Origin of the sequence: Sessilibacter corallicola (assembly GCF_021290925.1) — a bacterium.
In the GTDB taxonomy this organism is placed as follows: domain Bacteria; phylum Pseudomonadota; class Gammaproteobacteria; order Pseudomonadales; family Cellvibrionaceae; genus Sessilibacter; species Sessilibacter corallicola.
In genome coordinates, this window is the sequence record NZ_JAJSLX010000001.1 from 922,747 (window position 1) to 980,417 (window position 57,671).

55 protein-coding genes (2 of these 55 only partly in view) are annotated in these 57,671 nt (G+C 44.1%); 11 read left to right on the forward strand and 44 right to left on the reverse strand.

Going from position 1 to position 57,671, the window contains the following annotated elements; genetic code table 11:
- The 4 genes from LU361_RS03830 to efp all read right to left on the reverse strand — a co-directional run.
- A protein-coding gene (locus tag LU361_RS03830) for a hypothetical protein (RefSeq protein WP_233086992.1) crosses the window boundary here: on the reverse strand, nt 1-72 show its 5' portion. The gene continues 147 nt to the left of window position 1, outside the view; only the first 72 of its 219 coding nucleotides appear in the window; the start codon lies at nt 70-72; its stop codon lies beyond the left edge, outside the window.
- 781 nt (nt 73-853) lie between these two features.
- Nucleotides 854-1,732, reverse strand: coding sequence for a DUF4382 domain-containing protein (locus LU361_RS03835; protein ID WP_233086993.1), 879 nt, complete (start codon nt 1,730-1,732; stop codon nt 854-856).
- Between the two features lie 150 nt (nt 1,733-1,882).
- Nucleotides 1,883-2,824, reverse strand: coding sequence for an EF-P lysine aminoacylase EpmA (epmA, locus tag LU361_RS03840; protein WP_233086994.1), 942 nt, complete (start codon nt 2,822-2,824; stop codon nt 1,883-1,885).
- A 71-nt stretch (nt 2,825-2,895) separates the two neighbouring features.
- Nucleotides 2,896-3,471, reverse strand: coding sequence for an elongation factor P (gene efp / locus LU361_RS03845; RefSeq protein WP_233086995.1), 576 nt, complete (start codon nt 3,469-3,471; stop codon nt 2,896-2,898).
- Nucleotides 3,472-3,663: 192 nt separating this feature from the next.
- On the opposite strand from efp, the gene epmB reads away from it, so the two are divergent.
- The 3 genes from epmB to LU361_RS03860 all read left to right on the forward strand — a co-directional run bounded on the left by epmB (nt 3,664) and on the right by LU361_RS03860 (nt 9,376).
- Nucleotides 3,664-4,677 carry an EF-P beta-lysylation protein EpmB gene (gene epmB / locus LU361_RS03850; RefSeq protein WP_233086996.1) on the forward strand — a complete coding sequence of 338 codons (1,014 nt, stop codon included), beginning with the start codon at nt 3,664-3,666 and terminating at the stop codon, nt 4,675-4,677.
- A 409-nt stretch (nt 4,678-5,086) separates the two neighbouring features.
- Complete coding sequence (locus LU361_RS03855) at nt 5,087-6,727, forward strand: cyclic-di-GMP receptor FimW-related protein (RefSeq protein WP_233086997.1); 1,641 nt, start codon at nt 5,087-5,089, stop codon at nt 6,725-6,727.
- 501 nt (nt 6,728-7,228) lie between these two features.
- A complete protein-coding gene (locus LU361_RS03860) occupies nt 7,229-9,376 on the forward strand; it encodes an EAL domain-containing protein (RefSeq protein WP_233086998.1) in 2,148 nt (715 codons plus the stop codon).
- An 85-nt stretch (nt 9,377-9,461) separates the two neighbouring features.
- Here the strand turns inward: LU361_RS03860 and serB are convergent, their stop codons facing one another.
- Nucleotides 9,462-10,673, reverse strand: a complete 1,212-nt coding sequence (gene serB, locus LU361_RS03865) for a phosphoserine phosphatase SerB (protein WP_233086999.1) — start codon at nt 10,671-10,673, stop codon at nt 9,462-9,464.
- Nucleotides 10,674-10,853: 180 nt separating this feature from the next.
- Between serB and LU361_RS03870 the strand changes: the two genes are divergently transcribed.
- The 3 genes from LU361_RS03870 to LU361_RS03880 all read left to right on the forward strand — a co-directional run bounded on the left by LU361_RS03870 (nt 10,854) and on the right by LU361_RS03880 (nt 15,249).
- Entirely contained in the window at nt 10,854-12,041 is a 1,188-nt protein-coding gene (locus LU361_RS03870) for a hypothetical protein (RefSeq protein WP_233087000.1), read from the forward strand.
- 141 nt (nt 12,042-12,182) lie between these two features.
- Nucleotides 12,183-13,871, forward strand: a complete 1,689-nt coding sequence (gene olsF, locus LU361_RS03875; protein ID WP_233087001.1) for a bifunctional ornithine lipid synthase OlsF — start codon at nt 12,183-12,185, stop codon at nt 13,869-13,871.
- An 847-nt stretch (nt 13,872-14,718) separates the two neighbouring features.
- The gene (locus tag LU361_RS03880; RefSeq protein WP_233087002.1) at nt 14,719-15,249 is read left to right on the forward strand and encodes a lipocalin family protein; all 531 of its coding nucleotides are present in this window, start codon (nt 14,719-14,721) and stop codon (nt 15,247-15,249) included.
- Nucleotides 15,250-15,337: 88 nt separating this feature from the next.
- On the opposite strand, the gene LU361_RS03885 is transcribed toward LU361_RS03880, so the two are convergent.
- From LU361_RS03885 to LU361_RS03895, 3 genes are all read right to left on the reverse strand, one after another.
- The gene (locus LU361_RS03885) at nt 15,338-16,531 is read right to left on the reverse strand and encodes a cytochrome b/b6 domain-containing protein (protein ID WP_233087003.1); all 1,194 of its coding nucleotides are present in this window, start codon (nt 16,529-16,531) and stop codon (nt 15,338-15,340) included.
- 181 nt (nt 16,532-16,712) lie between these two features.
- The gene (locus LU361_RS03890) at nt 16,713-17,276 is read right to left on the reverse strand and encodes a YceI family protein (protein ID WP_233087004.1); all 564 of its coding nucleotides are present in this window, start codon (nt 17,274-17,276) and stop codon (nt 16,713-16,715) included.
- A gap of 549 nt (nt 17,277-17,825) precedes the next feature.
- The gene (locus tag LU361_RS03895) at nt 17,826-18,599 is read right to left on the reverse strand and encodes a ferredoxin--NADP reductase (protein ID WP_233087005.1); all 774 of its coding nucleotides are present in this window, start codon (nt 18,597-18,599) and stop codon (nt 17,826-17,828) included.
- Between the two features lie 106 nt (nt 18,600-18,705).
- Here LU361_RS03895 and LU361_RS03900 point away from each other — a divergent pair, with 106 nt between their 5' ends.
- The gene (locus LU361_RS03900) at nt 18,706-19,620 is read left to right on the forward strand and encodes a LysR substrate-binding domain-containing protein (protein ID WP_233087007.1); all 915 of its coding nucleotides are present in this window, start codon (nt 18,706-18,708) and stop codon (nt 19,618-19,620) included.
- A 136-nt stretch (nt 19,621-19,756) separates the two neighbouring features.
- On the opposite strand, the gene LU361_RS03905 is transcribed toward LU361_RS03900, so the two are convergent.
- The 31 genes from LU361_RS03905 to rlmE all read right to left on the reverse strand — a co-directional run bounded on the left by LU361_RS03905 (nt 19,757) and on the right by rlmE (nt 50,018).
- A complete protein-coding gene (locus tag LU361_RS03905; RefSeq protein ID WP_233087009.1) occupies nt 19,757-20,422 on the reverse strand; it encodes an alpha/beta hydrolase in 666 nt (221 codons plus the stop codon).
- A 167-nt stretch (nt 20,423-20,589) separates the two neighbouring features.
- Entirely contained in the window at nt 20,590-21,960 is a 1,371-nt protein-coding gene (ppnN, locus tag LU361_RS03910; protein ID WP_250647551.1) for a nucleotide 5'-monophosphate nucleosidase PpnN, read from the reverse strand.
- A gap of 410 nt (nt 21,961-22,370) precedes the next feature.
- Nucleotides 22,371-22,928, reverse strand: coding sequence for an NUDIX domain-containing protein (locus LU361_RS03915; RefSeq protein WP_233087010.1), 558 nt, complete (start codon nt 22,926-22,928; stop codon nt 22,371-22,373).
- A 231-nt stretch (nt 22,929-23,159) separates the two neighbouring features.
- Complete coding sequence (locus LU361_RS03920) at nt 23,160-23,756, reverse strand: uracil-DNA glycosylase family protein (protein WP_233087011.1); 597 nt, start codon at nt 23,754-23,756, stop codon at nt 23,160-23,162.
- A gap of 333 nt (nt 23,757-24,089) precedes the next feature.
- Nucleotides 24,090-24,272, reverse strand: coding sequence for a hypothetical protein (locus LU361_RS03925; RefSeq protein WP_233087012.1), 183 nt, complete (start codon nt 24,270-24,272; stop codon nt 24,090-24,092).
- A 300-nt stretch (nt 24,273-24,572) separates the two neighbouring features.
- On the reverse strand, nt 24,573-24,848 hold the full coding sequence (locus LU361_RS03930) for a Tse2 family ADP-ribosyltransferase toxin (protein WP_233087013.1): 276 nt from the start codon (nt 24,846-24,848) through the stop codon (nt 24,573-24,575).
- Between the two features lie 255 nt (nt 24,849-25,103).
- The gene (locus LU361_RS03935) at nt 25,104-25,697 is read right to left on the reverse strand and encodes a Swt1 family HEPN domain-containing protein (protein WP_233087014.1); all 594 of its coding nucleotides are present in this window, start codon (nt 25,695-25,697) and stop codon (nt 25,104-25,106) included.
- Between the two features lie 2 nt (nt 25,698-25,699).
- On the reverse strand, nt 25,700-26,347 hold the full coding sequence (locus LU361_RS03940) for a DUF5343 domain-containing protein (protein ID WP_233087015.1): 648 nt from the start codon (nt 26,345-26,347) through the stop codon (nt 25,700-25,702).
- Nucleotides 26,348-26,494: 147 nt separating this feature from the next.
- A complete protein-coding gene (locus LU361_RS03945; protein WP_233087021.1) occupies nt 26,495-26,782 on the reverse strand; it encodes a hypothetical protein in 288 nt (95 codons plus the stop codon).
- Between the two features lie 86 nt (nt 26,783-26,868).
- Complete coding sequence (locus tag LU361_RS03950; RefSeq protein WP_233087022.1) at nt 26,869-27,387, reverse strand: hypothetical protein; 519 nt, start codon at nt 27,385-27,387, stop codon at nt 26,869-26,871.
- Between the two features lie 1,460 nt (nt 27,388-28,847).
- On the reverse strand, nt 28,848-29,486 hold the full coding sequence (gene smrA, locus LU361_RS03955; protein ID WP_233087023.1) for a DNA endonuclease SmrA: 639 nt from the start codon (nt 29,484-29,486) through the stop codon (nt 28,848-28,850).
- Nucleotides 29,487-29,717: 231 nt separating this feature from the next.
- Nucleotides 29,718-31,655: an acetate--CoA ligase gene (acs, locus tag LU361_RS03960; protein WP_233087024.1), complete on the reverse strand. Its 1,938-nt coding sequence runs from the start codon at nt 31,653-31,655 to the stop codon at nt 29,718-29,720.
- A 313-nt stretch (nt 31,656-31,968) separates the two neighbouring features.
- Nucleotides 31,969-32,349 carry an aspartate 1-decarboxylase gene (panD, locus tag LU361_RS03965; protein WP_233087026.1) on the reverse strand — a complete coding sequence of 127 codons (381 nt, stop codon included), beginning with the start codon at nt 32,347-32,349 and terminating at the stop codon, nt 31,969-31,971.
- A 58-nt stretch (nt 32,350-32,407) separates the two neighbouring features.
- Nucleotides 32,408-33,271 (reverse strand): pantoate--beta-alanine ligase, encoded by an 864-nt coding sequence (gene panC, locus LU361_RS03970; protein WP_233087031.1) that lies wholly within the window; start codon nt 33,269-33,271, stop codon nt 32,408-32,410.
- 281 nt (nt 33,272-33,552) lie between these two features.
- Nucleotides 33,553-34,146 (reverse strand): glutathione S-transferase N-terminal domain-containing protein, encoded by a 594-nt coding sequence (locus LU361_RS03975; RefSeq protein WP_233087032.1) that lies wholly within the window; start codon nt 34,144-34,146, stop codon nt 33,553-33,555.
- Between the two features lie 149 nt (nt 34,147-34,295).
- Nucleotides 34,296-35,648, reverse strand: a complete 1,353-nt coding sequence (gene dnaB, locus LU361_RS03980; RefSeq protein ID WP_233088196.1) for a replicative DNA helicase — start codon at nt 35,646-35,648, stop codon at nt 34,296-34,298.
- Nucleotides 35,649-36,038: 390 nt separating this feature from the next.
- Nucleotides 36,039-36,488, reverse strand: a complete 450-nt coding sequence (rplI, locus tag LU361_RS03985; protein ID WP_233087033.1) for a 50S ribosomal protein L9 — start codon at nt 36,486-36,488, stop codon at nt 36,039-36,041.
- A 39-nt stretch (nt 36,489-36,527) separates the two neighbouring features.
- Nucleotides 36,528-37,394 (reverse strand): YybS family protein, encoded by an 867-nt coding sequence (locus LU361_RS03990; RefSeq protein ID WP_233087034.1) that lies wholly within the window; start codon nt 37,392-37,394, stop codon nt 36,528-36,530.
- 11 nt (nt 37,395-37,405) lie between these two features.
- On the reverse strand, nt 37,406-37,633 hold the full coding sequence (rpsR, locus tag LU361_RS03995; RefSeq protein WP_233087035.1) for a 30S ribosomal protein S18: 228 nt from the start codon (nt 37,631-37,633) through the stop codon (nt 37,406-37,408).
- Nucleotides 37,634-37,644: 11 nt separating this feature from the next.
- A complete protein-coding gene (gene rpsF / locus LU361_RS04000; protein WP_233087037.1) occupies nt 37,645-38,085 on the reverse strand; it encodes a 30S ribosomal protein S6 in 441 nt (146 codons plus the stop codon).
- Nucleotides 38,086-38,293: 208 nt separating this feature from the next.
- Complete coding sequence (locus tag LU361_RS04005) at nt 38,294-38,749, reverse strand: GNAT family N-acetyltransferase (protein WP_233087038.1); 456 nt, start codon at nt 38,747-38,749, stop codon at nt 38,294-38,296.
- Between the two features lie 101 nt (nt 38,750-38,850).
- Nucleotides 38,851-39,363: a RidA family protein gene (locus LU361_RS04010; RefSeq protein ID WP_233087039.1), complete on the reverse strand. Its 513-nt coding sequence runs from the start codon at nt 39,361-39,363 to the stop codon at nt 38,851-38,853.
- Nucleotides 39,364-39,523: 160 nt separating this feature from the next.
- The gene (locus tag LU361_RS04015; RefSeq protein ID WP_233087043.1) at nt 39,524-40,036 is read right to left on the reverse strand and encodes an O-acetyl-ADP-ribose deacetylase; all 513 of its coding nucleotides are present in this window, start codon (nt 40,034-40,036) and stop codon (nt 39,524-39,526) included.
- Between the two features lie 5 nt (nt 40,037-40,041).
- A complete protein-coding gene (locus LU361_RS04020; protein ID WP_233087045.1) occupies nt 40,042-41,226 on the reverse strand; it encodes a glycosyltransferase family 2 protein in 1,185 nt (394 codons plus the stop codon).
- Nucleotides 41,227-41,228: 2 nt separating this feature from the next.
- Nucleotides 41,229-42,431, reverse strand: a complete 1,203-nt coding sequence (locus LU361_RS04025; RefSeq protein WP_233087046.1) for a glycosyltransferase family 4 protein — start codon at nt 42,429-42,431, stop codon at nt 41,229-41,231.
- A gap of 571 nt (nt 42,432-43,002) precedes the next feature.
- Nucleotides 43,003-43,443: a preprotein translocase subunit SecG gene (gene secG / locus LU361_RS04030; protein ID WP_233087051.1), complete on the reverse strand. Its 441-nt coding sequence runs from the start codon at nt 43,441-43,443 to the stop codon at nt 43,003-43,005.
- Nucleotides 43,444-43,520: 77 nt separating this feature from the next.
- Nucleotides 43,521-44,255 carry a triose-phosphate isomerase gene (gene tpiA, locus LU361_RS04035; protein WP_233087052.1) on the reverse strand — a complete coding sequence of 245 codons (735 nt, stop codon included), beginning with the start codon at nt 44,253-44,255 and terminating at the stop codon, nt 43,521-43,523.
- A gap of 213 nt (nt 44,256-44,468) precedes the next feature.
- A complete protein-coding gene (gene glmM / locus LU361_RS04040; protein ID WP_233087054.1) occupies nt 44,469-45,815 on the reverse strand; it encodes a phosphoglucosamine mutase in 1,347 nt (448 codons plus the stop codon).
- Between the two features lie 295 nt (nt 45,816-46,110).
- Nucleotides 46,111-46,965: a dihydropteroate synthase gene (gene folP / locus LU361_RS04045; protein WP_233087056.1), complete on the reverse strand. Its 855-nt coding sequence runs from the start codon at nt 46,963-46,965 to the stop codon at nt 46,111-46,113.
- 134 nt (nt 46,966-47,099) lie between these two features.
- Complete coding sequence (gene ftsH / locus LU361_RS04050; RefSeq protein ID WP_233087058.1) at nt 47,100-49,007, reverse strand: ATP-dependent zinc metalloprotease FtsH; 1,908 nt, start codon at nt 49,005-49,007, stop codon at nt 47,100-47,102.
- A gap of 384 nt (nt 49,008-49,391) precedes the next feature.
- Entirely contained in the window at nt 49,392-50,018 is a 627-nt protein-coding gene (rlmE, locus tag LU361_RS04055; RefSeq protein WP_233087059.1) for a 23S rRNA (uridine(2552)-2'-O)-methyltransferase RlmE, read from the reverse strand.
- Nucleotides 50,019-50,182: 164 nt separating this feature from the next.
- Here rlmE and LU361_RS04060 point away from each other — a divergent pair, with 164 nt between their 5' ends.
- Both LU361_RS04060 and LU361_RS04065 read left to right on the forward strand, forming a co-directional pair.
- Nucleotides 50,183-51,655: an ATP-binding protein gene (locus LU361_RS04060; protein WP_233087060.1), complete on the forward strand. Its 1,473-nt coding sequence runs from the start codon at nt 50,183-50,185 to the stop codon at nt 51,653-51,655.
- Complete coding sequence (locus LU361_RS04065; protein ID WP_233087061.1) at nt 51,648-52,340, forward strand: response regulator; 693 nt, start codon at nt 51,648-51,650, stop codon at nt 52,338-52,340. Before LU361_RS04060 ends, LU361_RS04065 begins: the two co-directional genes overlap by 8 nt.
- Nucleotides 52,341-52,385: 45 nt before the next feature.
- Here the strand turns inward: LU361_RS04065 and LU361_RS04070 are convergent, their stop codons facing one another.
- The 3 genes from LU361_RS04070 to LU361_RS04080 are packed head-to-tail and all read right to left on the reverse strand — an operon-like array spanning nt 52,386 to nt 55,122.
- Nucleotides 52,386-52,886 carry a RidA family protein gene (locus LU361_RS04070; RefSeq protein ID WP_233087063.1) on the reverse strand — a complete coding sequence of 167 codons (501 nt, stop codon included), beginning with the start codon at nt 52,884-52,886 and terminating at the stop codon, nt 52,386-52,388.
- A gap of 12 nt (nt 52,887-52,898) precedes the next feature.
- Entirely contained in the window at nt 52,899-53,519 is a 621-nt protein-coding gene (locus LU361_RS04075; protein ID WP_233087065.1) for a c-type cytochrome, read from the reverse strand.
- Nucleotides 53,520-53,529: 10 nt separating this feature from the next.
- Nucleotides 53,530-55,122, reverse strand: a complete 1,593-nt coding sequence (locus tag LU361_RS04080; RefSeq protein WP_233087067.1) for a flavin monoamine oxidase family protein — start codon at nt 55,120-55,122, stop codon at nt 53,530-53,532.
- 720 nt (nt 55,123-55,842) lie between these two features.
- On the opposite strand from LU361_RS04080, the gene LU361_RS04085 reads away from it, so the two are divergent.
- Together LU361_RS04085 and LU361_RS04090 are read left to right on the forward strand one after the other, a co-directional pair.
- On the forward strand, nt 55,843-56,241 hold the full coding sequence (locus tag LU361_RS04085; RefSeq protein WP_233087070.1) for a hypothetical protein: 399 nt from the start codon (nt 55,843-55,845) through the stop codon (nt 56,239-56,241).
- A 287-nt stretch (nt 56,242-56,528) separates the two neighbouring features.
- Nucleotides 56,529-56,837 carry a YhbY family RNA-binding protein gene (locus LU361_RS04090; RefSeq protein ID WP_233087071.1) on the forward strand — a complete coding sequence of 103 codons (309 nt, stop codon included), beginning with the start codon at nt 56,529-56,531 and terminating at the stop codon, nt 56,835-56,837.
- 78 nt (nt 56,838-56,915) lie between these two features.
- Here the strand turns inward: LU361_RS04090 and greA are convergent, their stop codons facing one another.
- Both greA and carB read right to left on the reverse strand, forming a co-directional pair.
- Nucleotides 56,916-57,392 carry a transcription elongation factor GreA gene (greA, locus tag LU361_RS04095; protein ID WP_233087073.1) on the reverse strand — a complete coding sequence of 159 codons (477 nt, stop codon included), beginning with the start codon at nt 57,390-57,392 and terminating at the stop codon, nt 56,916-56,918.
- A gap of 81 nt (nt 57,393-57,473) precedes the next feature.
- Nucleotides 57,474-57,671: the 3' end of a carbamoyl-phosphate synthase large subunit gene (gene carB / locus LU361_RS04100; RefSeq protein WP_233087080.1), read on the reverse strand. Its footprint extends 3,018 nt past the window's final position; 198 of the gene's 3,216 nt are visible here — the last part of the coding sequence; its start codon lies beyond the right edge, outside the window — the gene reads right to left on this strand; the stop codon is at nt 57,474-57,476.

The following is a 57,671-nucleotide window of genomic DNA, read 5'->3' on the forward strand; positions in this document are numbered from 1 at the left end:
ACTTTGGCTACAGTTATCGGGATTTTCCATGGGTTCAACGGTTTTAAAATGAATACCAGTCTCGTGATTCACTATAGGAGCCTCTGACTAACCTCAAAATTACTCAGCGTGATTTCAAGCGCGCAGTTGCAAGGCGCCGTTTGAAATTAATGGCCGTAGTCCTTAATAAAAACGGCAACGCTGCAAATGTGTGCTTGATATCGCGCCCTACGGGGCCAACCAGTTTTTTCCTGCTCTGCGTTGTGCTTTTTCGATTTAACCCGTTAGACCTTCAAAAGCATGCCTTGATCAGAAAAAAACTGGTTGGCCTGAGTGATCTTGAGGTTAATCAGAAGCTCCTATAATACAATCGACGGTTCTATCGTAAAACGCCACAGCATGGCTAAGACCGCTGACGAGCAACAAGGTAAAAAATACAGATATTTTCATGCAAAATATTTCCTAGGAACAATGAATAAAGAAAAGTTAATCAAGAAAAATTAAAGCTGCGCTGTGGCAACCAATAATGTCATGAAAATTAATGCACTTGATTAAGCAGTGTCAACGGTTGTTAGGAATAATCGAAAGGAATTACATCTTTAATATCAACCGTAACATACTTTATTACTAGCTAATCAGTCATCCACAGACCAAAGACTTTGAAGGTTACTAGTAATAAGTACGTTATTTTAAGAAAAGTATAATCATGAAAGTCTTCTAACTGAGGGAAATCAGACAAGATGGGAAATCCAGTAGCTAAACACTTAATACTAATAAAGAATCTAGGGCCAATCATCGGCAATGTCCGATATTGGCTCTGAATTTATAAAAATTAAAAATAAGTCTTATTTTTCCATAATCAGTAAATAAATGTTTAGTTAGAAGGTACAACAACGTTAAATACTAGAGGAAAGTTAACGGCGGCTAGATCATCAACACTTGGATCATCTAATTGTGCGTCACAGGTAAAAGCAACGGTGTATTCACCATTGGGAACAAAACCGATAGTGTATTGAAATTCACTGGTTTCAACATTAAAGATTACGTTAGCACTGGCGATAGGATCAAATTCATTATTTTGAAGATCCTGGGGCATAATATCACTGCCTTCAAATAAATAGACAGCGTTGCCAATATCGTTGTTGTCACCGTTATTACAAGCAGGGTCTAAAATGAAGTTTTCATCAATAACGCCGCTTACATTCTCAACGGCTAAGCTATCGACTAAGCGTAAGGTGGGACGTAGCCTAAATTCACCATTTCCTTGTCGAACAACTGATCGACGCACGTCGAAATCAATCGTGAAATCAGAGGTAGTCGCAACACCTAATGTGAAACCTCGGTTCAGTTGGAGACCACTTTGTTCACCACTAGGAATCGTTAAATCAAAAACCTCACCGTTAACTTCAATAGAAGAAAGCGCTTCCACTACACCTAATCGAATGAACTGATATTCTCCTGGCTCTAATTCCTGTTCATCTAGAAGGATGATTCTTTCGCCATTTTGAAAATCCAAAAGATCGATAATCATGGGCTCATCAAACTCAATTACCGTGCGTTCGGGGCCTTGTAAGGTAATTGAATCGAACGCAACAGTCACAGACTGAGCTTCGTCAAACGGCGCATCGGTCAAGCCGAGTGTTAAGTTGGCGGTTGAATCACTGGAGCCACCACCGCCACCTCCACACGCAGAAAGAATGTAGGTATTTGCAATTAGTAAAGCCGCTAACGAGGTTCGATTGATTGTTTTCATGTAATAACCATTATCAGATTTGTATAAGCTAACCAGAGCGCATTGTCATACAAGAATTAATAGACATACGTGATCAAATCATCAAAAGCGACCGATTCTCTTATGACAAGATAGTTGAATTTATTGAGATTCATTCAATATTTTACATATTCATTCAAATACAAAAGAGATTACGTCATTGATAATTAATTTTTTTGTTTTAATCATTAACAAACGATCCACCCCCATGGCTATTCCCGCGCATTCAGGCATGCCGCTGTCCAGTGCTGCTAGAATATTTTCATCGTAATGAATGTCACGATAACCGTGAAGCTTTCGTTGACGCACGTCATTTTCAAATCGTTGTCGTTGTTCCTTGGCATCGGTTAATTCCCAATAACCGTTGCCCAATTCCAATCCATCACAATAAATTTCAAATCGTTTTGCGATAACGTCGCCATCTTCATTGATGGCTTTTTTTGCCAGCGCACCTTGGCTTTCTGGAAAATCGTAAACAACAAACCAACCTTGCATGGCCGGCTCAATGACATGGGTAAACAGTAAATTCAACCACACATCAACGTCATCTGAATCAAATTGAACATCGCAATATTGTTGCGCAATCATTTTAATTTTATTCACACTCACCGTGTGAGGATTGACATTAAAGTGTTTTTCAAACAACGATTTATAACTGAGTTTGGTAACCGGTGCTTCGGGCAATAACGAAAAAATTAATTCCAGAGTATTTTCAATTAATTGATGGTCGTTGTAACCCACGCGGTACCATTCCAACATGGTAAATTCAGGGTTGTGTTTTGCGCCGAATTCTTCATCACGAAAGGATTTTCCCAAATAATAAATATCGCCACTGCCTGCAGCCAGTAATCGTTTCATAAAAAATTCTGGCGAAGTTTGTAAATACGCCGTCTTCCCATTACAAGTGGCGGCAATTGATTCAATATTGGGATCAGTCACAGTGAAGCTTGCCAAAACCGGCGTGTCGACTTCTAGTACATTTTGGTCATGAAAAAATTGTCGAATTTTTGCCAAGAATTCGGCGCGCGTCTTTAATGTAGAAATATCGGCACTGGGTTGCCACTGTGTTTTCATGATCTGAATTCTTAAATTTTAGGGATAAAAAAACCAGGCAGTTGCCTGGTTTTTAAAATGCATCGGTAAGCTTATTTACCGCCGGTAGCTCGACCGAGGTATTCGCCGGTACGAGTGTCTACTCGAACGATTTCACCGATTGACATGAACAACGGCACTTTAATAACCGCGCCTGTGGATAAGGTCGCAGGCTTGGTGCCGCCGGTAGCGGTATCGCCTTTAATGCCGGGATCAGTCTCAGTAATTTCTAACTCAACGTGATTTGGCGGAGTAATCACCAACGGAGAACCGTTGTATAGGGTAACCACACACACGTCTTGTTCTTTTAACCATTTAATGGATTCACCCACAGCTTTTTCATCTGCCGCGTGCTGCTCATAAGAGGCTGGGTCCATAAAGTGCCAGAATTCACCGTCGTTGTACAAGTACTCCATATCTTGATCAACAACGTCAGCCGCTTCCAATGAATCGCCAGACTTGAAGGTTTTTTCTAACACACGACCCGTGGCAAGGTTGCGCAATTTAACACGGTTAAACGCTTGACCCTTTCCAGGTTTAACGTATTCATTTTCTAAAATTGAGCAAGGGTCGCCATCGAGCATCACCTTCATTCCGCCGCGAAACTCATTGGTAGAAAAGCTAGCCATATTTTCCTCGAATTAAACTGATCAAATAACAAACAAAAACGCAAATATTTTACCAAACTTGCTAAATTTATGACTTGCAAGCCTTAGGAAAAGAAAAAAGAGCGTATTTAGTGCTCACAATTTCTACCAAAATGAGTAAAATCACCGCCCATTTTTCGACGTAAACTGCGTTCACAAGATTAAAAGGTCGACATGATACCTTACGTAAGCCTTTCTGGGCAGACCAATGATTGGCAATCACAGCTGAGCAATTTAATCACCGATCCGAAAGAGCTGCTGGCAATTGCCGAGATACCGACGGACAGCCGTGAATATCATGCCATTGAACAGGCCTGCGCGGATTTTCAGCTCCGTGTTCCCCGAGCGTTCGCAGACAAAATCGAAAAAGGCAACGCCAAAGACCCACTCTTACTCCAAGTGCTGCCGAGCGCGCAGGAATTACTGGCAAGCCCTGGATACTCCACCGATCCATTAGGGGAAGAAGCGGCAAATCCGATTCCGGGTTTGATCCACAAATACGAAAGCCGAGTTTTGATGACTTTATCGGGACAGTGCGCGATTAACTGCCGCTACTGCTTTCGCAGACATTTTCCCTACGCGGAAAATCGCCTAACACGTGACCACCTTCAAGAGATTACAGCTTACGTTGCCAACAACACCGCACTCAATGAAGTGATTCTCAGCGGCGGAGATCCGCTCAGTGTCAGTAACACTCAAATTCGACGATTCCTGTCAGAGTTGGCCTCAATTCAACACATCACACGCATTCGATTCCACACTCGTCTCCCGGTAGTGATTCCCGAGCGCATTGATCAAACCCTATTGGATACATTCAGTAACAGTAAACAGAAAATTATTGTTGTTGTGCACACCAATCACCCGAACGAATTGGACGAACGCTTTGATCGAGCGATGGCACAGCTCACAAATAATAGAGTGACATTATTAAATCAAACGGTGTTATTGAAAAACATAAACGACAACCCCGAAACCCTCACAAAACTCAGTGAACGGCTGTTTTCCGCTGGCGTCATGCCATACTACTTGCATCTACTCGACAAGGTAGTCGGTGCAACGCATTTTGAAATCCCCGAACACGACGCAATTGGCCTACATCGAGCATTGCAAACTCAACTACCCGGCTTCTTAGTTCCCAAATTAGTCAGAGAAATTGCAGGAAAGTCATCAAAGACCTGGGTTTATTGATGAGATTTACACACTAATGTGTGTAAAAAGCATAACAATTTTAGAGTTTTTGAATATACATTTTGGTATAACAGCGAATTTCTATACGTCTGTCCTTGAAATTACAACCGACGCTATACTTAATTCAGGCACGTTCTGAACATTGTTAAAGTATTGTCGCAAATAGCATGGACCCACGGTATTTTGCAGAAGCTGGCAACGAAATTCAGCGAATGGACGTAAAAAAGCTTTAAAATCATAACTTTAAGACAGTCATCCGGTATAATCCGGTTCAAGGAAGGGCAGTAAGAAACGCTAAATAGGAATTGCGTCGTTTGTACAAGGCGATTTTGTACAAATTTAAACCACGACTTTAAAAATAACTCGGCATTTGCCGATTGATATACAGACGTAACTACTTGAGATTTCTATGTTCTTTGGCCGCACACCCAAACAACAAAGCTGTAACTTCGTAAAGGCTCTGCAATTACCAGAACCTGATTTAACCACATTCAGCTTTTGTGACAGTGCGAAGCCTGCCAAAATTAAAGTTTGGATTGATAAGCTGCCCGTCACTGATGCTGCACTCACCAGCGTGCAGTTGTATCGCATATTGCCCGAGCTTGCGCGCATACGCCTCCCGCATTCCACACGCGCCGAAATCCTTGAGTACCTTCGCCCCATCGTGCAAAACTGCGTTGAATCGATCACTCGCCCACTGTCCCACCATCCGTTATCACTCAATAACACCGAGAAAAAAGCGGTGGTTATCGCCCAGGCCATTCAGAAATACCTGAGCACGGCTTATTGCCGAGCGGCAGTGGATTTGTACGGCGAGAAAAAGCCCCAGTTAATTACCTTGGCGAATTACATTCACCGAGCCATGTCGTGCTTATCGGGCCTAATGAAGAGTAATTACCAGTTTTACACTCCGGTTCCGTCGGACGTTTGGGCCACCACGAATGCGCTGTATCGAATCTGTTTAAACGCTGAGGTTTCTGAGATCAATGTGATTGATCCCATCAACAGTAACGCCTCCGGCACCAGTACCCACGGTTACATCCGAATCCTTGCCTTGGCCTGCGCCAAGCCGTTTCAGTTGCGCCCCAATGAAGTGGATATTATCCACAACACACTGCAAATGTGGTCAAAACGGATAGATCTTAGAGAATACAAAGAAGACGAAACCGCGCTTTATGCCGTGGCCAGTTGTTCCGACACCGAGCCCGATTACGCGACTAACTTTGAGCGGCAAAAACTGCTCAACGACGGCCTCGCCATTGATTTCAGTAACTTAATACACTCGCTGGATAAAGCCGAAGCCGACCAAAGCCAGCAAACCGGGGCCTCGCAACAACAGATTAGTGCTCAAGGCTTGGGGCCTGGGTTAAAGCAACATTTGCTCACCTCGTGGGGACGACGCGTTGAGCGGCAAATTTCCCGGGACGATTGCGATAAAACGTTGGAAATCTGTCTGGGTATTACCAACATTCACCACCTCTTAATTAACGGCACTAAATTCGAAGATTTTGTTTACGGTACCAGTGACAAAAGCAGCACTGAAATCTTTGCCAACAATTGGTTCGACAGCAAAGAATCTGAGCAAGAACAAGAAGCACAGAGTCGAATTTACAGCGTCGAGATGACCAACCACAGCGACACCGGCTATCAACTCAAATGTTTGCAGACCATTCCAGAAAACCTGCAGGCGGGAGAACTCATGGCCTTTCGTGAGCCCAATAAGCGCAACTGGCAAATTGCAGCAGTGCGCTGGGTAAGGCGAAGTGATCGCAGCGGCGTTCAGTTTGGTGTTCAAATTATCGCACGCAGAATCGAAGCCTTTGGTGCTTGCACCACAACAGCGCTCGGAAATGAATCGGATTACATGCGAGTGCTGATTATTAAAGACAGCCTCAATGGTCCAAACGAGAGTTTGGTGATTCCACATTTGCCTTTTAGTCAGCGATTCCCAATCACGCTGTCAAAGCGAGGCGAACAACGCAAAGTGCAGCTCGGTCAAATAGCCATGGCCACAGGTGCGTTTAGTCAATTTTTCTTTAAAGAACTTTAGTCGTAGTTCGAAGAGAATCGCTATTCATTTGCGATGGGGTCATTAAGAGTTTTAATGCCATTTGTTTCTGTCATATCAAGAAAATAGATTAATCGTGATTAAATTGGCATAAAAACTTTTGAATGACGCTTTTAATCCGTAATAGGGATTCGATAGAATTCATACAGCATTTGTAATCGTAAGAAGTTGTAAAACCTCTCTGTAACAGCCGCATTCGTGAGTCTTTATCACCCTAGCGATTGTATACTTCGCAGCCCAAAAAACTTCTGGTACATGAACAAAAAGATATCAACTAACAACAAACTATAAGCGTTATTGATTTATTCGCCTGGGTGCGACTATTTTTATAGTTACTTGTTGTTTGAACGGATTCATACAACAAACCGCAGTTTCTTTTGATCGGTTATTTTCACAGCACTGTGGGAAAACTGGTTACCCATAGAAATTGCTGTAGCGTTCCAGTGCGACACTAATATCGATTATTGCGCTAGACCAATTTTTATGAGCCGAAGCGATACTCTAAAGTTACTGATTTTAAATGATTCAAGGTCTGAAGTAGAACGCCTTGTAAGTATGTTGAGAAACGCTGGAATTACCGCCAGAGCTCAACATGCCGAAAGTCTTGATGCCTTATCTAAGCTGCTCCAAGAACAATCTTGGGATCTACTGCTTGGTCACGACCAAACCAGCAACCTTCCCCTTGAACAAGCCATCCGTGAAATAAAAAAACTCAACAAAGACATTCCGGTTATTGCCATCACTGAAGAGGAAGGTTCTCATCCGGTGGTTGAGTGGTTGCGCGCGGGCGCAACTGAAGTGGTGACTCTCGATGACGACCAGCACTTGCTGCTGGTGATTGACCGTGAGGTTGAAAATTTAGACCATCGCCACTCGCGCAGAATTGCCGATCGTAAACGCCGAGAAGCCGAGCAAAAGGCCATGCACCTGCTCGACAGTTCTCGCGACGCCATCGCCTACGTTCAAGACGGCATGTTTTTGTTCGTTAACCAAACCTTTGCCGAACAACTCGGTTACGAAGACAAAGACGATTTAGAAGTCATGCCTTTGATCGACATCATTGGTGATGACGATCAAGGCCGCTGTAAAGAAGCGCTGAAGAATTTCAACGTCAAAAGCCAAACCGTTGAGCCGGTAGATTTTAAATTTAACGCGGTATCTGACTCGGGCGATTCTGTGCCTTTAGAAATCACGTTTAGCCAAGCGACGTTCGATAACGAACCCTGCATCAGCTTGCACGGCGATTACCGTCGTTTGCGTGCGCTAGAAGTTCCGCAACAAGCGCAACCAGCTGCCGCCGCTGCAGTTGCAGAACAACCGGCGGAAAAACCCAAAGAATCGTCCGCTTCTAAATTACGCGATACCGCAACAGGATTGTACAACCGATCCGCTCTGTACCAGCAAATTGAAAACGCGCTCGATGGTTCAACCACAGAACACTCTACTCACGCGCTTTTGCTCGTTAATATCGCCGACTTCAACACTCGAATCATCAACACGCTGGGGTATCGTTTATCCGATTTGGGCATGCGTGAAATCTCGTCAAAAATTCGCGACTGGCTCACAGGCAACGAATTCTTCGCGCGCTTTAACGATTCAACCTTCGCGATCTTGCTACCGAATTGCCCGGCCACACCGGCTCAAGATCGCTGTCAAAATCTTCTCGAATTTATCAACGATACGGTTTTTGAAGTTAAGAGCAAAACCATCATCGTGCGAGCGCAAATTGGCATCAGTCTGATTACCGAAACCACCAAAGACAGTGATCAATGTGTGGAGCACGCTCGCAAAGCCATGGAGCAAGTGCGCGCGCAAGACGCCGATAACGACGGTGGCTTCCATTTATTCGAAGAGAAGAAAGAAAATAAATCGTCTGGAAATCATCTGGCCGACCAGCTGATCAAAGCCATTCAATCAGACAACATCTACTTATTGTTCCAGCCCATCATCGGTTTGCGCGGCTCTGAAGAAGAACAGTACGAAGTGTTGGCAAGAATTCGGGACGAAGAAGGCCAAGATTTACCCAACCAAGATTTATTTAAAGAAGTATCCGATTTAAATACCTTGTTAAAACTGGATCGTTGGATTGTGCTTGAAGCGGCAAAACAATTGGCCCAACACCGCTCCAAAGGCAATAACACACGCCTGATTGTCAATCTGAGCCAAGCCGTGTTTGAAGACCCGAATTTGCCGTCGTGGTTAAAAGTGGCGATCAAAGCCGCCGATTTACCCGCCGATGGCATCATTTTCCAACTGCGCGAAGCGGATGTCACCGAGCACATTTCGAAGGCAAAACGCTTTACCGATGCGGTTATTGGCAACGGAACACCGGTTTCAATCACCAATTTCGGTTGCGCACTGAATCCGCTCAACACGCTAAAACACGTCAACGCCGATTTTATTAAGCTCGATGGTTCTTACACCCAAGAGTTGCAGGAAAACCCAGAATCCACAGGACTGTCTAATTTAGTTCGGGATTTAAATGGCTTTAAGAAGACGACGATTGTGCCGTTTGTTGAAAATGCTTCGGCTTTATCAAAACTTTGGCAGGCAGGCGTGCATTACATTCAAGGCCATTATTTACAAGAGCCTCATGCACAAATGAATTACGATTTTAATTCCGACAATTAATCGTTGCTCGATTAATCACAGACCTAACTTTGTAATTTTCACGACCTAAATTAAAGCCGCGTTACCTTCAACGCGGCTTTTTCTTTTAGTCTTGATTTAACGAATCTTTAAAACCAATCAAATACAAGATTGCATCCAAACCAAGGGTTGAAATTGAATGCTTGGCGCCAGCGCGCACCACCGGTTTGGCTTGAAACGCCACCCCAAGACCGGCTTTGGTCAACATAGGGATATCGTTAGCACCGTCGCCCACGGCAATAACCTGGCTCGGCGATAAACCTTCTTTTTCAGCCAACATTCCCAATAACTCGGCTTTCTTAGCGCCATTAACGACATCACCCACAACTCTGCCTGTGACTTTGCCGTCTTCGATTTCCAGCTGGTTGGCGTAGATGTAATCAAAGCCCAGTTTTTGCTGGAGGTACTCAGCAAAGTAATTGAAACCGCCGGATAGGATCGCCGTTTTGTAGCCCAACTTTTTCAACGTTGCCATCAAACGGGGAGCACCTTCGGTAATCGGTAAATTTGCCGCGATTCCCGCTAATACCGATTCATCCAAGCCTTTCAAGGTACCTAAACGATTCGCAAAGCTTTCGTTGAAATCCAACTCGCCACGCATGGCCGCTTCGGTGATTGCCGCAACTTGTTCGCCACAGCCCGCAGCTTTTGCCAACTCGTCGATCACTTCCACTTCGATCAGAGTGGAATCCATATCAAAGCAGACCAAACGTCGCGAGGTTCGGTATAAATCATCGGCTTGAACCGCAATGTCCATCGACAGCTCTGTGGATAAAGCCAGGAAATCAGAGCGCAAATGCTCGATGTCTTTGGGTGAACCCTGAGTGGTCAATTCAATGCATTCAAACGGAGCGGCGTCTTTATCAACCAGCGACACTGGCGTGGTAAGACGTTGAACGTGACCAAACGACAGCTCGTGCTTGGCCGCCACTTTGCCAACAGCCGCCAACTGACTGGCACTGAGGCTGCGCGCCAGCACGGTGATAATAAAACGACCGCCTTTTTGCTCAGCCAACCACTGTTCGTAGTTATTGGAGTCTAACGCGTGAAATCCGGCACTGAGCTGATGGTTGTGTGCCATAAACAACAGTTCTTTCTTAAGCGCAGAATCGTCCTCACCGAGGCTTTCCATCAAGATACTGAAGTTCAAGTGGTTGTGCGTGACATCCAAATTCATGTCTAACACATTCACGTTTTGATCAGCCAATAAATCCAAGGTGTTTTGAACACCTTCTGGATGATTTGGCCCAGATAAAGTCATCAGTATTGCGTCAGTCACGTCAGCCTCGCTGTATTTCGTTCAAGAATGCAACAACTCCCAGTAGATCAATAGCAAACTATCCACTAGGGTTACGGGTACACTGGTAATTTTTCATTACAAAATTCGGCGGGCATTATAGCTTCCCTTGAAGAATACTCTACAATGCCCTCTCAATTTATCGCGGTACAGATGTGATTCATGCTTGTTGCTTTTACCAACGCGCTTAAAACGCTTATTCAACGACCCGAGGCACGCGGCTTAAGAATTGCCGTTATCACCGGACTACTCGGAATACTCGCTGGAGCTTCGCTGTCCTATTTTTGGATTTCTGGCGCCGCTCATCAAGCGCTCAATAGCCAACGCTCGGTTTCTGCCCAATCGATTGCCCAGATTACTGCGCAAAATGCCGCAAGCTCGATGTTTAATAACGACCTAGTCAGCTTGCGAGTCATTCTGACAAGAACGAACGAGCTGCCAGAAATTATCGGCGTCACCATTCACGACGTGGAAAACCGCCTTATTGCCCAAGCCGGTAACGTCAGCGGCGGACGCCAAATCACAACCCACAGCCACAGCATTGTTCAGCACGAGCATGTCGCGGGTTATCTGACTGTCTTCACCGACAAAACCGTTGCTGGCAACGCATTAAAAACCTGGTCTGCGCTGTTTGCGTTACTGGCCTTAGCCGCTATGGCGGTGATTTTGATTAAGCAGTCGTTAGAACATTTACCGAGCCGCGACCAAGAAAAGACAACACAAGACGATCCATCCGATATTTTTGTCGACGAAGACGAGCCCTGGTTGAGTGACGATGCCACCACCAGCCAAGCGCATATCGACAACGACAAAGCCATTGTTTTGTCTTTGAAATCGCCGGAGTTGGCCACACTTAAAAACCAACTCAATGCGCAAACCTACGACAAAGTCATTACTGATGTCAGTCAGCACATTTTGTCGGTCTCTAAGCTCTACAGCGCCAAGGTAACTTATTTTGGCGGCCCGCTGCCTGCACTGGTGTTTTATTCCAATCACATCGACGAAAACTGTTTTTCCGCGCTGTGCAGCGCACAACTGATTCTGTCGTTAGCGTTTAAACTGAATCGCCCCATCAGTTTACGAGCGCAAATCGATTTCGCGTTTGAAAGCCCAGAACTCGAAGAAACCATCTCCAGAACCACACACTGGGACCAGCAAGGTTACCTCAACGTGAATCATCACTTGGTTGAACATTTGAGTGAAAAAGTGGAATTCCGCGACGGTGATAACTATTGGCGCGAAGCCGAAGATTTCGACTCCAGCTTACAGCACTTGTTAGATAACCAATTGGAGCAACTGACTCAAGCGAGCACCAAACCTACCGCTGAAACCGAGGCAGAAGTGAGCTAACCGATAAGATTCGGTTGTTCGAACTGCCTATAAATTTGCCGTAATTCGGGCTCAATACAGGTCATACAACTGCCACAAACTGGTCATTTTATTGTCACGGCTGCGATCTATTCTCGATCAATTAACAGAGCCGAGACCGCAATGATTGATACCGAAAGAGCTGTAAACAACCGCTTCCCAGCGTTTGCCCACCAGTCTGAACTCATTCGCAAACCTGCGCTAACCCTGCTGCGTAAATTGACTCACGAGCAAGAGGTTAACCAGTTTTTGGATAGTCATCGGGATTTAGGTGCCATTGATTTTATCGATCACGCCTTCGATCACTTCAATATTACCTATCGAGTTTCCGCCCGCGAACGACAAAACATTCCCGCCCAGGGAAAAATATTAATCATTGCTAATCACCCTATCGGTTCGATGGACGGTTTGGCAATTTTGCGATTGGTTATGGAAGTTCGCCGCGATGTAAAAATTGTTGCCGATGAATTTCTAACAAACATCGACAACCTTTCGTCATCTGTTATTGCGTCTAAAAATTTATCGGAATCGGCGCAGCAAGTAAAAGACGCTCTGGCCAATGATCACGCCGTCATTTTGTTTCCCGCCAATCGAATTTCCAAATCTCGCCCTGGCATTAAAGACTCGCGCTGGAAGCCGTCGTTTTTAAACTTCGCCCGTACCAGCCAATCGCCAGTGCTGCCAATTTTCATGCAGACGAAAAATTCTCTGCTGGCACATTCGGCCCAGTTTTTCTTAAAGCCCATTGCCGGGTTTTTAGCAACGCGAAAGATGTACGACAAGCGCCAGAGTTTAATTGAATTTCGCGTGGGCGAACCCATTGACTGTAACGCCTTATACGACGATCAACTGAATGACCGCACGCTCATTCATCGCCTGCGAAAACATCTTTATAAGTTAAAGTCGAATCGTAAACCTCAGTTTGAAACGGTTAAAACCATTGCTCACCCAGAGGATCGCAGCGAACTGAAATCCGAGTTAAAAGAGAGCATTCTATTGGGCGAAACACGCGATCAGAATTCTATTTTCTTAGCTCACTACGAACAACAATCGCTCATGCGTGAAATAGGCCGACTGCGTGAATTTACTTTCCGCAAAGTTGGCGAAGGCACGGGTTCTCGGCGCGATCTCGACAGCTACGATTGTGATTACGATCATCTAGTACTGTGGAATCACGATCGCCTTGAAATTGCCGGCTCCTACCGTATTGGTCACACTCGCAACATAGTTGAGTCAAAAGGAATTAACGGCCTGTACACACGCTCTTTGTTTGAATTCGAACCAGAATTCGAAAACTATTTATCCCAAGCAATGGAGCTCGGCCGCAGCTTTGTTCATCCCAGTTATTGGGGTAAAAATAGCCTTGATTATCTCTGGCAAGGCATTGGCGCTTACATTCGTCATAACCCAGAAATTCGCTACGTATTCGGTCCGGTATCGATGAGTGCCAGCTACAGCAAAGCGCTGGCAGAAGAATTGGTGTATTACTACGAGCATTTCTACGGCACAGAAACCACCGTCGCAAAAGGCAAAATGCCATTTGTGATTCGTGAGGACGCTAGATTAGCGTTTGATCAAAAATACCAAGGTCTCAATAAAGACGAAGGCATGAAATTATTGCAGGCTGCGTTCAGCGCTCAAAACTGCAAAATGCCGGTGTTATTCAAACAGTACGCATCTTTGTACGAAGAAGGCGGTTTCAAACTGCTGGCTTTTAATATCGACCCAGACTTTGCCGACTGTATCGACGGATTATTTATCGCTGATTTAACTACCTTAAAGGCAGCAAAACGCAAACGTTACATTGGCTAACCTTCCCGAACTTTTTAACACCATTTAAACAGGAATTGGAAAACGGCTTTCAATTCCTAAAGGAGCCTCTGATTAACCTCAACATTACTCAGCGTGGTCTCAAACGTGCAGTTGCAAGGCGACGTTTGCAATTAATGGCCCTTTCTATAACAGATAGTGGGGCCTTAATAAAAACGGCAACGCTGAAAATGTGTGCTTGAGACCGCGCCTTTCAGGGCCTGCCAGTTTTTCCCTGCTCCGCGTTGTGCTTTTTTGATTTAACCCGTTAGACCTTCAAAAGCACGCCTTGATCAGAAAAAAACTGATTGGCCTGAGTGATCTTGAGGTTAATCAGAGGCTCCTATATTTTATTTCTGTTTTAACATGCCCTATTTCACGCTTATCTCTTTCAAACACTTCTGTTAATAACTTTATTTCAGAACTTGTTTTCACAATCATCCCTCACGTGCGTTTTTGTTTATCCTAGGTCAAATCCATTCAGTTTCTGCTAGGGCCTGTTCACACTAATTTAATCACACCTGCTGGAGCGTATTTTTTTCGTATTTTAGGCGCAGTGAGTGTGATTTGGTTATTCCAAATGAACGAGCTGCAACACGAAATACGGGAAAAATACGCCGAGCCCATAGGGTCGCCCCTAAAACACGCCATTCGTTGTTGTTCGTCGCTTATTTAGCGCGCTAAACTGCACTCCTCACGCCTAGACTGACGTGTTTTAGGCGCGACAGGTGCGGTTAAATGAGTGTGAACAGGTCCTATAGCAATGCATCTATTTTTATAATCCACACGTAGTTAGTGGGTAATAAAATTTATCTCAGGCTGAATACAATCCGCTAAGGAACCGAAGAAAATGACAACACCGCTGCGAATACACACCTTATTCATCGGCTTAATTGCCCTCGTTTTAACGGGATGCGTCAGTCATCCAAAAGGTGTGTCGCCTGTGACTGAATTTGAACTCGATCGGTATTTAGGCCAGTGGTATGAAATTGCGCGTCTTGACCACTCGTTTGAACGAGGACTCGAAAAAATAAGTGCAACTTACACACTGCGAGAAGACGGCGGCGTCAAAGTGTTGAACAAAGGTTTTAATGTTAAAAAACAAGAATGGGAGCAGGCCATTGGCAAAGCGTATTTTGTTAATGACGCAAACACCGGTTTTTTGAAAGTGTCTTTTTTCGGGCCGTTTTACAGCAGCTATATTGTTTTTGATCTAGATCCAGAATATCAAACGGCATTAATCAGCGGGCCGAATAAATCGTACTTTTGGATCTTATCAAGAACACCGTCAATTTCTGACGAAGACTTATCTGAATTAGTTAGCAAAGCGGAAAAGTTGGGATTTAATACCAGCGAATTAATTTACGTAAATCACGATTAATACTTGTTACCCACAGACTCTTACAAAAAACCGAGAGCCATGACTCTCGGTTTTTAAAAAATAACACAACAGTATTTTGGACGGTTTTTTAACCGTCGGTTTTTAACGTTAGTTCAATATCGATAGCAACATCAAAACCAATGCTACTGTCGTCAGCCCACATACCGCTGCCAATCTCAAAATCGCCACGGGTTACTACTGACTGAGCAACAAAACTTACCGTACTTTCATCAACGGAATTCCAAGAAAATACCAAATCAATCGGTTTGCTGATGCTCTTTATGGTCAGATTTCCTTTTGCAATAAATCCGGTGTCGGTTAGCTCAAAGGTATCCGCGCTATAAAATGCTTCCGGAAATTGCTTGAATGCAAACCATTCCGAGCCCGATAAGGTATCGTCCCAATCCGACGTATAGGTCGTTACTGAGGTGGTATCAATAACCACATCAAATACGCCCTGTTCAGGTTTTTGCGGATCGAAATACAATTTAGCACGATAGTTTTTAAATTCTCCGTTAAACGGCTCGCCCGAATAACTACCTTTAAATGCTAAAGAACTGTTTTCAATATCTGGTATCCACAGCGGAGAATTTGAAGTTACCGAGGTATTACCAGAAGACTGATCAGAAAGCTCGACGCTGTCAGGTTTTGCTTCAACGGTGCTACCGCCACGGGTGGCAAGCAATGCAACGGGAATTAACACCAAAACCGCAACCAATACCACAGCTGCACCACTCACTTTTTGATTGCCCGGCAACATTCTGGAAATCAAATCCAGTTGGTGGAATCGCTTGTGATAAACGACCATCAGAATATGACCAATCACTACGGTGGATAAAATATAAAACATAGCCACGTGGACAGTTTCAGCAGGCTCCTGCAATGTTTTACTGATTCCAGGAATCATTGGCACCGAGATTAAATTCATCCAGCCAAACGGATAATTCGCGGCGGAATTTAAAATCCAGCCGCTTAACGGCATTAAAAACATCAACAGATACAAAAACCCGTGGCCGTAAGACGCTTTGCTTGCCTGATCGGGCGTTAAACCGGCATCCGTTTTTGGATTGGCAAACTTCCAGATAATACGCACAACAACCAACGCCAATACGGTAATACCCACTGATTTGTGGAAAACATACATGGCTATTTTGGCTGGCGACATGTCCATGCCATGAGCCACTTTACCCATAACAATCGCCGTTAAAATAAGAATTGCGATTGCCCAGTGCAGAAACTGTGAAACAACGCCATAGGTATCTTTTGTATTTTTGATTTGCATTTTATTACCTTCGCAAAAACACGGTCTTCAATATCAATCAGTTTTAAGGAATTTGGGGTTAACGTCAAAGCCGAATTAACCCAGCGTAGATTCCTTCAATAACAGCTTAGCGCCAACGTTGGTTATTCGATACGCAAAAAAAAGCCGCCTAATTAGGCGGCCATTATGATCAGGCTTTTCGTTACTTCGCAGCACCTTCAACTTCAAGGCGAAGTTTAACGGTTTCAGAAATCGCAGGGGCGTAGGTTTTTAAACCAAATTCAGTGCGATCAAATTCTGCTGTTGCGCTAAAACCGGCAACTTGATTACCGCGCACTTCGCCGGCTTTGTTAAAGGTTACATCGAGAGTCACTGGCTTAGTTTTACCAAGCAGAGTTAACTCACCAGCCACTTCCATGGTTTTTTCGCCTGTTTTCTTCACACTGCTACTTTTGAAAACAGCGGTAGGATATTTTTCCACTTTGAAAAAATCATCGCTTTTCATGTGTTTGTTCCACTTGTCGTTGTTCGCCAAGTCGATACTGTCAGTTTGGATCGTTACTTCTACTTTGGATTTTTCAGGGTTTTTCTCATCGAAGCTGAACTTTCCATCAAAGTCGGTAAATTGACCGGTAGAGTTACTGAAACCAAGATGGCTAACACTAAAAAATACCATGGTGTGTGACTTGTCGATAACGTAATCAGCAGAGAACGCAGGCACTGACGTCGCTGCTAACAACGCAGCAGTAGCGATCAATTTTTTCATTAATAACTCCTCAATTTATAATTCAAACAGTCAAAGTTCACTTTAAATCAGATGTCGATTATTTAATTCGTCATAGAATAATTTGCATGTTTAGATACAAATTTGGCTCAATTTATCCCACTTAACACTTAATTACACAGGTTTCGTTCTTCAAATTGTAAACAATTAAACCCAGATTGATGCAAAACTGTAAACCTGACTACTTTTCTGTGTGGCACTATCAATAAACTTCAAACCAGCCATAGTAAACAAAAACTATAACTCATTGATTTCAAATAGGAATTACGGACAAATTTTGTCGATAATAAACCAGCCATTAAGCCTGGAACAAACTGAGTATTCAGAGACTAATTAGTAATATATTTTACAAGCAGCAAGTCACGTTTAAAGAAATGAAACTTTAGCTCACCACTTTTAAAACACGACTTAGCGTCACGCCCGTTACTTGGAAAGAAAGCGTTTCTGGGGCATGAAAATATTATCCATTTCTTTTGATGGAACATATTCAAAATTTTAGATAAAGGCTGTTAATCGAAAAAGCGATGGAATTTACTGTTCTACAAACGCTCTTTCGATAACGAAATGTCCCAGTTGGCCGTGACGAGATTCGATAAATCCCTTATTGGAAAGGATTTCACAAGTATCTTTCAACATACTTTGACTTCCGCAAATCATAAAACGGTCGTGTTCGGGATCGGCATTGGCTAAACCGAGATCTTGAAATATTTTATTCGTAGTCAGCAATTTAGGAATACGGCCCATATATTTAGCGCTCTCACGTGTGACCGTCGGGTAATACAGCAATTGATTCTCGATTAATTCCCCAAGAAAATTATCGTTTTTAAGTTCTTTGGTAATTAAATCCTGGTAAGCTAGATCAGACTTAAACCGAACACCGTGGACTAGAACTACTGTTTCGAATTTCTCGTAAATAAACGGATCACGAATAATACTGAGAAAAGGCGCTAATCCCGTTCCTGTACTCAAAAGGTAAAGCCGCTTCCCAGGTAATAAATGTTCGGAGATTAATGTTCCGGTAGGTTTTGTGCTTATTATTACTTCGTCACCGACGCGGATGTTTTGTAACTTTGATGTTAATGGGCCATTGGGAACTTTAATGCTAAAAAATTCGAGCTCCGATTGGTAATTTGCACTGGTAATACTGTAGGCACGCATTAACGGCTTTTCATCGACCATTAACCCGAGCATTACGAAGTGTCCGTTTTCGAAACGAAAAGAAGGTTGCCGGGTGGTACGGAAACTGAATAAAGATTCGTTCCAGTGATGGACGTAAGTAACGGTTTCTCTCACTAGATTTGCCATGCTGTCTCCTGGTTTTTTCTTTGACCAGCGTACATTCAGACAATTAACAAGTAAAATAACTAATAAGTCTTTGATTAATCCATTAAACCAATAACAAGGACGACTGATGCATTTCACACTTCGTCAACTACAAGTGTTTTTGGCAACTGCCAAACTTGAAAATATAACTCGGGCCGCAGAAAGTCTAGCAATGTCTCAATCGGCTGCCAGTAGCGCGTTAAAAGAGCTTGAGACTCAGTACGATATTCAATTATTTGATCGCGCTGGCAAACGACTGAAACTCAACGAACTCGGCCGAGTCCTGCGTCCTAAAGCCGAAGCGTTATTGGCTCAAGCTCAGGAAATGGATGTTGCATTAACTCAACACCGACAACCGGGCACATTAAAGGTAGGCGCAACACTGACAATCGGCAATTATTTGGCGGTTGGGTTAATGGCGAAATACATGGAGAACGAGCCAAGCGCAAAAGTTGAGTTGGAAGTGGCCAATACTCAACGCATTGTCGACCAAGTCTTACACTTCGAATTAGATCTCGGATTAATCGAAGGCGAACTCACCCACAGTGATTTGGAAGTGGTTGAATGGATGAACGACGACCTCGTTATTTTCACCTCACCCAATCACCCAAGCGCGAGCGACCAACCGCTGACTGACGAGCAACTGTCTAAACTACCTTGGATCGTCAGGGAAACGGGTTCAGGCACTCGACAAGGCTTTGAAAGGGCCATGCACGGCCTTCTGAGCGATATCGACGTGGTTTTGGAGCTACAACATACCGAAGCGATTAAACGCGCGGTAGAAGCCGGATTAGGCGTTGGCTGTTTATCAGAGATTACCTTGCGCGATGCCTTTTCCCGAAAAGATTTAATTCAATTGCACGCGCCGCATCGCAGTTGGTCGCGAAAATTTTATTGGATTTTGCACAAAAACAAATACCGCAGTGCCGGTGTTGAGCGGTGGTTAGAAATTTGTACTCACTACGCCAGCCAATACAACGCCAATTTGAGTCAACGTCCTTAGCGCTGATTGGCAACTGAATTTGTTATCCACTAGGGCTTTTTCAAACACAAATCGATTAACCAAATGCGTGTGAATCAACCCTATGTGGACTCCATTGTTATGTAAGCAAACTCTAATAGAAAATCACCGGCAGTTTTTATAAAACGCTCTGCATCCATGTCGACATATCTGAAATCTCCTCTGGAGAAACCGAATGCTCGATCGGATAGGTTTTGTAATTTGATGTGAAGCCAAAATCATTTAACCGATTAATAGCTTCTCTCGCTAGAGATTCTGGAACAACCGGGTCATGCGTACCATGAAAAATGTGAATAGGTATATTCTTATTCGCTTCGCTCAATTGAATAGAATCTGCGGTTGCAAAATAGCTGGAAAGAATCATTAATCCAGCCAAGGGCTGATCAAAACTGAGCGCCGCTTCATACACCACGGCTCCACCTTGAGAAAAACCCGCAAGAATAATTCGATCGGATTTAATTCCCCGAGATATTTCTCTTTCAATCAATGACTGAGTGGCTTTTGCTGAGGCGCGCAATTGTGGCTCATCCACTTTGCGGCCCAGAGAAATATCAAGAATATCGTACCAGGCAGGCATGACCACGCCGTTGTTAATGGTTACCGGTATTTGCGGTGCATGAGGGAAAATAAAACGCACCCCCAAGTCTTTAGGAAAATGCAAATAGGGCACTATTGGCTCAAAGTCGTGGCCGCTCGCACCCAAGCCGTGTAACCAAATTACACTGGCGGAAATTTCAGAACCAGTTTCAACCTCAATACAAGGTAAATACGTTTCCTCGCTCACTCAGAATTCCTTATTTTTTAAGATCAAAACACTGTATTTACTATTGGCTAACGGCGCCAACAATCACGTTAATTTTTATTACCAGCACCACAAACAGTTTTTATAAATTTTTCAGGATAGATAAATCGAAATTTTTAATTTCACTTTTTGCGATGCGTCTGAATTTTTCATTCAACAATTTCATAACACGGAATGTATTCCGAGCCAGGTAATTTCATCCGTTTTTGATCAACAAACGAATGCAACAATTTATCCAACGGCTCCATAATGGCTCGATCACCGGAAATTTTAAACGGCCCGTGCTGATCAATGGCTTTGACGCCATCGGGTTTCACATTGCCGGCAACAATACCTGAAAACGCACGACGTAAATTCGCCGCTAATTCATGTTTTGGTAAATTAGCGTGAAGGTCTAGCGTTGCCATATTTTCGTGAGTTGCCTCAAAAGGAATTTGAAAATCGTAATCGATGTGCAGCGACCAATTAAAATAAAAGGCGTCGTTTTGCTGTAGACGGAATTCGCGAACCTTTTCGATACCACGCGCCATTTCTCGCGCTGCTTGCTCAGAATCACCGATCACAATACGGTATTTTTGCTGCGCCTCAATACCCAGTGTTTTACCAATAAATTCGTGCAACTGCGTGAAATAGGCTTCTGCCGAAGGTGGACCGGTGAAAATTAATGGGAAGGGAATATCACGATTTTTAGGGTGCAATAAAATTCCGAGTAAATACAAGATTTCTTCTGCGGTACCGGCACCGCCCGGAAAAACAATAATCCCATGCCCCACTCGTACAAACGCTTCCAAACGTTTTTCGATATCGGGCAGTATCACTAATTCATTCACAATTGGATTAGGCGCTTCGGCGGCAATAATACCGGGTTCGGTAATGCCTAAATAACGCCCTTCAGATATACGCTGCTTGGAATGAGCAATGGTCGCGCCTTTCATTGGACCTTTCATGGCTCCGGGACCACAACCGGTACACACGTCCAATTTTCGCAAACCCAATTCATGTCCTACGTCTTTGCTGTAGTCGTATTCAACCTCAGAAATAGAGTGACCGCCCCAACAGACAACTAGCTTAGGCAACTCTCCCGCACGCAGTGCACGAGCGTTTCGCAATAAATGAAATAGGTAATCGGTAATGCCGGAACTGTTGGATAAATCCACGCGAATGTTATTGCGCTCGGTTTCGGAGTACAAAATATCGCGCAACGCACTAAAAATCATTTCGCGACTGGAAGCGATCATTTCGCCATCAACAAAGGCATTGGCTGGGGCATTGCGTAAATTGAGGCGAATGCCTCGATCCTGCTGAATTAAATCAATATCAAAATCTTGGTAGGTTTCAAACAACGCTTTTGCGTCGTCGTTAGCACTGCCAGAGTGCAAAATAGCCAACGTACACTGGCGAAATAATGCGTACAAACTGTGATCGGAACTGCCGCTGGCTTTTAATTGTTCAACTTCCCGCTGAGATAAGATCTCTAAACTGCGCTTCGGTGAAATTGAGGTATCCACCTTGTCTATCATAGTCTTGCCTGCTTGCTTGTTTATTTTTTAAGAGCGTTTCTCTTAAACATACGTGATTTGTAAATGTATAGGAGCCTCTGATCAACCTCAAGATCACTCAGGCCAATCAGTTTTTTTCTGATTAAGGCGTGCTTTTGAAGGTCTAACGGGTTAAATCAAAAAAGCACAACGCGGAGCAGGGAAAAACTGGCAGGCCCCGTAGGGCGCAGTCTCAAGCGCACATTTGCAGCGTTGTCGTTTTTATTAAGGACTACGGCCATTAATTGCAAACGTCGCCTTGCAACTGCACGCTTGAGAGCACGCTGAGTAATTTTGAGGTTAATCAGAGGCTCCTCTAGAAAACCCCGAAAACTAAGAGGTGCGTGAATTGATTCTCTCTTTTCTATCCACCTACCATACTGAGTAATCATTTAAATACGTTGCAAATACGCCAACTTCAAAAGTGCTGCAACACTGAGCGAATCGGTTATTTCTCCAGTCATCACTTTTTGAATGGCTTCACTCAAGGGGATTCTGACACTGGTGATGTCTTCGCTGTCTTCCAACTCGGTTTCACCCAATGAAATTCCCCGCGCAACATAAATAATGGCTTCCTCATTGGTGACTGAATTGGACAAATGCATGTTTAACAAGGGTTCCCAATCCGTTGCAGTTAAACCAACCTCTTCTTTCAACTCACGTTTAGCAGTCTCTAGAGGGTCTTCTCCTTCGGGAGAACCGCCTTCGGGAATCTCCCATGTGTATTCCTGCAACGGATAACGGCTCTGGCGCACCAACCAGGTGTAACCCTCATCATCGATTGGCACAACGCCTACTGCAAGGTTATGAAAATGCACCAAACCGTAGATTCCATCGGTTCCCGCCGGGGTAACTACTTCACTGTGGGTTACGGTTATCCAAGGGTTTGAATACACCTCTTTGCGAGACTTCTCTTGCCAGCCGCCAATTTTTGCTACGGGTTTGTCCACTGCAATTGCTCTCCTCTAATACGGCTTTTAATGCACAAGCCCTAAACGTATATACCTGAGCCTGACAGAATTAGATGAATACTTAACGACGCCAGGGCCCACAAATACGACACCACCTCATTTGAGTGTAACGTATTCGTCACCAATGCGCAGAGAACAGCGGTTAATTAGGAAAGTAACCGGAATTAAAAAGGGAAAAATTCGCGCTAAAAAGCACGATAAGATGAAAATTTAAACAGAACTCAACACTCGCTCAACCCGCTCACGCAACGGTGTTAACAATTCCTCTTCAAACCACGGATTTTTACGCAACCACAATTGATTGCGCGGCGACGGATGCACCAACGGAAAAAATTCTGGCGCGAAATTTTGCCAGTTTTGAACGGTTTTTGTCAGAGTATCACTTTTTTTGTAACCAGGCTGATCAGCCAAATAATACTTTTGCGCGTAACTGCCCACCAAAATTTTTAATTGCAAATTGGGAAGTTGAGAAAATAATTTATCGTGCCACAAAGGTGCGCATTCTTTTCGCGGCGGTAAATCACCAGACTTACCGCGACCGGGATAACAAAATCCCATGGGAATAATTGCGATATTGGATTCGTCGTAAAATTCCGATTTATCCAAATTCAACCACATTCGCAAACGATCACCACTGGCGTCGTCCCACGGAATGCCACTGGCGTGGACTTTTGTTCCGGGCGCTTGACCAATAATCACAATTTTTGCCGAACTGGCCGCCCGAACCACCGGTCGACAGCCCAGTGGTAAATGGGCTTTGCATTCGGTGCAGTTGCGGATTTTGGTGATCAATTGGTTAAGAGGCATTGTTATTCTTGGTATTGTATGTACGAACGGATAGTATAAATCATAACATTATCGAACCATCATTTATTTAAAGTCCATGACCCAAAATAACAAGCCGCCAAAAGATGGCACACCAGAATTTGAACAATGGCTTGAAACTTAAGCTCAAGAACTTTCCAGTGAAATTTTCGGTAAAGATCACAAACTGGCTAAATTTGAAAACGGTGGAGCCTTAGTAGGAAACACTGAAAATTTAGAAAAAACCGATGCTGAATTATTTCCTGATGAATTGGAAGAATATACACCAGAAGAAAGACGCAAACTCATTAAATTACACAATAATACCGACAACATTTAATGTTTATTTTTAGCCAAACTATGATTTTTATCAGCTTCCCAAGCCGTGGGTCCATCTATTAAATTCTCTTTTTCGATGCAGTCTTTCAGTAGTTGGAAGCAAGCATCTAACATTACTGAATCTTTATCTCTCCAGCTATTATCAACTGTATCTATTTTTAAAATATTACTTGGTTCCATGTGTACTCTTTTGACTGCTAATGCCCGCTTTAGCTGCGCCGAAGCCGGAGTATTTTTGTGTTAATGTTTGAGCACAGCAAGTAACACAAAAATTCGTAGTTTTTGGCGTCAAGCTGAAAGCAGTTGTTAGGCTAAACATCCTCTCGGTCGTTTATCTTATCTATGATATTTTGATAAATCATCAGATCGTTAGTTATTTCAACTGCATCATCTGACTCAGGGTCCAAGATATTCTTTCGTTTAAGCAGATCATCCATAGTTTTCTTAGTTGATGCTCTAATTAAACGAAGCCCCATAACACTAAACATTACCTTTCACCTTTTTATATTCTTTAATATGAACTGCATGCTTGTCCGCCCAATCAACAAGTGTTTTCTTCCAAACAGTAGGTTGCATATCTAGAAGGGCACGAATTGTATAATGCCCCCTAAATTTACCATCAGTTAAACCTTTTGATAGGGTGAACTCTGGGGGTAGCTGAGTTCCTGCTGGGATTACCCACCAATCAGAACCAAAGCCATAAATGGGAGTATTGAAGAGACTTAATCCCCCCACTTGTATGGTCAATATTTCCATTTTCTGGCTTTATCTTCACATCAAATGTTTGCTCTTCTTACCTTGGCGGCATAGTTCTCAGATAGTCAAATTTATGCTTCGTTGGTGTGCCACCTCTAAAAAGATCTGCGGGGAGTTTTACGTAAAATTCAATTGGTACATGCATTTTACTTTCCTTTTTGGAGGGTTGATTTTTAAGCGTAACGCCCGCAACAGCGGAAAGTTGGGAGCGCTAGCGAGCAACTTTTCCGACTGCTTGCGCTTGTTAGAAGACGTTTACTCACCAAGCCTGAACCAATCTTTTAAGCTTAACTCTAGCCTAAGCTTCTCATCCTCAGCTAACATGCTGCAATGTGCGATTGGGTTTCGAAGAGTATTTAGATTAAACATTACTTTCTCAACAGCTTTAATATTACTAAATACGCTTGCAAAGATACTCCAATTTTTCTTTATGATTTCACCAAGCTCACCAAAGTTAGTGTAATCAAGAGGCTCCATTGATCTTGGAGTTATTCCGGCTTCTCTTTCTCGTTGAATTCGTTTTTTTACTTCCCCAACTATGTGCTGAGGAACAACCGTATCATTCCACCACTCTTCGCCGTGAGTGTCTTCGAGGAGGCCAGATATCTGATTGCGTATAGTTTTTTCAAGGCAGTAGAACAGCTCATAGTTCTTAGCCATATAATCAGCTTCTTTTCGTAAAGCTTCTTCAAACTGGGGAAAGTATGTTTCCTCAATTTCCTTTGCTGTACTCGTTGATTGTTCACTATCTCGCAAGCTGATGTCGAACCGTTTTTCTATGCCATCAAGATCATTCTCAATAAGCATATTGGTCATACCAAACGATTTTACTTTATCACCGAATGACATAATCAATCCTCAAGAATGTGTTCTTTTAGACTTTTGAAAATTGCATTGAAAACTTCAACATCTTTGGTTGCAGGCAAATTTAGATTTATCGTGTAAGAAAGATTAATCCCTTTACCTTGCTGTACCGATGGCTGTTGCGGAAGATTTACAGTTATTGGATTTTGCTGATTGAGGCCAGACTCTTCTTTTACAGGCTCAATTATTTCGGGATCATTGTCACCCTCATCAAAATCTGCGTGCTTTCTAAGCATGTTAAACGTGCTTAAAGTATATTTAGTTGCCGCGTTGTCGTGTTCACTGCCGGTGCATTCAACTATCAATCCCAAAACATCCTGATCTGTTGCATCATGAATATATTCATTCATTTCGTACAGGCGAGCGTAGAGTTTTTTAAATGCCACACCCAACGCGACTCTAGACTTTGCTGGATTGCGAAATTCCTTGTAAGCGCTAGTCGGTGAGCCATCACCTGCCACAAACCCCATTTTTTTCAAGAGCGGGATGCAAGCATTGGCAGAGCCTCCTTTCATTGACAACTTTGTGCCCACGAAGTCCTGAGTAAAACGTTCAGGGGCTGGAGCAGCCTTAATTTTTTCTAGCATTTTCTCAAGAGTACCTACTGAGGTACTGTAAGGTAAATTGTCAGCCAAAATATTCTCCTTATATTATTCTTGGTGATTTCTGCCTAGTCTTCTAACACCTTTGTCATTGGCTTGATTGTAGTGGAGCCTTTTGCCATATAATTGCGCAGCAATAGCAAAAGGTGTAACGGAAATTAAGTCCTGTGCACAAACTTGCTATACGTTTTTTAAACGCCATTTTGCAGCTGCTAACTCATCTGGTGTAAATAATGTCTTGTATTTATCTTGTGACATAATTCCTTCAACTGTCAGCTCAGGCCGTCCCATTTTATTTAGTTCTTTAAACCCATATTGGAACTCACCAGAAACAACAAAGCTTTTAGCAACTTCAACTGGGTGACTTTCTGTTATCATTTTTTCAAATCTAGTCGGAGCGTAGCCCAGCTCATAACATTGCCTAACTGCAGATTTTATTTCTGATAAGAATTCATCTCTTAAGCTCATTTTCTATCCTTACGTATAACGCTCAAAGCAGCGGCGCGCGGTAGCGCGTCCAGCCCGCAGGGCGATGCTGCCTTTACTTGTTATGTTTAACGCCCATACTCGCGCATTAGGTCACCACACAATATATCTAAAGTTGCTCGGCTATTTCTTACATGCCTCCAAGCATCTTCATGCATCATATAACCCTCTTCTTCAGGCGGGACAGTACCTTTCTCCGCTGCCTTAATAATTTCCATATTCCAGATTTTATACTTATCTGGATCAAAATTTATTTCAGGAAAGTACAAGCCGCATATCATTTCGATTTTTGATAAAGAATCACCAATCTCGTCAACCAAATTCCGAGGAGGATTGAAATAGCCATGCTCTGACCTATATTCTTCCTTTTTTAAAGAGTAAAGGATATTTCTACAAGCCGATACATACTCAGAAGAAGCCACATACAGTTCTTCAATTTTGCTTATCAGGAGTTCTTTGCGAGCTCGCTTGGCTACAAACCACTGATTAAGTAATACAACCAAAATCGCCACCACTGCAGAAACCAAAATGGCCACCAGCCTTGCTTGGTCTGATTTTGATTCAAAGATTTCAAACAGCCAATGCAATTATTTACTCCTTAAAAACATAACGCTAGGGTAAATTGAAGACGCGCAGCGGCTTTCGATTTGACCCACTTGTTGTACGTTGTGAAGTAATAACAATTACTTCGCTTGGTCTTAATTTACCACGAAATCAGCGTGCCTGAGACCTGAAATTTACTGTAAGACCAACGCGGACAAAGAAAATACAGACTCACAAGCTAGACATTTACTGCGATCTAACGTGACCAAAGAAGAACGAACGGAAAGGTTTGTCGGAACTGAGGAAATTTAAAATTAGTAACCACGATTAGGAATTAACACTTTAGTTTACTGAAGCTTAAGCAACTAAGAATTGCGATTTTAGACGACAGAAAACAGTCAATTTAGAACCAAGAAAATACCACGAGAGACGTACAACGCTGGGGTAAATTGAAGACGCGCAGCGGCTTTCGATTTGACCCACTTGTTGTACGTTTGAAGTAATAACAACTACCTCGCCAAGCTTCAATTTACCGCGAAACTAACGGGCCTGAGAGTCAAAATTCACTGTAAACTAATGCAGACAAAGAAAATACAGGCTGAAAAGCTAGAAGTTTACCGCAATTTAACGTGACCAAAGAAGAACAAACATAGAGATTTTTCGGAACTGGGGGAAATTTAAAATCAGTAACCACGATTAGGGACTAACACTTTAGTTTACCAAAGTTTACGCAACCAAGAATTGCGATTTTAGACGACAAAATACAGCTAAATTAAAACCAAGAAAATACAACCAGAGACGTACAACAGTTTAATAGACGTCATAACGACGTATTCTCTCCAATTTACCGTCACAGTGACATTTATCTCGCGGAATTTTTCAACGCTATCGTTTAACTTTTGTTACGTCAACTGTATAACTTTTTTGGCGTGCAATTCATTTTTTACTCTAAAAAGGAGCGAGGCATATCATCTAAATGCCATGATCAGTTAGCATCATGATTTTTATTATATTTCTATTTTTTAGATAACTACGCTCTGGTAAATTTATTTTACTGACTAACATTTCTGATTTACAGGTAATTGCGTTTTTTCGTTTACGCGCGCAACAGGTTGGCTTCAGTAATTTTAAATGCGTTGTGATTTCCGGCATGCTGATGTCGTAACAGGTGATGATTCTTTGACTGTTCTTTCTTTACCCTACGCATTAGAAAGAATTTTCCGCACGAAATTTTGCCAGTTTTAATACAGGCCAATGAAACCTGATTAACGCTTCTGTCAATAAAGATACTCCCGCAAAAAAATGACCCGACCAAAGAAGACCACGCACCAATCAAATCTGCAAGCTCACTCAAATCAAATAATTCATAGAATGGATTCAAAGTAGAATCAGAGTCATCAACGCTGGGCTTTATTTTTAAACTACAATTTCTGTCTTTCCTGTCGTCTATCTTTTTCGTACAATTTTTACAGCATTTTTCTAACACGGTTTACGATGTTAGAAATTACCCTCGTCGCTTTTGATGTCTTTCCAAATCTTCTTGTCGTTTGCGTTCGGATTTTTTCAGCATGACATAAGTCGCACCGGTACCACCGTGGTGTTTTTGGGCGGAATGAAAGGCTTGTACTTCGGGCAGTTGTGGCAACCAGTGGGCAACGCAGCTTTTTAATATCGGTGGTTGGGCGCGGCCTTCGCCTTTGCCGTGGGTGATGAGTGCGCAGCGTACTTCGTGCTGAATGCAGTCTTGAATAAATTGGTACACGGCGCGACGGGCGGATTCGACTTGATAGCGATGTAAATCGAGCCGTGCTTCGATGTTGTATTTGCCCAAACGCAGGTTTCGATAAACGCCATTTTGAATGCCGGGGCGTTTGAAATCTAAGATGTCCATTGGCCCAACTAACTCGATATGTTCTTCGCCCCCAGTTAAGCCACTGCGCTCTTGAATTTCTTCGGCTACGGCGGCTTTACGGCGCGCTTCCACGTTGGTGGTGTTGAGGGATTTATTCAGCTGAACTTTGTTGTTGGGTTTGGTGTTGCGTTTTACTCCCGACATGGCTTCTTGAAAGGCTTCGAAATCGGTACCTGAATCGGATGATTCTCTGTTATTCGACGGCGGTTGATTTGACCGATTGTTGGACATAATTCCTCCCAAACTGTAACGCTGTAAAACTGGACGGCTCTATTTTAGGTTTATGTGTTCAATTTCGGAATAGGTAGATTCGACGAATAGTTTTATTGACCAGAATTGGCTCAGGAGATTTCATCGTCAATGAATCTCTTTTTGGTGGGCATAGAGGACAGGCATAAAAAAAGGCCCGCATAAGCGAGCCTTTCAAAACTAAACAAATAGATCTCTAGAAAATAGAAGGTCTTATTTGTTGAGACGCGTGTCGATAAGGTTATCCACAACACTTGGATCAGCCAAGGTTGAAGTATCACCCAACGCATCGATTTCATTTGCCGCTACTTTACGCAAGATACGACGCATGATTTTACCAGAGCGAGTCTTAGGTAGACCTGGCGCCCATTGGATAAGGTCTGGCTTAGCAATTGGACCAATCTCTTGGTTACACAATTTCACCAATTCTTTCTTAAGCTCGTCGCTTGGCTCAGCACCGTCAATCAAAGTAACATAACAGTATACGCCTTGACCTTTGATGTCGTGCGGGTAGCCGACAACCGCTGCTTCGGTCACTTTCTCGTGCAATACAAGCGCACTTTCGATTTCAGCGGTACCTAGACGGTGACCAGAAACGTTCAGTACGTCATCAACACGACCGGTGATCCAGTAGTAACCGTCTTCGTCGCGACGAGCTCCGTCACCAGTGAAGTAGTAACCTGGGTAGGTTGAGAAGTAGGTATCGACCAAACGCTTGTGATCGCCGTAAACGGTACGGATTTGGCTCGGCCAAGACGCTTTAATACACAAGCTACCTTCACCTGGGCCGTCCATTTCTTTGCCTTCTGCATCAAGCAATACTGGCTGTACGCCGAAGAATGGCTTGGTTGCAGAACCTGGTTTCAACGCAGTTGCACCTGGGAGAGGCGTCAACATGTGAGCACCGGTTTCGGTTTGCCACCAGGTATCAACGATTGGGCAACGCTCATCACCAACAACACGGAAGTACCATTCCCACGCTTCTGGGTTGATTGGCTCACCCACGGTACCCAAGATGCGCAAGCTTGCACGTGAACACTTGGTAACCGGCTCTTCACCAGAACCCATTAGGGCGCGAATTAAGGTAGGTGCTGTGTAGAAGCTAGCTACGTTGTACTTATCAACGATTTCCCAGCAGCGGCTGACGCTTGGGTAAGTTGGAACACCTTCGTACATAACGGAGGTTGCGCCGTTACACAATGGACCGTATACGATGTAGCTGTGGCCGGTAACCCAACCCACATCAGCGGTACACCAGTAAACTTCGCCTTCTTGATAATCGAATACAACTTTGTGGGTCATTGCTGCTTGCAGCAAGTAACCAGCGGTAGTGTGAAGTACGCCTTTTGGCTTACCAGTAGAACCTGAGGTGTAAAGAATGAATAGCGGATCTTCCGCACCCATTACTTCTGGCTCACACGTAGACGGCTGATCAGCAACACCTTCGCGGTAATCAATGTCACGACCTTCAACCATAGCGGTATCGGTATCGGTGTGTTTAACCACAATCACGGTGTGTGTGTTCGGGCAGCTTTCTAGTGCCTTATCGACGTTAACTTTTAACGGTACACGTTTACCGCCGCGTAACCCTTCGTTAGCGGTGATAACCACTTGGCAATCACTGTCTTGAATACGGTCTTTTAAAGCGTCTGGTGAGAAACCACCGAATACGATTGAGTGAACAGCACCAATACGCGCACACGCAAGCATGGCGTAAGAGGCTTCAAGAATCATTGGTAGGTAGATACAAACACGATCACCTTTTTTAACGCCTTTGGCGCGAAGTAGGTTTGCAAGCTTACAAACTTCTTCGTGCACTTCTGCGTAGGTAACTTGTTTGCTGCTATCTGGGGAATCACCTTCCCAGAAGAACGCAACTTGGTCAGCGCGCTCTGGTAAGTGACGATCAAGACAGTTGTAAGATACGTTTAACGTAGCGCCTTCAAACCAGCTTGCTTTGCCTTCGTGGAAGTCAAATTCACATACGGTATCCCACTTGCTGTAGAAAGTAAGGTACTTATCAGCTTGTTCGGCCCAAAAACCATCAGGGTCTTCAACGGAGCGCTGGTAGTCTTTCTCGTAGGTATCCGCATCAATGTGGGCTTTTTCCGCAATGCTGGGAAATACTGGCCTAGTCGTCGATTCAGTCATGATTTTAACTCCAGGATTTGATAGTTGTTATAAGTTAATACTGCCGAGCGCTATATGCGTAATTCACTTAAATACTTAAGAAATATCAATTCAGCTAATTTACACAGGCTTCACAGCTTTAGCTGTAAGACTTTAGTCACGTCCTGTTACTAATCCGAGCGCTTTTTGCACAATGAATTTTAAAAATTTTTGTACAAATTTATTTTCAGCAAATGATGACCGAAATACGGAAGGACTTGATGATGGGAATAGAGAAGTGGGAACTGTGCGGGTTTGAGACAATTCATCAAACCCTTTTGCACAGCGATTGCGATTAAGCAACCTGAACAGGAATGGTGTTGGTGCTGCGCTCTACCTCATTGGTGTCTGTGAGATAGACAAGCTTCGGCTTGAAATTGTCAGCTTCGGCTTCGGTCATTTGCGCGTAAGCACCGATGATTACACGGTCACCTACCTGTACCTTTCTCGCCGCAGCGCCATTCATTGAGATTGTTTTTGAGCCTGGTTCAGCAAGAATCACATAAGTCGTGAAACGCTCGCCATTATTTACGTTGTAGATATCGATCTGTTCGAACTCACGCAGCCCAGCTAACTTAACTAGATCGGCATCGATTGCGCAAGAACCGTCATACCAAAGCTCAGCCTGAGTTACACAGGCCATGTGCAGCTTGCCTTTAAGCAAGGTTACATTCATTACCTTTCACCTCTTGTTCGGCAACTAACTGCCAGTGTTGTCTTCAAAGGGCGTAACTTTACTTTTTTTGGCCACTCAATGTAAATGATAGGTTATCAATTAACCTAGCGCTTGCGGTATACATCGCTCCTAAAATGGTTATTTCGTTGTCATCATTAGCGGCGGGCTCCAGGGTTTTACTGTTACAAATGTTAAAGTAATCCGGTTTAAAGCCCGCTGCCTGAATCTTATCTTTCGCTTCTTGCTCCACGGCAAAGAAGTCTTTGTTGCCTTCTTCTATAGAAGTTTGTGCTTCTATTAGAGAGCGGTTAAGTACACTAACGTTGGGTCGCTCTTCCTCAGTGATAAAACTGTTGCGCGAACTCATCGCTAGGCCGTCGTCTTCGCGATAGATTTCGCCACCGACAATCTCTACCGGGATACACAGGTCTTCTACCATGCGGCGAATAATCGCCAATTGTTGGAAGTCTTTTTTACCGAAGACCGCCAAGTCTGGCTGGATTATGTTAAATAATTTCGAGACAACCGTGGTCACGCCTTCAAAATGCCCCGGTCGGCTAGCGCCACACAAGACGTCTGTCATGGTTGGCACAATGACACGAGTCTGTTCGGCCATACCATTGGGGTAAATTTCTTTTTCATCGGGATAAAACAAATAATCACACTGAACATCGCGCAATCGGTTGCTATCAGCTTCAAAGGTGCGGGGGTACTTATCCCAGTCTTCGTTCAACCCAAATTGAAGCGGGTTAACAAAAATACTGACCACCACAACATCACAGTATTGCTGTGCGATTTTAACCAGCTCTATGTGCGCATCGTGAAGGTTGCCCATAGTTGGTACGAATCCAACGCGTTTGTTTTGTAAACGCTGTTCTTTCAGTGCTGAACGAATGGATTCAACGTGATGAAATATCTGCATAAATCGATAAGGCTCCAAACAGTGCGATAAATAAAAATAGGTAGTCTATTCTAACCTAAGCGTAAAAAAACGACGCTATTCAAATCATTCATACTGTTGACAATACAGCCTAATCAAATTGCTGGTTACCGCGATATTGGAACCCCGACGGCTCAATGAATATACACAGGTCAATTATGGGTGTATACGAAGGAATTTCGGACTTTAGTTCGAGTTGGAATCCGCAATTAGTCTATTGATTTTTACTGACGATTGTTTCAGATACCCGCGCTGTAAAGATCCTAACAAGACCAGTTGCGCGCCTGCTCAAAACTTTTTTGCAACAAAGGCCATTGCAAAAGGTCGGTTTGATACTGGCCCGCTAAACCCGTTAATTTCACGCCATACTGATTCAGCCGATAGGCTAAAACCCCGTAAAACGCATCGAACATTCCCGGCTCTTGGGAGTAGAAAGGTCGCTTGGCGCGAAAGAAAATATCGGTAATACGATCAATCTCGCGATTCAATTCAGCGTTTTCTGCCACGGATTCAACCGCGGCAAAAGATAACGGCATCTGCCCGCGAACGTGGCTAAATCCTGAATGCAACTCGCAGCACAAGCTTCGAACCAAAGCCCGCTGTCTTGAGTCTTTTGGCAGCAGTGCGCCGTGGGAGATTTCATTGAAATATTCAGCGATAGCCAGGGAGTCGTGAATCAGGGTTTCGCCATCGATTAAGATGGGAACTAGCGCTGAGGGGGATTTTCCAGCAAGGCGTTGTTTATCGGATTCACTGGTTAAATCGATTACCTTGACATCAACGGGTATTTGCGCAATTTGCGCACAGAGCCACGCCCTTATTGACCAGGTTGACTCAGTCCCCACCCACAATTCCATAGTGCACCATGCCTTTCGTTTTTATTATCTAGAATGCGTTTGACGCTTAAATTCACTTTGCCAATTAATTTATGCGTCTGGAATCAATATTACAAGCGACATAAGGCCGCAACTGGGGAATTTAAGGGGTGAGCGGTTAAGGATTGATATTAAAAATCGGATGACGCGACATAATCGGCAGCGAGGTTTTCAAAGCGGGTAAACTTACCCACAAAAGCGGCCCGACAGGTACCAATTTCACCGTTACGCTGTTTACCAACAATCAGCTCCGCCATGCCTTTATCGGGGCTGTCTTCGTTGTAATATTCGTCGCGATAAATAAACAGGATAACGTCGGCATCCTGCTCGATGGCTCCAGATTCACGAAGGTCTGAGTTCATTGGTCGTTTGTTCGGTCGCTGTTCAACGCCACGGTTAAGCTGGGAAAGCGCAATAACGGGGCAATCAAACTCTTTCGCGATGGCCTTTAATGAGCGTGAAATCTCAGAAATTTCCTGGGTTCTGCCTTCACTCTTACCGGCGATTTGCATCAGCTGCAAATAATCGATCATGATCAAACCGGGATCGCCGTGCTCACGGGCGATACGACGAGTTCTGGCTCTGACTTCTTGAGGCGTTAATCCAGCGGTGTCATCGATGAACAATGGCTTGTCTTTAAGTTTTCCCATGGCCGCCGAAAGCTTGGGCCAATCCTCTTCGGTGAGCGCGCCGTTTCGAATTTTCGATTGATCGATACGGCCAACCGACGACAGCATCCTCATCATGAGCGCATTGGCCGGCATCTCAAGACTAAACACCAGCACGGGTTTGTTTTGGGTGAACAAACCGGCCTCAACAAAATTGAGCGCCAACGCGGTTTTACCCATGGAAGGACGCGCGGCGAGAATAATCATTTCCCCGTTTTGCCAACCCGACGTCCGGGAATCTAAATCTGAAAGACCTGTGGATAACCCGGTGATATCTTTTTCTGATCGAAACAATTCATCGATGCGTTCGACGGTTTCTTTCAGCAGCGAATTCATCTGCTGAAAACCGCCCTGCTTGGGTCGATCTTCTACAATTGCGGCGACGCGCTTTTCCGCCAATTGCAGAAGGTCATCCGCTCCAAGACCGGCGGGATTCATTCCGCTGCGACCGATTTCGCCGGCAGCGGAAATCAGCTTGCGCAATGTCGCTCGCTCAGAAATGATACGGCTGTAGGCAACAATGTTGGCGGGACCAGGAGTGTTGGTGGCCAACGCGGTGAGATACGCTAATCCGCCAACTTGCTCAAGCTGGCCATGGCTTTCCAGTTCTTCGGCCAGAGTAATGACATCCAATGGCATGTCACGCTCTTGCAGAACCAGCATAAGCTCATAAATACTGCGATGACTGGCCGAGTAGAAATCTTCTGACTGAACAATTTCAGCGACACTGTCGAAACGCTGATTATCGAGCATCAATGCACCCAACACCGCCTGCTCTGCTTCAATCGCTTGCGGCAGAGATTCCATCGCCTTCATGCCTGATGAAACGTCATCGTAGGCCGAATCGGGCGTGTCGTTGTAGGGGATTGGATCGGGCTCGGACATACGCAATTAAAGAGTGATTAAATTCCGGGGCTGTCGATTGCTGTAAGTGTGAATTATCTTAGTTCAACGCGCTCGTTTCAAAAGCATCAATGCAAAAATGCGTAATATCTACAGAAACAACAAGACTAGCAGACACTAACACTTACGGTGATCGACAAATCGTAACTTGAAGTATAAGCGCAAAGTAATCAATGAGGGAGCTTCATTCTCTGATGGAACTCAGAGAACAGACATACAAAAAGCGGATGACCTAGATCACCCGCTTTTCGAGCAGTAATAAATCAATCGTTTTACCGAGGTCGATTTAATTTACTGACTGAATTACTCAGCAATAACGGCAACGCGAACTACTTGAGTAACTTCGGTGTGTAGCTGAATGTCGATTTCGTATTCACCGACTTCACGCAACGCACCTTCAGGCAATTTAACTTCGGCTTTCGCTACTTCAACGCCAGCCGCAGTGATTGCTTCTGCGATGTCGCGAGTACCAATAGAACCGAACAATTTACCTTCATCACCTGCATTAGCAGCGATGGTTACAGCTTCAAGCTCAGCAAGCTTCTCAGCGCGAGCAGTTGCAGCAGAGGTTTTTTCTGCAGCAGCAGCTTCAAGTTCAGCGCGACGAGCTTCAAACTCAGCTAGGTTTTTTGCATTCGCTGGTAATGCTTTGCCTTGTGGGATCAAGTAGTTACGACCGAAACCTGCTTTCACAGATACCTTGTCGCCAATACCGCCAAGCTTACCAACTTTATCGAGCAGAATAACTTCCATCTCGTAATCCTCTTTGAATAGATTGCCTTAACTTATCGCTTAAGGCTTGGGCGCATACCGCCCGCGTAAATTTAAGAAACTATCGAGTACCGCAACGGTTGATATGAACGGTTTTAACGGTGGAATAATAATCAACACAGCGTAAAACATGACATACCAAGGCGTTTCTAAACCTTTTTGATTACCGTACCAATGTACGAGGGCAACACCTGAAATAAACAAGGGCATCATAAACAAACCTGCCCATGCTGCCGTTGAATCGCTGATCATGTAACAAGCCAGCATCGCTAATGTGCATGCCATAGCTATTGGTGGATGTAACACCAACGCTAAAAATTCTTTTTTAAATCCACCAGGATTATAAAGAATTGCTTGCCACCAACGCGCCAAGGCCAGTGTCAGCACCGAGGCAATGGCCGTAAACGATGCTAGTCCGCCCAGTATTTGCCAATAACTGCCAATACTTAAATCGACCTGGCTTACATCACCGCCATTTTCAGCAATATCCGTTTTAAATGATTCTAAAAACTCTTGTGTTGACGCTAGACTCACTTGAAGCTCGGCTTTTGCCATCACACCGGTTATCAGCATTGCCACAAGGCTGCTCACAACCACAGTGACCAACGTCAAACTCCAAGATTGGCTCCAGCGTAACATCAGTGCTGACAAGGTTACGGTCAGGAGATAACCAACCCCCAACATCCCTCGAAAAACACCGGTAAAGCCAAAAATCACCAACGTTAATACAGGCAATAGTGTTGCTAGAAACACCGGTAAACTGTACTTAGCGCCGTGGCGCAAGAAAAACAATGCAACCGCAGCCGGGCTAATTACAGGTATACCTATCACCGCAACAATTGCGGCTTGTGTGCGCCCTCGCATAATAAATTCAGCCAGTGAACGCACAATCAATACTCTTATTCGTGGCTGTCAGTGTATGGCAAAAGAGCCAAGTAACGCGCACGTTTGATAGCGGTCGACAACTGGCGCTGGTATTTAGCTTGAGTGCCAGTGATACGGCTTGGAACAATTTTGCCAGTCTCAGTGATGTAGGCTTTAAGAGTTTCCAAGTCTTTGTAATCGATTTGCTCTACACCTTCAGCGGTGAAGCGGCAAAATTTACGGCGTCGGAAAAAGCGTGCCATGATGTGACTCCTTATTCTGCTTCGCTGTTAGTGGTTTCGGTTGCTTGCTCAGAGCTTTCGTTGTTAGAAGCTTCTTGTGCTTCTTCACGAGCCTGACGCTCTTCGCGGCGTGCTTTACGCTCACGGCCTTCTTGCTCAGCCTTCATGATTGGAGACTCAGAAGTTACCGCTTCGTCGCAACGAACAACCATGTGACGCAATACAGCATCGTTATAGCGGAAGTTGGTAGTCAACTCATCCAAAATCTCTTTTGAACACTCAACATTCAAAAGAATGTAGTGTGCTTTGTGGATTTTGTTGATTGAGTAAGCAAGTTGGCGACGGCCCCAATCTTCTAAACGGTGAACTGCACCGCCAGATTCTTTGATGGACGCAGAGTAACGTTCCACCATTCCTGGTACCTGCTCGCTTTGGTCTGGGTGAACCAAAAAGATGATTTCGTAGTGACGCATGAATGCTCCTTACGGGTTACGCTTCCTGTTAATCAGTGAAGCAAGGAGTGCTAACCACGGTTACGCGGCTAGCGGTTAAGGGGCGCGGATTGTAGGAGATTTAGCCACTCGATGCAAGAGTCGAGCGAGTTTTCAAAATGGTGGAGAAACCCAGTTCTAAACGTGTGCTGTCAGTTTAGCACTTGCAGATCAACACAAAGTAATCCGCTCATAATTTGAGCGTATAAAACCGACTGTTGGGATCTTCTGTGTAAGAGCCAAACGGCGTGCATACTTCAAATCCAAAACGTTCATACAATCGATGAGCGGGTTTAAAGAAGTCCATTGAGCCTGTCTCTAAGCTCAATGTTGTGTAGTGGCGCAATTTGGCTTGAGCAATCAAAAATTCTAAGATTTTGGCACCCAATCCCTGGCCGCGCGCATTTGATTGAGTCCGCATTGATTTGATTTCACCGTGAGACTCACCCAACTCTTTAAGAGCGCCAAAACCCAACACACGGTCATCATTCCACAGGCTCCAGAATGTCACATCGCAGGCTTTGAGTCCGTCGAGATTCAACGCATGGCGACTTTCTGGCGGCGAGGTTTTTTCCATATCGAGCAAATGCTCGTTGAGCAATTGCTGAACATCTTTATTCTCTAAAGTGCCTAATCTAAATTCCATCACGTTAAAATTCCACTGCCCCGAAATTAGCTTGGTTCAGGTGATCTGTGTTAGACGACTTATGTTAGATGAACTATGTTAAGTAACCTACGCCAATTCACCTAAACCGAACCAATACATTCAACTTCAACCAATGCACCAAGTGCTAAACCATTCACCCCCATCGCACTGCGCGCCGGGTACGGAGCGGTAAAATACTCTTGGTAAACTTTATTAAACTCGCCCCACTGCGAGATATCGGAAAGCATGACGGTACACTTAACCAGATTTTTCATGGAATAACCGTTGGCTTCAAGCATGCTTCGGATATTGGTCATCACCTGATGAGACTGTTCTTTGATTCCGCCTTTTACAAGTTTGATAGAACCTGGTTCTACTGGAATCATACCCGATAAATACAGCGTGTCGTTTAATCGAACAATCTCAGAAAACGGCAAATTCTCTGGGTACACTGCGGGCTTCTCAACATAACTTACCTCAGCAGTTTGCGGATTGTGTTTTTCGTGTAATCCGACAATCGAAACTTTATTGTCAGCATCAACAAACGCAGTGAAGAACAACAAAAGCGCCAGCAACGCATTGTTTTTGTATTTATTTATAAAAGAGAAAAGCAAAGCACAACCCCCATATTTTTATAGTCATCGTTACTACTTTCTCAGCAGACAAATTTTTGAAAATCCACACGCAAGAACTAGCAGAATACATGCCTTAAAGACGAAAGCTTTTCGTCGTTCCGCAGGTTTTATCAACGATGAAAACAGCTGGGGGATTATTTTAGGAACTCAGGCTCCTATAAGTTTTCTGCCAGATTTCAAAATCAGAACGACCAAACAGATAAAAATAAATATCGAGATCAGCGTGTTCTTTTTGACAGCAGACATCAAGAGCAATTTTTGCAGCTGCCTCAATCGGGTATCCATAAACGCCACAAGAAATTGCCGGAAAGGCGATAGACGCGCACTGATTCTCTTTGGCAAGCGCTAAAGAATTTCGATAACAACGCGCCAATAAATCAGCGGGATTGGAAACCTGAGAATAAACTGGGCCAACGGTATGAATCACGTATTTTGCCGGTAGATTGCAGCCGTCGGTAATTTTCGCTTCACCGGTTGGACACCGCACACCGTTTTTATCGGGCAGCGCGCGACACAACGCTAATAACTCTGCACCGGCCGCTCGATGAATCGCGCCGTCAACACCACCGCCACCCAGCAAACTGTTCTTTGCGGCATTCACGATAGCATCTGCGTTTGCTTGGGTGATATCACCCTCGAATAAATGAATCATCGTGCTTATTCTCGATCGGTACGATTCCACGTGGTTTGTTTTTTCTCAACAAAGCCGCGATAAACACCGAATTTTGATAACACGTACAAAGGAAGATGCAGCAATTCGTTAGGCGATAATATCTGCCGGCCTGCCAATAACCACGAGAAAAAGATACAACTCATCACCGCAACAACCAGCAGCACCACCAAACTCAACACCAAACTTAGGTTGGCAAAGATATTCATCACTGCAAAAAATAAAAATACAACGACAGTGAACATCAGCAATAAGGACAACGGTGGAATGATGAGGTCGAGAAAAAACAAAAGTAGACTTTTACTTTTGGATTTAGCAGTCGCTTTTAATAAAGGGCCAGCGAACTTTTGGATCATACCCATATGACCGTGCTCCCAACGCTCACGTTGTTTTTCTAACGCGGCTTGAGTAACCGGTAAATCACTTAAAATTGCCGGCTGATCATCGTAAAGCGCACCCTTACCTTGGCCTGCCAATTCAATGCCGAGCTTCATGTCTTCAACGATCTCTCCCGAGGCCAGAGGAACCGAGGTGATGTCTTGCCACAAAAACGCCATCCCAGAACCCAGCAATGGAATAGGTGCACCAAGAAAACTCAAACCTTTTGTACGAATTCGGTTTTTGATGAGTACGGCAAATTCGGACACTTTTGTTTTGATGGTCGCACCATCTGGACTTTGCAATAAGTACCGGGATTGAACCGGGCGTTGGTATTGAATGGCCGCCGCTTTTAATCGCTGAATGGTACCGGGAATGGCTTCGCAATCGGCGTCGACAATAATGACGACTTCGGGAGGATTCGATTTTAGCTGCTCCAAACCGTGAGCCAAGGCAAAGCCTTTGCCACGATTTTCGGCATCTTGGCGCTCGCTAACCTGGCAACCGCTGGCGCGTACAAGATCGGCGGTCGTGTCATTGCAATTATCGGCAACGACCAAAATTTCATCGTGATCACCGAGTTCTGGCTTTAGCGATTCTAACGTGCTCTCAATCACTAATTCTTCGTTGTGTGCCGGAATTAATATAACGCACCGAGCCTCGGGGGTGTCGGATTCTTCAATCGGGGTGACGTTGGGCGCTCGATAAAACAGAGAACAAACACACTCAACAACAAACAATGACAATGGAATTGCGACTGCGATAAATAAAATCCAACAGATTAATTCCAGCATAATTACGACTCCAACGCTTTAATGGCATTGAGTAATTTTTCGGCTTCTTGAACACTGTCGTGCTCATTGCTGACTCGCTGATATCCGTATTCTCCTAATGCATTCAGCTCCTCAGGCGTTAACTGAATAATTTTTTCGATTTCATCAGCAATGGCCATGTCGTCACCGGCAGGTATTAACCAGCCAGATTTTTCATCAATGAGTTCAGGAATTCCAGCAATATAGGTGCTTAATACCGGACGTTTACGCGCTAGGGATTCCATAATAGAAACTGGAAGACCTTCGGCAAAACTCGGCAACAGCAACGCCGTGCAATCGTCTAACGCCTCCACAATTTGCGCGGTTGAACACCAGCCCAACAAAGCAATATTATTTTCTAAACCGTTTGCCTTGATGAAGCGCTCGATTTCTCCTCTCAGCTCTCCGTCTCCGATAAGGGATAAATGCACATCGACGTTGCGTTGTTTTAGCAGAGCAATCGCTTGTACTAACAGCATTTGACCTTTTTGTTCGCTCAAACGGCCAATGTTAATAAAGTGGTTCGCTTTGGTAATAGGTTTGTGTTCTTTTGCGAGTAACTGATCATCGACGGCGCAATGGACAATGGTAATTTTTTTCCAATGATCAAAGCTGCACCAACGCATTAATTGGCTTCGACAATAAGATGTAATAGCAACCACAAACGAGGCGTGCTGTATTTTCTTGCCTAACGAAATCTGAATGGGCTTATCGAACTCTTCTGGCCCATGAACAGTAAAGCTGTAATTAGGGCCACCAAGGATTTTGCACAATAAAACAACAGAGGTTGAGTTGGTGCCGAAATGAGCGTGGATATGGTCAACCTGTTGTTCATTGCAAATTCTCAGCAATTCACAGGCTTCCAACAAATAAATTAAATTATAGAAGTATCGGTTTTGGTCGTTAAAAGCCAATTGAAAGGCAACACCGATCGCCTTAATAAAATTGAGCGGTGTACTCAGGAATTGCTTAAAACCTGACTTTAACAATCCCTTTTTATTACCCAGTGCAATACAACGTGTTTTCGTCAGCTCCTGCTTATCGGTTTCATCCACAAGCTCTTCTGGAGAATTGCGAGCAGCAACTCGAATCACTTTAGCACCGAGCGATTCTAGACCGAGTATTTCTCTGCGGATAAAGGTATGGCTGACTTTGGGGTATTGGTTTACAAAATAACAAATATTCACGGGCCGGTACTCTTATCCAGTCTGAAATTAATCCATTAATCTAAAGATATTCTGCTCAACTCAGAATACCCTACGTCTCAATCATCACAACGAAAACAACAGAAAGTGTAGGAAGGCATTGGCGAGATCGCACGTATCACCAGAGGTAAGTATTGTTGCAATACTTGTTGAGCTTCGACGTTCCGCGCAAGCGATGCTTTTATAACACGCATCAAAGGCGGGTTAAAGTCGTCGAAAATGATTCCAAATCAACGCTTTGTTGAGCATTTCTATGAAAGCCTGCATTTACAGCACACTGGAATAAAAAGTGAGGAGTACAACGAATTTAAAAGAATGTAAATATTGGCAAAGTCATGGCCCAATCACAGCCACGCACCAAATTTGATCCATATATTGGGGCAACTAAGAAAGAAATTAGAGAGACAGGATTTAGAAAAACGGGATTTAGAAATTGTTTAGGAGTGACTTGAGTGATAAAAACAAAAAAGCCTACAGAATAATTCTATAGGCTTTTGCAGTTCAGTAGTCCCGCCTGCTTACAGCAAGGGGTTTAAACCAGAGATTTCAGCAATTAGTTATTGCTGCTTTCTGGTTGTTCTACAGCTGGCACATCAGATTCAATAGCGGGAACGTCATCAACCGCTGAATCAGCTTCGCTGCTCAACGCAGGGATATCAGAATCAGTACCAGCTTCACTGGATTCAATGGTAGGAATATCAGACTCTTCTAAAGCCGGGGCTGACTCATTGATCAATCCCGGATTAAATTCTTCTACTGCGCTGTTTTGCTTCGCTAAGTAGGTCAAACCGAACGCTAACACGAAAAATACTGCAGCTAACCAGCCTGTTACTTTGGAGAAGAAATTACCTCCACCCTGGCTTCCGAATACAGTTTGCGAAGCACCGCCACCAAATGACGCACCAGCTTCAGCACCTTTACCTTGCTGTAACATGATAAGCCCGATAATCGCAAAGGAAACAAGCAAGTAGGCAATAATAATTAATGTTTGCATAAGTATCTCGTCGCAATGTGTTGCGAATTTAAATCGTTAACGGCATCTACATGTGCGAGCCGTTTTGTCCAATTCTCTTAAAAAGATGAAGCTATTGCTGAGAAGTCTTGCGCAACCAGCGAAGCACCACCAACTAAAGCGCCATCAATGTCGTGTTGACTGAACAACTGAGCAGCATTGTCAGCCTTAACGCTACCACCATACAACAATGTCATATTCTGACCGGAGCCTGCGAGCTGTTCACGCATCTTCTGATGCACTTCTTGCGCTTGCTCTGGTGTGGCGGTTAAACCAGTACCAATTGCCCAAATAGGTTCGTAGGCAATAACAGTCTTTTCTAACTGTTCGGTACTCAATGTTGAAATCAACACGTCCAACTGACGACGAATGACGGAGAAAGTTTCCCCATCATTGCGTTGTTTTTCTGTCTCTCCTACGCATGCGATAGGAGTTATTCCAGCATTGATCGCAGCAATACACTTCTGCGCAATCAATGAGTCGCTTTCTTGCTGATACTCACGACGTTCTGAATGGCCAACAATAACATATTGGCATCCTAACTCTGTAATCATCGATGCTGAAATATCGCCCGTGTAGGCACCCGATGCATGAGCACTCAAGTCTTGCGCGCCCAGAACCAAACTGGAATCTGCAATCAAGGATTGAACTTGGCCAAGATAAACACTCGGTGGACACAAAACTACTGTCACACTGTCTGACCATTGGCAATCTGTTAAAGCCGTTACGAGCGCTTGATTACTCGCACCCGACCCGTTCATTTTCCAGTTGCCAACAACGAGTGATCCACGCATATTCAATTCCTTATCGATGTTCTAGATCGAAATCTTATGATCTTGTGGGCCCACTTCGAGCGGGCGCCAATGTTATATGAGAAGACTGGAAGTTACAATCGCCCTTTCAAGCTTTAGCGACTTCTGCCAACACACCGGTTTTACGGCGATTCATGAGGTGTTTATGTCCAACCAAAGAGGTTTCGCCTCTGGAGGCAGAACAAACATTCACCTCTAACTCAGCTCTTTTTCAACCACGCTCGCCAAACGTTGAGCAACTTCACGAACCAGCACCTGGTTTTCGCCTTCAACCATCACCCGAATGAGCGGCTCTGTTCCAGACGGTCGCAGCAATACCCTACCGGCTTCTTGAAGCTCGTTTTCGGCTTCAATCAGCGCTTGTTTTACGGCTTCACTTTGATTGAGCTTTTCTCGTGCAGGTGTTCTGACATTGATCATCGTTTGCGGGAATTTGGTCATTCCCATTTTTGCCTGTTGAAGTGTCATTCCGTCATTCACCAAAGCCTTCAAGACTTGAAGTGCCGCGATGATGCCGTCACCGGTGGTGGTTACATCACTGCAAATTAAGTGACCGGAAGATTCGCCGCCGAGCGGCCAAGCGTTTTGATTCATGGCTTCAAGCACGTAACGATCGCCAACTTTAGCTCGAACCAAAGGAATGTCTCTCTGCTTTAACGCAACTTCTAAACCTAAATTGCTCATTTGCGTGCCGACAACACCAGGACAGGATTTCTGCGCCGCCTGTCTGTGTGCAGCAATGATGAAAAGCAGCTCGTCGCCATCGACCAACTCGCCTTTATGATCAACCATGAGCACGCGATCACCATCGCCATCGAGAGCAATCCCTAAATCTGCATTGCGGCTGATGACTTCCGCCTGCAAGCGTTCCGGGTGAGTGGAGCCACATTCAGCGTTGATGTTTAATCCGTCTGGATCAACGGCAAGAGAAACAACCTTGGCGCCGAGTTCGGTGAATACTTTTGGAGCGATGTGATAGGTCGCACCATTGGCACAATCCAACACGATCTGCATCCCAGTCAGACTGAACCCCCAAGGTACGGTACTTTTACAAAATTCAATATAACGGCCGGCAGCATCATTGACGCGATGCGCCTTCCCCAACCCCTGAGAGGTCACCATCGATTCATCGAGCTTAGCCTCGATGGCTTTTTCTATTTCGTCATCCAGCTTCGTACCCTGACCACTGAAAAATTTGATTCCGTTGTCGTAAAACGGATTGTGGGACGCACTAATAACAATGCCCGCTTGGGCTTGAAGCGTTCGGGTTAAATACGCAATTGCTGGGGTTGGCATAGGGCCTAATAACCCAACATCAATTCCCGCACTGATCAATCCAGCCTGTAACGCTGATTCAAACATATACCCAGAAATTCGGGTGTCTTTTCCAATCAATATCTGACGCGAACCACCTGTTTTGGCACTTTGCTCAACAAGCACTTGGCCCGCAGCCCATCCTAGCCTCAATACAAATTCTGGAGTGATAGCTCCCTCACCAACACGACCACGTATTCCATCGGTACCGAAGTATTTTCTAGACATATTTATTAATTGCTTTTTCTTGTAGGCGAATGATTTACTTGCGATTTTAGAGATAAAACGAATCTTTTGGTTTTATCTCATAGTGAAATGCATACACATAATTTACGAATTGAGAACTGGCTAGAATAGAGGGCTCTGTATCGATTAGCACGTTAAGCGACTTAACTAACCTCTGATTAAACAACGAGACAGAGCCTACACCGTCATAACTCCGCAGAGTCCATTTATTTCATGGGCGAATATTAACACAGTCTAATTCCGAAAAAAAAAGACTTCCCTAGTAACTCTTAATCAATTAAAGCGCCTTTTCTACGGCTGAAAACATTTTCACTGCATCCACAGTTTCGCCAACATCGTGAACTCTCAGGAATTTAGCGCCTTTATTAAGCGCTTGAATGGCAAGGGACAGGCCGCCCACCAAGCGATCTTCAACGGGTTTATTGAGCACCTGACCAATCATGGATTTTCGAGACACGCCCACCAAATTTAAATAAGGCAATTGAGTAAATTCAGATAAATGTTTCATTAAGCTCAAATTGTGATTCAGGGTTTTACCAAAACCAAAACCCAAATCCAAAATTATATGCTTGGATTCAATTCCTGCGAGTTTGCATTGCTCAGCTCGCTGCAAAAGAAACGACCGAACCTCACTAACAATATCGGTATATTCAGGCGCTTTTTGCATTGTTGATGGCTCGCCTTGCATATGCATCAGCACTACTGGAACCTTCAATTCTGCAGCCGTCGTCACAGCATTTTCTCTTTGCAATGCACGAATATCGTTGATGATTCCAGCCCCAGCATTTACCGATTGTTTCATCACTTCTGGAGAACTGGTATCGACCGAGATAACGACATCAAAACGTTTTCGAATTAAATTAACGGCCGTAACAACACGATCTAATTCCTCATCAAGCTCAACTACCGATGCGCCAGGGCGCGTGGATTCACCGCCGATATCCAATATATCAGCGCCTTCAGATAACATTTGCTCAACACGCCTCAACAGTACCACTTCGTCAATTTTCCCATTTCGAAACAGTTGTCCACCGTCGAAAAAAGAATCAGGCGTAATATTGAGAATTCCCATGACATTGGGTTTTGATAGATCGAGACTTAAGCCGTTACAGGTAAGCGTTTGATTAGACATAGGGTTGTTATCGAAGAGTTTTTCTTGCAGGGGATAATGAATAAAGCTTTCAGCCGTTTATAAAACAAAAAAATCGACAACCTTGGTTAAAGTTGTCGATTTTTATTTATGTATCAGAGTCGATACTTAGAAGATTAAACGTCTTTAGCTGGGCCACCGATGGAATCAGAACCAGATTTACCATCGTCAGACGCTTCATCGTCTTTAATATGATTGTTAAAACCGCCACCGTCATGGAAATCTCTTGGTGGGCGCATTTTTTTGCGTGCCATTAAATCATCCACTTGTTCAGCATCAATGGTTTCGTACTCCATTAACGCGTCTTTCATGGCCTCAAGAATGTCGCGATTTTCAGTCAATAACTCTTCAGCACGCTTATAGCAACGATCAATAATTTCACGAACTTCTTCATCGATTGTTCTGCTGGTTTCACCAGAATAATTCGGGTTTCCAGCACCCGGCATACCGCTTTCATCTTCGCCGTAATGAAGAGGACCCAACTTCTCAGACAAGCCCCACTTAGTCACCATATTGCGTGCGAGATCAGTAGCACGCTCAATATCGTTGGAAGCGCCTGTGGTGACACCTTCAAAACCCAGTGTCATCTCTTCGGCAATACGACCACCAAACAGAGAACAAAGCTGACTTTCGATAGCGCGTTTGCTGTAGCTGTACTTATCGCCTTCTGGCAAGAACTGAGTCACACCAAGCGCTCGACCGCGAGGAATGATCGTAACTTTGTGCACTGGATCGTGCTCTGGAACCAAACGACCAACGATCGCATGGCCCGCTTCGTGATAAGCCGTGTTTTCTTTTTCTTTCTCGCTCATCACCATGGTCTTGCGCTCTGCACCCATCATGATTTTATCGCGAGCTTTTTCGAACTCTTCCATAGTTACAACGCGCTTGTTAGCACGCGCTGCAAACAGAGCTGCTTCGTTAACTAGGTTGGCAAGGTCAGCGCCAGAAAAACCAGGGGTACCGCGTGCAACCACACTTGCCTGAACACTTTCATCAATAGGCACTTTGCGCATGTGAACTTTCAGTACTTGTTCACGGCCGCGAATGTCTGGCAATCCAACAAATACCTGACGGTCAAAACGTCCCGGACGCAACAAGGCTTTATCAAGAACATCTGGGCGGTTAGTGGCTGCGATAACGATAACGCCTTCACTGCCTTCAAAACCATCCATCTCAACCAACAATTGGTTCAACGTTTGCTCACGCTCGTCGTGACCACCGCCGTGACCGCCGCCACGATGACGACCGACCGCATCGATCTCATCAATAAAGATGATACAAGGCGCTTGTTTTTTGGCCTGATCGAACATGTCTCGAACACGAGAAGCACCAACACCGACGAACATCTCGACGAAGTCAGAACCTGAAATGGAGAAGAATGGTACTTTCGCTTCACCAGCAATCGCTTTTGCCAGCAAGGTTTTACCGGTACCCGGAGGACCCGCCATCAACACGCCGCGAGGAATCATACCGCCCAAGCGCTGGAAGCGAGATGGGTCACGTAAGAATTCAACCAATTCTTGAACGTCTTCTTTTGCTTCATCAACACCTGCAACGTCGGCAAATGTTGTTTTAATTTGGTCTTCACCTAATAGACGAGCTTTACTTTTACCAAAGCTCATTGGGCTGCCGCGGCCGCCAGCGCCGCCTTGCATTTGGCGCATGAAGAACATGAATACAGCGATAATAATTAGGATCGGGAAACTAGCGACTAAAAGCTGTTGTAGAAGGCTAGGTGATTCTGGTTCACGACCTTTTACGATGACATCATGAGTGAGTAAGTCATCCATCAGTTGATCGTCGAGCACAGCGGGTCTAACAACCTTAAACGGCTCACCGTTAACGCGCTCACCAATGATTATTGCACCATCAAAAGTAACTGATCGGACGCGATCAGCGTTCACTTCTGCCACAAACTGCGAATAATCAACCTCAGTTGGTCCAGTCGTGTCATTGAAACTGTTGAAAGTGATCAATAGGACGGCCGCAATTACCAGCCACAAAATCAGATTTTTCGCCATATCGTTCAAAGATTCACCCTCATAAATAGATTAGCTAGCCTCACTGTATGAGGTTCCAGATGAGCCTAATCGCTTTAACGCGCAAGATTATAAGCATGGCATAACAACAGGTTACTATGCCAGCCATTTGCCTCTAGTTTTTGCAACAAAAAGCTATAAGAGACAAGAAAAGCACACTAAAGACACGTGAAATCGTGCAATATAAAAACTACTAATTGAGCAATTACGCATCAACAAATGCGCAACGCCGTTTTAACTATCTTATCTATCCATACCGACAGTCGATTTAATCAAAAATTTCACCGGAGGCGGTACAACAGAACACACATTTAGTGCAGGTTTTAACTATTTTTGAAATTTAAGGCGACTGAATTATTAACCCAGTTACTTGAGGCCTTTACCAACCAAGTAACATTCACGTGAGCGTGCGCGGGAAGAATCAGGTTTGCGAGTACTTACAGACTTAAAGGTATCACGCACTTGTTTCAAGTAGCTGTCAAAGCCTTCACCCTGAAACACCTTTGCAACAAAACTCCCATTTGGCTTGAGCACGCTGACGGCCATATCTAAGGCCAGTTCAACCAAATGCATTGCTCTTGGTTGATCAATTTCAGACATACCACTCATATTGGGGGCCATATCTGAAATTACAAGATCCACACCTTGATGGCCGTACTCACCCATTTTGGCGATCAATTCATCGTACACAGACTGCTCAGTAAAATCACCCTGAACAAATTCAACCCCAGCTATGGAATCCATAGGCAAAATATCGGAAGCGAATACCACTCCGTGATCGCCGACATTCTCAACCGCAACCTGAGACCAACCACCCGGCGCTGCCCCCAAATCCAAAACACACATGCCCGGTTTGATCAGCTTATCTTTCTTCTGAATCTCGATCAGTTTGTAGCTGGCTCTGGATCGATAACCGTCGTTTTTTGACTGTTTGACGAACTGATCACCAAAATGCTCATTCAACCACTGATTACTACTTTTTGATCGGGACATAAATTAGATACCGCTACTGACGCCTAGGGTTTAAAGACTGAATTACGTTCATTTAGCACCCATCCAAGCAATTGAGAAAAAATTATGGAGTTGCTCGGATTTCATTGGGCCAGAATGAAATTTCTGCAATTATACGTGTGATTCTGTAAATATCGTCAATAAGTATGCGTTTGCCTCGACTTCACTTAGCCATAAAAATCTGGCTTGCCTTATTCTTAAGCACAACGGTTGTTGTGATTGGCATGATCGCCTGGATGCGATACAGCTTTGATCGAGATTTCAAAGGTCATATCAATCGAGTGGCCAAGGAACAGGTTGAATACCTCGCACCAAAGCTACAACAGCTGTACGCAACGGATGGCGACTTTTCTCGTCTTACCGACAACCCACGCCAATGGAATCGGTTGGAGAGAGGATCGTGGTTGAAGGCCTTCGGAATTGCGCAAGACAACGACAATGAAGACCAATCGTCGCAATTTCGTCGCAACCGTGATGACAAACCCCACAGAAGGCCTCACTTTAAAAATCGCCCGATTAGAACTCCAACTAATTTAGTGCTGGCTAATGAACTCAAAGAACCTTTGATTGGCATAGTCACGCCAGACAATCCCGTGCTCAACTGGCGTCCGCTCAATGTCGACGGTGAACTGGTCGGTTACCTGGGCTTTTCGCTTCACCACCACAAAAGCTCCCAGCGCGAACTCAAATTCCTAAAAAAACAATCCAACAATTTTCTGCTTTTTGGGATCATTGCCTTAGTGGTTTCTGGGGCATTCGCTCTGCCGATAGCGGCGCTTCTGGTGAAGCCAATAAAAAGGCTGCAATCGGCAACAGAAAATTTAAGCCAAGGTAATTTTCAAACCCGCGTCGAGGTCTCCGGCCATGACGAACTGGCGCAGCTTGGCCAACACTTCAATCACCTCGCAAAAACCCTGGAAGACAACCAAAAGCAACGTCGACGCTGGGTTGCCGATATTTCGCACGAACTCAGAACACCGGTAACTTTTATTAAAGGCCAAATTGAATCTTTCGTGGATGGAATTCGCCCTGCTGACACGAAAAACCTGTTAGCTCTGGAAAAACAAATCAACCAATTAAATACACTAATCAACGATTTGTATCAGCTGTCTCTTTCAGAGTTGGGTGCATTAAATTACAAAAAGAAAACCCAGTTGATTCACCCAATTATCGAATCCATTACTCTGGGTGTTGAAGCGGCGTACCGAGAAAAAGCACTGGAATTAAATACAACCATTTCTTTACCTGAAAACTACCAGCTCCTCGTTGATTCTGATCGCCTTGAACAACTGCTTCTTAATTTACTCACCAACAGTTTACGCTACACAGACGCACCCGGATTAGTCACTCTAACCTGCTCACACGAAAATGATAATCTAAAAATAGTCATTGAAGATACCAAGCCAGGCGTGGCAGAACAGGATTTACCGCAATTGTTCGACACACTGTATCGCTCAGAAAGTTCTCGCAATCGAGATTATGGCGGTGCCGGCATTGGCCTTGCCATCTGTAAAAACATTATTAATGCTCATCACGGAAGCATAGGAGCAGAACTTTCCAAGTTAGGCGGATTAAAAATAACGTGTCTAATACCCTCCAAGAGCCAAAGTCATGGATAACGCTACAGAACCTAAAAATTTGTTGATTGTTGAAGATGAACCGACGCTGTCGGAATTACTTCAGGATTACTTTCGAGCATCGAATTATCAAACGCATATTATCGCGAGAGGTGATGAGGTTATAGCTTGGCTTGAGGAAAATAAAACCGACGCCATTATCTTAGATTTAATGTTGCCAGGGTTAGACGGGTTAGAAGTGTGCAAATTAATTCGTCAACGTTGGAATATTCCCATTTTAATCACTACCGCGAAAGTCGAGGAAATTGATCGACTCTTGGGATTGGAACTAGGCGCGGATGATTATATTTGTAAACCTTACAGCCCAAGAGAAGTCGTCGCCAGGGTAAAAACCGTTTTACGACGCGTACAATCATCAACGCAGGAAATCGAACTAACAATCCCTATAGAGCTGCGACCGCAAAAATGCCAAGTCGTTATCTGCGGCAAAACCATCGATTTAACCGCAACCGAAACCGCACTGTTGGAATTATTAATGAGTGAACCGGGGAGAATTTTTTCCAGAAATTTAATTATGGATAGAATTTACAAAGACTACCGAATCGTCAGTGAACGCACCATTGACAGTCACATCAAAAAACTGAGAAAGAAGTTAAACCAAGATTCAGACCAGCAGGAAATTATTCATTCAGTTTATGGCGTAGGTTATAAATACGAGCCCAACTAAAAAAGGCGACTTAACGTCGCCTTTTTTATGATAAATAAGTAGTACTTATTTATTTGGTTTCGCTAGAACCATTTCAATCTCAACCAGCATACCAGGACCACCGGCTAATCCAGCAATTTGGATTGCAGAACGCGCAGGCAAATTAGGTTGCTCTTCTGTACCAAAGAACTGAGTGTATGCTTTCATAAAACCTTTAAAGTCCATTTTTCCATCCATGGCAGGATCGCCAACAAGAAAAACAGTTAATTTAACGGCGTCTTTAAAGCCAACACCCAAATCTTTAAAAGAAGCTTCGAACTTCTCGAATACACTCATCGCTTGAGTATAAGTATCGCCGTAATATTCTCTGCTGCCTCTTTCGGCTTTCGTATTAAAAGGCTTAGGTACTTGGCCACTGTGGTAAATCAATGTGGTCTCTGGTGGAACTTCTACTGCTCGAGCAATTGGAAAGGTACTGTTATTAGGTAATGGATAACGGGTCACCTCAGCCCAACTAAATTGAGCCAAAAACAGTAAGGCAGCAGATAGGAAAAAACCTTTTTTCATTATAATTCCTCGTTAGAGTGTAGATAAATAAGCAACAATATCGTCGATATCACTGTCGGAGTTCAAACTGGTAATTGCCGCAGCCATAGTAGCGCCACGGGCGTCGTCACTGACCTTGCCACGCAATCCATTTTTAAAATTCAGTAATTGTTGTTTGATGTACCAATCCCCTTGCACCAGCAACGGCGGCGCAGACAATACTTCATTCCCTTGCGCATCAGCACCATGACAGGCAGCGCAAGTCGCGTAAAGTTCTTTCCCCTTCGCAGAATCACCTTTTACGATTTGAGTATGTTTATTGGATTTTGGCAATGCTTCAATAAATTTCGACACCTTCGAAATTTCTTTTTCGCTTAAGCTTTCTGCAACTGGGTACATTTCAGATCCAGGATAATCTTCTGGATGCTTGCCTCGCCATTCGTTTCGAAATCCAATTAACTGATTTTCAATGTACCAAGCAGGCAGTGTTGCAAGTGTCGGTGCTTTAGTCACTTCATTACCACGCAATTGAGCACCGTGACAAACCGTGCACACTCGATATTTTTCAGGAACATCTTTAAAGGGCTCTGCTTTAGCTAAGCTAACCCAACTGGTAACAATAATACTGACAACAACAAAAATACTATTTTTCACGGCTCGCTCCTTAAGCATTTTTCTCAGTAACCATATGACTGAATTGATTCATTGCGTTGTGAGCCGAAGCCAATGCCGCTTCTTGCCATCCTGAGTGCCGCGAAACCTGATCGCCAATCATAAAGTGACGCCCCTCAGGTTTGTAAAGCCGCGATAAAACTTCGTCTTCTCTGCCTTCTGGCAAACCTGCACTGCATCCCATCATATGATTCATTCGCGCCCACATTACACTGGCGCCTGCTTCGATATACGAAGAATAATTTTTATGGATCTTGTCACCTTGAGACGCAGCGTATTTTAAGCGTTCATCCAGTTCCATCGCTTCCAATGGTAACGCTCTGTCAGTATCCCAACCGTAAGCGCCCAACATAATACCTTTTTCAGTGTGAATATCGTGGGATGGGTACCACAATTGGCTGATATTTTGGTTGGTGTAACTGATGCCACCGTAAATGCCTTCCTCTTCCCAAAAACGCTTTTTCATTTGAAAAGCCACTTTGAAAAGGTGGCCGCGCTCCATACTTGCTAAGGCATCTGTGTAAGGCTTCGATAAGTTGTTTTCTATACCTGACATAAAGTATGCAGGGATATTGTTAAAGCAGTAATCTGACTTAATGGTTTTGATTTTACCTTTGTTTAAGTAGGTTACCGTTACACCGTCGTCTAACACTTCTATCGATTGAACTTGGGACTGCAAATAAATAGGCGATTTAATATTTCTAGCAAAACCTGCCACAATTCGATCCATGCCACCGATCGGCTCCATCACCGGCGCCGCCCAGTCGTAGTGCTCACTGGCAAAAACGGCTGACCACCAAGTGTTGGATTTCAGCATCTCTTTAAAATTTAAAGTATCAGTCGGCGTGCTGTGGTCTAACATTCTTTCAGTTTTTGAGCCTGCACGAGTCGTTCCTTCGTAAACGCCATTATCTTTTAAATCGCCGAAGAATTTAGAAAACGCCATCAAACGCTCTTGATCGTCTTTCGAAAGCTCTTGATCAAATGCATCCGCTTTCACACCTTTTTGGACAAGCTCCGATAAAAAACCGCGAGTATCAGAAATAACTTGGCCGATACGAATCGGCTTGCCACCAAAAGCGTTTGTGTCGTGGCAGTACGCTAAGCGGCTTTCGTTAGCGCGTACATGTAAAGGCACACCGAGGGTTTTACAGTATCCCAATAGGCGACGGTGGTGACCAGGGATTCGCGCAGGGCCGGTGTTAAAGTATAAATTTGGGTCTTCATCAAAATTGCAGTAATTCGGACGCCCTAACTCGTCAATGAAATCGCCGTGGCGCAACGTTAAATTGCGTCCACCGATGCGGTGTGATGCTTCTAAAATGGTGCAGTCATAACCCACCCGCTCCAATTCGTACGCGGTACAGAGACCCGCAATACCGCCACCTAAAATAACAATCTTTTTTTGTTTCCCTGATGCGGGTTTAATTGTTAGAGGTTTTCCAGGAGCAGGGGAATCCACCAAACCAAGTGCATGAGCTGTATTGAGAACGGCAGTAGATCCACCGATTGAAGCCATTAAGAGAAGCAACTCTCGCCGAGACAAGTTTTTCATTTTACCGCTACCCATCTTTAATTTATTCATTTCAGAGTCGCGACAGTAGCAAAAAACAGTCCCATCAAAGAATGAATTACACTTTCTAAACACATGCTATTTAGTGAATATTTACGAAATAATACTGATAATCCTACTCACTATAACTGTTAGTTTTTATTGATAAAAAACTGGTATTTACTGCGATTTTCTGACCAATTCAAACAATTAAACAAATAATGAGTTCACAACAGAGTAATAATGAGAAATACGTTCTGTTTTCTTAAAAAGAGTTCCACGTTTTTATTTTTATTTTTTGGCTTTCATTATTTCTACGAATATAAAAGTAAAATCAAAAATAATCGCTGCCAACACTTTTGTGAACCAAATTAACTCTTTATTTATTTATCCACCACTAAATAAAACCAAAATAGGGCAAGTGTATTTTTTCACACATTCTATGGCCGCCACAAAAAATAGGATCTTTAATATTGTGAGAGCCAATCGGGGTGTTTCTAAAGAGTTTTCATCACCGAGCAACAAATCTCTTTAAATCTCTTTAATACGAAGCAGTGAAGAGAGCTTAATTCCAATAATGAAGAAATACGTTAAACAGTATCGCCTAACTCGTTAATAAATATAAAAAAACTGATAACAATAAATATCAATTTTCGTATAAACACCACATTCCACATTGTGTGCATATTTACTCCTCAATTAATTTCCATACTAAAACGATGAATTGATACATCTCATCGAGGAGAGATACCTATGAAAAAAGCCGTAAAAATTGTTATTGCTTCAGTCGCCCTTTTCACCACAGCAACCGCATTAGCAATGGGGCCCAAGTGGCCCATGATGATGCACCACTTTGATGATGAGGTCGCAGAACAAAGGTTAGAAGTTGTGGATGGCTTGGCGCTTTCGGACGAAATTAAAGACGAGCTAAAAACGCTTATATCGTCCCACGACGAACAAATGCAAATTCTGTTTACCGAACATCGGGAGAAAGTGGTCTCGGTTAGAGATGACTTTAAATCCGAAGTCGATGGCTTGCTGAGTGACGATGAAAAAGAGGAATTCCGTCAGGCAATGAGAGCCTTGATGAAACAAAAATTCAAAGAGGCACGCAAACACCGCAAGTCGAGACATCACGAAGACGAGCGTTAATAGGCCCTAGAATCCACAGACCAAACGAGTTCATCTGCCTTCTCTAATCAGCCATCCAATTTGAGCCGTCAAACGTCCCTGAAATATGGGCTTTTGATGGCCCACCCGCAAGTCATCTGCAATCCGCTACTTTGATCATAACCAGTTAACCGGAATGGAAATTGTGTGTTTTCTCCACAATACTTATGCTAGAATCGCGCGCCTTTTGAAGTCGCTCACAAGACAACGCCTATTAAGAATAGAGGCCCGTCTGAGCAAACACCGTCGATTTACACCAAGGAACCTAAATGCCGCTCTCTTCTGATACCAAAAAACAATACCGCGCAATTGGCCACAATCTGAAGCCAATCGTTACCATTGCCGGAAATGGGATCACCGAAGGGGTTTTGGATGAGCTATTTCGCGCGCTACGCGATCACGAGCTGATCAAAATTAAAGTCGCGATCGCCGAGAGAGACGTAAGAAAGTCCGTCACAGGGGACATTGTCGAGCAGACTGGGGCAGAGATTGTTCAAGAAATCGGTAAGACCGTTTTGCTGTTCAAAAAAGCGGGAAAACCCAACCCCAAACTGACCAATTTGCGCTTTTTACCATAACGGATAAAGCAACAGCCATAAAAAAAGCCAGCGTACGCTGGCTTTTTTGTTCTGAATGGCAAGCTCAACAAAAGCTAATCAGACATAACGAACATCGTCAATTTCGTATTCAACTTCACCACCTGGGGTGCGAATCGCTACGATGTCGCCAATCTCTTTGCCAATCAAACCGCGAGCAATGGGCGAGTTAACCGAAATTTTGTTGGCTTTAACGTCAGCTTCGTCGTCGCCAACGATCTTGTAGCTCAGCGCCGACTCGTCTTCAATATTGATAATATCGACGGTCACACCGAAAATTACTTTGTCGCTGGCAGGCATTTGAGTAACGTCAATAATTTGAGCATTGCTGAGTTTGCCTTCAATTTCTTGAATACGACCTTCACAAAAACTTTGCTGTTCACGCGCCGCGTGATATTCCGCATTCTCTTTTAAATCACCGTGCTCACGAGCTTCTGCAATCGCCTCAACAATGCGCGGACGGTCTACTTTTTTCAAATGCTCTAGTTCCGCTTCAAGGGCTTTTGACCCCTCTACGGTCATTGGGTATTTAGTCATTGTTTTCCTTGGATTTAGAATCACTGCCTGTGTGGATTGTTACCAAGGCAGTGATCAAATTAATGGCAGACGCTTATTGACTTACACTAGGGCGTGAAGTTCTTGAAGCCTGCGAACGATTGTGTCGCCGCTGTGACGCAACGCATTACAAACCGCCATACCACCAGCAAGCGTTGTGGTGTAGTAGACGGAATGCGCCTCAGCGCTACGGCGGATATCCGCAGAGTCACGAATAGCGACCTTACCTTCAGTGGTATTAACCACCAAATCTACCTCATC

What these genes read in the sequence shown, in the direction of transcription:
- LU361_RS03945 (WP_233087021.1), bottom strand. Translation starts at nt 26,782, where the DNA reads ATGAGCTTAAGAGATGAATTCTTATCAGAAATAAAATCTGCAGTTAGG.
- rpsF (WP_233087037.1), bottom strand. Translation starts at nt 38,085, where the DNA reads ATGCGTCACTACGAAATCATCTTTTTGGTTCACCCAGACCAAAGCGAG.
- greA (WP_233087073.1), bottom strand. Translation starts at nt 57,392, where the DNA reads ATGACTAAATACCCAATGACCGTAGAGGGGTCAAAAGCCCTTGAAGCG.
- LU361_RS04090 (WP_233087071.1), top strand. Translation starts at nt 56,529, where the DNA reads ATGCCGCTCTCTTCTGATACCAAAAAACAATACCGCGCAATTGGCCAC.
- rplI (WP_233087033.1), bottom strand. Translation starts at nt 36,488, where the DNA reads ATGGAAGTTATTCTGCTCGATAAAGTTGGTAAGCTTGGCGGTATTGGC.
- epmB (WP_233086996.1), top strand. Translation starts at nt 3,664, where the DNA reads ATGATACCTTACGTAAGCCTTTCTGGGCAGACCAATGATTGGCAATCA.
- efp (WP_233086995.1), bottom strand. Translation starts at nt 3,471, where the DNA reads ATGGCTAGCTTTTCTACCAATGAGTTTCGCGGCGGAATGAAGGTGATG.
- folP (WP_233087056.1), bottom strand. Translation starts at nt 46,965, where the DNA reads ATGTCTAATCAAACGCTTACCTGTAACGGCTTAAGTCTCGATCTATCA.
- LU361_RS04085 (WP_233087070.1), top strand. Translation starts at nt 55,843, where the DNA reads ATGAAAAAAGCCGTAAAAATTGTTATTGCTTCAGTCGCCCTTTTCACC.
- LU361_RS04080 (WP_233087067.1), bottom strand. Translation starts at nt 55,122, where the DNA reads ATGAATAAATTAAAGATGGGTAGCGGTAAAATGAAAAACTTGTCTCGG.
- LU361_RS03895 (WP_233087005.1), bottom strand. Translation starts at nt 18,599, where the DNA reads ATGGCAAATCTAGTGAGAGAAACCGTTACTTACGTCCATCACTGGAAC.
- LU361_RS03975 (WP_233087032.1), bottom strand. Translation starts at nt 34,146, where the DNA reads ATGGAATTGTGGGTGGGGACTGAGTCAACCTGGTCAATAAGGGCGTGG.
- LU361_RS03935 (WP_233087014.1), bottom strand. Translation starts at nt 25,697, where the DNA reads ATGTCATTCGGTGATAAAGTAAAATCGTTTGGTATGACCAATATGCTT.
- tpiA (WP_233087052.1), bottom strand. Translation starts at nt 44,255, where the DNA reads ATGCGTGGATCACTCGTTGTTGGCAACTGGAAAATGAACGGGTCGGGT.
- LU361_RS04065 (WP_233087061.1), top strand. Translation starts at nt 51,648, where the DNA reads ATGGATAACGCTACAGAACCTAAAAATTTGTTGATTGTTGAAGATGAA.
- LU361_RS03925 (WP_233087012.1), bottom strand. Translation starts at nt 24,272, where the DNA reads ATGGAACCAAGTAATATTTTAAAAATAGATACAGTTGATAATAGCTGG.
- acs (WP_233087024.1), bottom strand. Translation starts at nt 31,655, where the DNA reads ATGACTGAATCGACGACTAGGCCAGTATTTCCCAGCATTGCGGAAAAA.
- LU361_RS04070 (WP_233087063.1), bottom strand. Translation starts at nt 52,886, where the DNA reads ATGAAAAAAGGTTTTTTCCTATCTGCTGCCTTACTGTTTTTGGCTCAA.
- epmA (WP_233086994.1), bottom strand. Translation starts at nt 2,824, where the DNA reads ATGAAAACACAGTGGCAACCCAGTGCCGATATTTCTACATTAAAGACG.
- LU361_RS04060 (WP_233087060.1), top strand. Translation starts at nt 50,183, where the DNA reads ATGCGTTTGCCTCGACTTCACTTAGCCATAAAAATCTGGCTTGCCTTA.
- LU361_RS03855 (WP_233086997.1), top strand. Translation starts at nt 5,087, where the DNA reads ATGTTCTTTGGCCGCACACCCAAACAACAAAGCTGTAACTTCGTAAAG.
- LU361_RS03880 (WP_233087002.1), top strand. Translation starts at nt 14,719, where the DNA reads ATGACAACACCGCTGCGAATACACACCTTATTCATCGGCTTAATTGCC.
- LU361_RS03870 (WP_233087000.1), top strand. Translation starts at nt 10,854, where the DNA reads ATGCTTGTTGCTTTTACCAACGCGCTTAAAACGCTTATTCAACGACCC.
- secG (WP_233087051.1), bottom strand. Translation starts at nt 43,443, where the DNA reads ATGCAAACATTAATTATTATTGCCTACTTGCTTGTTTCCTTTGCGATT.
- LU361_RS04020 (WP_233087045.1), bottom strand. Translation starts at nt 41,226, where the DNA reads ATGCTGGAATTAATCTGTTGGATTTTATTTATCGCAGTCGCAATTCCA.
- ppnN (WP_250647551.1), bottom strand. Translation starts at nt 21,960, where the DNA reads ATGATAGACAAGGTGGATACCTCAATTTCACCGAAGCGCAGTTTAGAG.
- LU361_RS04015 (WP_233087043.1), bottom strand. Translation starts at nt 40,036, where the DNA reads ATGATTCATTTATTCGAGGGTGATATCACCCAAGCAAACGCAGATGCT.
- panC (WP_233087031.1), bottom strand. Translation starts at nt 33,271, where the DNA reads ATGCAGATATTTCATCACGTTGAATCCATTCGTTCAGCACTGAAAGAA.
- LU361_RS03920 (WP_233087011.1), bottom strand. Translation starts at nt 23,756, where the DNA reads ATGCCTCTTAACCAATTGATCACCAAAATCCGCAACTGCACCGAATGC.
- rlmE (WP_233087059.1), bottom strand. Translation starts at nt 50,018, where the DNA reads ATGTCCCGATCAAAAAGTAGTAATCAGTGGTTGAATGAGCATTTTGGT.
- rpsR (WP_233087035.1), bottom strand. Translation starts at nt 37,633, where the DNA reads ATGGCACGCTTTTTCCGACGCCGTAAATTTTGCCGCTTCACCGCTGAA.
- LU361_RS03860 (WP_233086998.1), top strand. Translation starts at nt 7,229, where the DNA reads ATGAGCCGAAGCGATACTCTAAAGTTACTGATTTTAAATGATTCAAGG.
- LU361_RS03835 (WP_233086993.1), bottom strand. Translation starts at nt 1,732, where the DNA reads ATGAAAACAATCAATCGAACCTCGTTAGCGGCTTTACTAATTGCAAAT.
- LU361_RS03885 (WP_233087003.1), bottom strand. Translation starts at nt 16,531, where the DNA reads ATGCAAATCAAAAATACAAAAGATACCTATGGCGTTGTTTCACAGTTT.
- LU361_RS04005 (WP_233087038.1), bottom strand. Translation starts at nt 38,749, where the DNA reads ATGGAATTTAGATTAGGCACTTTAGAGAATAAAGATGTTCAGCAATTG.
- LU361_RS03930 (WP_233087013.1), bottom strand. Translation starts at nt 24,848, where the DNA reads ATGGAAATATTGACCATACAAGTGGGGGGATTAAGTCTCTTCAATACT.
- glmM (WP_233087054.1), bottom strand. Translation starts at nt 45,815, where the DNA reads ATGTCTAGAAAATACTTCGGTACCGATGGAATACGTGGTCGTGTTGGT.
- LU361_RS03890 (WP_233087004.1), bottom strand. Translation starts at nt 17,276, where the DNA reads ATGAAAAAATTGATCGCTACTGCTGCGTTGTTAGCAGCGACGTCAGTG.
- LU361_RS03900 (WP_233087007.1), top strand. Translation starts at nt 18,706, where the DNA reads ATGCATTTCACACTTCGTCAACTACAAGTGTTTTTGGCAACTGCCAAA.
- smrA (WP_233087023.1), bottom strand. Translation starts at nt 29,486, where the DNA reads ATGTCCAACAATCGGTCAAATCAACCGCCGTCGAATAACAGAGAATCA.
- olsF (WP_233087001.1), top strand. Translation starts at nt 12,183, where the DNA reads ATGATTGATACCGAAAGAGCTGTAAACAACCGCTTCCCAGCGTTTGCC.
- ftsH (WP_233087058.1), bottom strand. Translation starts at nt 49,007, where the DNA reads ATGGCGAAAAATCTGATTTTGTGGCTGGTAATTGCGGCCGTCCTATTG.
- panD (WP_233087026.1), bottom strand. Translation starts at nt 32,349, where the DNA reads ATGAATGTAACCTTGCTTAAAGGCAAGCTGCACATGGCCTGTGTAACT.
- dnaB (WP_233088196.1), bottom strand. Translation starts at nt 35,648, where the DNA reads ATGAAGGCGATGGAATCTCTGCCGCAAGCGATTGAAGCAGAGCAGGCG.